Genomic DNA, 57,671 nt, shown 5'->3' with positions numbered 1-57,671 from the left:
GAAGGGTCTTTTTTTATACTTAGCATTATTATTGAGTAAACATAAAAAAACCGTTCAAAGCTAATTGAACGGTTTTTATATAATTAAAGTATATTTTCTACTTAATTAGAAACATACATGTTTGCTCTATTATCCTCTATGTCACTAGCTTTTTTAATTGCTTCATAAATTTTAAAAGTTAATCTCTTTCTAGATTCAGCAATCTTTTTTCTATTAGCTTCATAGTTTGGTAAAGCAGTTGGTAATTCTCTTTTATTTAACACAAAAGAAAACACACCTCTATTACCTTCTATACCCTTGTAAAGTTGATTTTCTTTAGCGCCATACATTGCACCAACAACTTTAGGCTCTACTCCAACACCAGAAAGTGAAGAATTTTTAAGATCTACATTTGTTGCTGTTCTTACATTTGTATTATTAGCTTTCGCAATTTCTTCTAAAGTACTATCGTTTAATTTTTCTGATATTAAAGCAGCTTTCTTTTGATTAGTTAAAATTGGTCTAACTCTATTAATTGCTTTTTCAACTGGCATTAGTCCTTTTTCTGTTTCTGCAGTAATAACAGCAACCACATAACTTCCTTCTAAATCGAAACGCTTAAAGCTACCAACTTCAGAATCTCCGCTAAATGCCCAAGAAACAATTTGTCTTTGGTTTCCTAAACCAGGTACATTTTCATCTAAAACTTGTAAACCAACTGCAGATCTTAAACTATAGTTTTTATCTTTAGCTAAAGTAGCATAATCGTCTGTTTTAGATACTGCTAAAGCAAATTGTTCTGCTTCTTGAAAAACAGCATTTTCTGTAGCTTCCGATGGTACAATTTGCTTACCAAAGGTAGCTAATTTTAAAACTGTTTGGTTGTTTTTAGTATCATCTACACTAACAACATGGTAACCAAAAGGAGTTTCTACAACACCTAAAGAACCTTTTTTGTTTGTAAAACTGAAATCTCTAAAAGCTGGTGTCATTCTATTGTAATTGAACCAATCTAAATCTCCGCCTTTTTCTCCAGAAACTTTATCCGAAGAAAACTCTTTTGCTAAATCTGCAAACTTGTTTTTTCTTCTTTTAACAACAGTTAATAAACTATCTGCAAGTTTTTTTGCTGCTTCTTTAGTTCTTGTAACATCTTGTGGTGCCGCTTGAGAACCTACAAAAGGTATTAAAATATGACTAGCTTTTACAGAATCTGGCATTTTAGTAACTTCTGTAATCTTAGATATTTTAAAATATCCTTGATCTTTATAAGGACCAAAAACATCACCTTCTTTACCTGCAAAAATATCTTTAGCTACAGTTTGATTAACTGACGCATTAAATTTATATCCTAAATCTAAATTAATGTCAGAATCATTTTCTTCTAAAAACTCTTTATATTCTGTAGTGTTTTTTAAACCTACTCTTTTGTCATTGTTTCTATCTAAAGAATCTTCGATTAAACTCGCAACACTTTGTTTAATTACAGCTTCATCTTCTGGAGTAGCAACAATATTAAACTTAACATAAGAAAGATCTCTAGCTGCTTCTACTTTAAACTGACTAGCGTTATCTTTAATGTAAGAAGATATTTCAGATTTTTTAATTTTTACTAAACTATCAGAAATACTACTATATGGTACATAAACAAACTTACCGCTTAACTTTGTGTTTTCGATTAAATATTCTGTTTCACCTTCTTTTAATGAAGCTCCTAAACCAGCTGTAACTAACTTATTGTAAGTATTTGTTTCTGCATTATTTTTAACTTGATTCATATAACCAGACCAAGCTGCCCACATTTGCTCGTTGTTTGCTTTTGTGTCTGCTAAGAATGTTTTAAACTTTCCTTCATCAAATAAACCAGCCTCATTTAAGAACTGAGGATTGTTTTGAACTGACGGAGAATTGATTACTTCGTTCCAAACATCTTGCTCACCAACAGTAATACCAGCTTCGTCTAATTGATTTTTGTATATTTTTTTTCTTACAATGTTATCCCAAACATTTTTTGCAGCTTGCATTTCAGAAACTCTACCACCAGTCTGTTGTTTGTATTGCTCTAATTCTTTTGCAAATTCTTGTGTAGAAATAGCTTCTCCGTTCACTTCTCCTACTTCATTTACTTTACTTGAATTAAAAAAATCTCCTAAAGTAGAAGGATCTAATACAAAAGCAAAAAGTGCTAAACCAATTATGATAATCAAGAACATTGAGCGTTCTCTAATTTTTGATAAAATTGCCATACGTTTTTATTTATTTTCAGTGGGCGAATATACGATTTGGGTTTTAATATTGCAACCCATTTTAAACTAAATAAACAGTAAATAGTAAGTAATGCGGTAAGTTATAATAACTAATCTTCTGTATCGATAATTTTTAGGCAAACATCATCTATTTTTGCGCCGCTTATATTTAAGATTCTTATTTCGAAGCCCTCTATATCAACTACTTCATTCTCTTCTGGTATACTTTCTGTATGCTCGATTATAAAACCACCTAGAGTTTCATAAGCTTCAGACTTCGGAATACTTAAACCGTATTCTTCATTTAAATAATCTACTTCTAACCTTGCCGAAAAGTTAAATGTTGAGTCGTTTATTTTTTCTTCTAAAAACACTTGAGAATCATGTTCATCTTCAATCTCTCCAAATAATTCTTCTACTATATCTTCTACAGTAATCATTCCAGAGGTACCGCCGTATTCATCTACAACAACTGCTATACTTTTTCTCTTTTTCATTAAGATATTTAAAATATCATTAATCATCATAGATTCTGGCACAATCTCTACAGGTAATAATATAGATTTTATAGTTCTTGGTTTTTTAAATAACTCAAAAGCATTTACATAACCAATTACGTCATCCATCGAAGTTTTATATACTAATACTTTAGACAATCCTGTTTCGATAAAAATCTTTTTTAATACTGAAACTTTTTCATGAATTTCAACAGCAATAATTTCGGTTCTAGGAACCATTACTTCTCTTGCTTTTACATTATGAAATTCTAAAGCATTTTGAAAAATTTGTATTTCAGAATCTACTTCTTCATCATTCCCAGTTTCTAGCTGCTCTGTTATATAATTTCCTAATTCTTCTTTACTAAATTCTACTTGTTGCTCATCGGCGTCTGTTTTAAAAAATACTTTCAGAAAAAAATCTGAAATTAGCGTGATAAACTCAGAAAAAAAATGAAATAATACATAGAAAAAGTATGCTGGTAAAGCAAAAATTTTAAGGACCTCATTTGCATAAATTCTAAAGATTGCTTTAGGTAAAAACTCTGCAGTAATTAAAATAATTATTGTAGATATTATAGTTTGAATAAGTAAAATAGAAAAATCATTATACCCTTCTAGCGGCAAAATTCTTACTAAAAATCTACCCATATAGTAACTATAAATTACTAAAGATATGTTGTTACCAACCAACATAGTGGTAATAAACTTAGAAGATTTCTGTGTTATTTTATTTAGAATTTGCGGTATAAAACCCTCTCTTTTTTTCTCTAATTCTATATGAAGTTTATTAGCAGAAACAAATGCAATTTCCATTCCCGAAAAAAATGCGGAAAGTATAATTGATAATAATATTATGATGAGTTCAACTTCCATTAAGAAATCTAATACTATTTATTTTGATCGTTTCGTTTTTGCACTTTTTTTCGAAAATGTCTCTTAAAAAAGAACACCAAGGTAATCATTAATGCAAAACCTAAAAATAAATAAGATCTACTTCTTTCAGAATTCCATCTAACAATACCTTCTACTAAGCAAATAAATGCTACCATTAAATATCCGTATTGAAAAAATTTCCAAAGTTTATTCATAATATTTTATTCTTCTTTAGTATCGATTTTACCGATAGTTGTTTTGGCTATATATTTACTTAAATCTTCTTTACACTCGAATCCAACGCCAGTTATAGTATCTCTTTCCTTAAACATTGTAAAGGGCTTTTCTGAAACAAAATAACCGGTTTTTTGATCCCAAAATAATTGTTCTGTTTCTAACCTAGATTGCTCTGTATGGTTTAATACAACAACATTACCTTTAATTTCTGATACTTCTGTCTTAGCATACGACAATGCATAATCACCTATAATTGTAACAGAATCTTTCCCTTTATTTTCAAAGTTAATGATTTTTATTCCTTTAGGAAACTCGTTATACGGATGATTTTTTCGATTGCTAAAATCTAACAATAAAGGTGTTATTAATTTAGAAGTTATTCTACCAGAATCTTTATAAACATGGTAAGCATCTTTTGCTTTACCAATGGGCAGGTTTTTTTCTTCTAAAAAATTACGAACTTCTTCTGTAGAATTAGAACATGAAAAAAGCATTACTGTAAAACAAATTACAGTAATGCTTTTAAATAATATTTGTATGTAGTTTTTCAAAAAAACTATTTATTAGGTATTCTTACAGTTTCTCCAATCCAACATTTAATTGTAAACTTTCCTCCAGGAGTTGCTGTTGCATTAAAAATATCTTTTTGACTAGGTACATTTTGTCTATAAATACTAATGTATTTTCTAGCTCTAGAAGATATACTAGGATCTACAGAGGCTGCTCTTTGTGCCATATTTAAGGCCGCTACATAAACCATTCTTTTTTCGAATAAGTTTTCTCCACAATTGTTAACACTAGATTGGTATAAAGTTGCAATAAATAAATATGCTCTACCAAAGTTAGGGTTAAACTTAATTGCTTCTCTAGCTAAACTTCTAGCTTTACTAAACTGACCTCTATCTTTAGCTGCTTGCGCAAACTTTAATTTATACTTCGCTTTCTTTAAAGGATCTGTTTCTAAGCTAAAAGATTTTTCTCTCATGTCATTTGCTCCTGCAGCATCGCCATTATCTTCTAAAACGTTAGCTAAAAAAGAATATGCTTCTGGTGAAGGAGATGCTTCTGCATAAGCTCTAACTAACTTCTCGAATAAAGGATCAGTTTGACACCCTTTGTTAAACATTCTAGAAACTGCTCTTTTTAACCAAACAGCATCGGTTTTATTTGCTTCAAAATCTCTTTGATATAAAGGTATTAAACGCTCACATGTTGCAATTTCAGAAATCATCTTGTCTAAACCAAGCTCTACAGTACCTAAAGATTTAGAATTACTTTTATAAGCTTTTAAATTTCTTAAACCTCTTTTATCTAAGTTAGCAGAATCTTTTTTCAATTGAACTAGTTTTTTAGCATAACCTTCTAACTTTAAGTTGATACTCTCTAATACATTATCATATGTATCAAATACTAACTGTGGATTGGTATCTTTATTTCTATCAGTAATTCCTTGGAAGTAAATATAAAGATTCTTTACACCTAATTTAGTAGGATCAATTTTGTACGCTTTTTCTAATATTGAAAATATAGTGTTATCATCAGCTAACTTATTTTTATATAAGTATGAAGCGTAATCACTATGTACTTTTGCTGGATTAGAGTTAGGAAAAACTTCTAACCTTTGCTCATATACTCTCTTTGCTAAAACAGGATCTTTTCTAACATCTTCTGCTAAGTTAGCACCTAACTTATAAATGTTTACAGATAAATCTTTACAATTATCTAATAAAAATATCCAATTCGTATAAGCATCGTCATATTTTTTAGACTTATAATCTCCATTAAAAAGATTGTATTTAATTTCACAATCTGTTTTTGATACCTGTGCATTTGTTTTTACTGTTGTTATAAATAACATTGCAGCTAATAAAAACGTAATTTTCTTCATTTTAATAGTTGTTTTATAAATTAATCAATCTTTCTTTTTCTGAACCAACTTTGAGCTCCCGAAGCTGTCAATGACAAACTAAGTCTAAAATTAAAGTAATTCTCTTGAACTAGGTTATTTGCGGTTGTACCTCTTTTACCATATTCGAAACCTAAATTAACATTAGATAATTGTTTCAGTGGTAAACCTAAACCAAAAGACATGCCAAAGTCGTTAATTGATGTAAAATTTGTTCCAGAACCAGAACCATCAATCGCTAATCCTATGTTTTCGTATCTTATACCAGCTCTGTAAGTAACTCTATCCCAATAACTAGAAATAGAATTTACCTTTGGTATATAAAATCCTCCTAAAGAAACTCTATTAGACGATTCATATTTAAAAGAATTATTTGTGTTGTTAATAAATCCTTCTGGGTTTATCGCATCTTGATTTTGATATTCTACACCAACATGCCATTTATCATATTTACCTACACTTACTCCTAATATAGATTTTAAAGGCATTTTATATTTACCATTCGTAGATGCACTAGACAATGTGTCTCTAGGATTATCTACACCAGCACCAGAAACTGTTAAAGAATATAAATATTCGTTACCATACGTTTTTAAATCATTACCTAATTTGAAAGTTGCACCAGCATTTACATAAGTATCATTCTTTAAAAACTTTTGGTATTGTGTACCTAATGTAACTGTACCACCTCTAATAATGCTACTTTCTTTATATTTTGTAGCCAAACTAACATCTGCTCTTTGATTGGTAATACTATTTTCTATGTTACCAAAACTATAATCAGCTTCAATACCCAAAGCTATTTCTTTAGTAAGTTTAATACCAAAACTTCCGTATAATCTATTAACACCACCGTCACCAGCATACAAAGTTATTGCAGATATATCTCCGTTTACATCGAATTCGCTATTAGAAAGAGAATACCCAACAGAAGACACAGGCTGTAATCCAACAGAAAAACCTGCTTTACTTCCTATTGGAAAACCTAAAGCAATATAGTTTAAACTTGTAGATGTAGAACTTTGTTTAGCATCTGCAGACTTTAAAGTTAAATCGTTATTTAAAAGCCCGATTGCGTAAGTGGTTTGTCTTAAAAATGCATTTGCCGCCGGGTTTGTAAAGTTTAAATACTTATAATGGTTAAAAGAAACTCCTATTCCTCCCATTGTTGCGTTTTCAACTGTTCTTGGCGTATATTGCTCACCAATTCCGAAAAAAGAATATGGAGAAGAACTAGTTCTTTGCGCTAATAATGTTGCCGATGTTATCAGTAAAAAAACCGTTAAAATCTTTCTAATCATTTGTGTTCCTTAAATTTCAATATTTCATTTAATCCTTGTAGGAGAAAATTTTGATTGGCAAATATGCTACTTTTAAATTGTTTTGACAAGAAATTTGTGTCTCCTCCCGTTAAAACTATTGTTAAATTTGCAAATTTTTGCTCATAGCTATCAATTATTCCTTGTAACTCTTTTACTACACCATTTAAAACACCAGAAATTATACTTTCTTTTGTATTTTTACCAATAAGACTCTCTAACTCTAATGTTTCTAATAAAGGTAAATTTGCTGTAAACTTATTTAATGCCTTATACCGCATTTTAATACCTAGAGAAATTGCACCTCCTAAATATTCTGTCTTAGAATTCACAAAATCATAAGTAATACATGTCCCAGCATCAATTACTAAAACATTTTTATTAGGAAATTGTTTTACGGCACCAGCAACTAGTGCAATTCTATCTACACCCAAAGTATGCGGTGTTTTGTATAAATTCTTAAAAGGAACTTTTGTTGCTGAAGAAACAACCTCTAAATCTATGAGTTTATGAAGTTGTAACATTTTTTTTTCTGAAATAGAAGCAACATTAGAGATAATTGCTTGCGAAATTAAATTTTCTTTTAAAATTTTTCTAATTTCTGAAATAATTTTTCTTTTATCAAAAACATAAAGATTTATCAATTTATCTCCCTCAAAAACAGCAGACTTAACCCTAGTATTACCTACATCAATTGTTAGATTCATGATTCAAATTTAGATAAAAATTAATTTTTTTTTACTTTTTTTTCAAAAAAGATTAGCAAATATCAAAAAACATTATATATTTGCATCCGCTAAGGCAATGGTACCTTAGCTCAGTTGGTAGAGCAAAGGACTGAAAATCCTTGTGTCCCTGGTTCGATTCCTGGAGGTACCACTTAAAAACCCAAACTTTTGTTTGGGTTTTTTTTATGTTTATAACTTAAAATTCGCTCTAAATCAAAGACAAAATTGCTGGTAAAATAGCATTTGTATTATTTTTATTCCAGATTAAAGAAAGTTTAGTTTTTTGCGGAATTTTATCTAATTCTATAAACTTAATTTTATAACCTGCTTTTTTAGCTAAAGATTTTGGTACAATTGAGATTCCGAAATTATTTTCTACCAACTTAAATATAGAACTAGAATGTATTGTATTGTGAGAAACTAACGGTGTAAAACCGCAATCATCAAAAATTTGCATTACTTTTTCATAATAAGAAGCACTATATTTTGCATCAAAAAGTATAAACGACGCTTCTTTTAACTCTAATAACCCTTTAAAGTTGTCTTTATCAATTTTATGATTTTCGGGCAAAACCAAACAAAAATTCTCCGTTAAAATTGTTTTAATTTCCAAAGCCCTTGGCACTCTTTCTAACCTAACAAAACCAATATCTATAGACATAGATAGTAAATTATCTATTTGTTGCTGATTATCAATTTCTTTTAAATGAAATAAAACATTTGGGTTTTTTTTCTCAAAATTCAATAATAAATTAGGAATAACATCTTGCATTGCAGAACCAACATAACCAATTTTTAGTTCCCCTTTTTTTCCATCGTGTAATAATTTGGCATTGTCTAAAGTATGAGAAAGTGTTTTTAATTGAAGCGAAAACTCTGTTTTAAGATACTCTCCAACCTTCGTTAAAACCACTTTTCTATTATGCCTTTCAAATAACACAGCACCCAATTCTTCTTCTAATAATTTAATTTGCCTACTTAAACCTGGTTGAGAAATAAACAACTTTTCAGCAGCTTTTCTAAAATGTAATTCCTCAGCAACTGCTAAAAAATAACGCATATGTCTTAATTCTATTTGATAACTCATAGTTATTATTTACTACAATAAACAATATTAATAAGCATCAAAAGTAATTATAACTTTGTTAAGACTCAATTTATATAGAAATAATGTTTAAATACGGTATAGATCAACTTACACTTCATAAAGTACAAGAAATAGCTAATGGTAATTTAAAAGCTAGTATTAATGATGAAGCCAAAGAAAAAATAATTTCTTGCAGAAAGAAAGTAGAAATAATTACCAAAAACGATAAGGTAGTTTATGGTATAAACACTGGCTTCGGACCTTTGTGTGATGTACAAATTTCACCAGAAGAAACAAATCAACTTCAAAAAAACTTATTAATTACACATGCAGTTGGTGTAGGCAACAATATAGATAAACAATTATCTAAACTAATGATGATCTGTAAAGTACATGCACTTTGCCAAGGTTTTTCTGGTGTTAGACTAGAATTAATAGAACGCATTATCTACTTTATAGAGAATGATTTACTACCAACGGTTCCAGAACAAGGTTCTGTTGGTGCCTCTGGAGATTTAGCACCACTTTCTCATTTATTTTTGCCTTTAATTGGTGAAGGTGATTTTTGGGTTAAAAATGAAATTTTATCAGCTAAAGAAGTTTTAAAAAAGCATAATTTAAAACCTTTAGAATTGCAAGCAAAAGAAGGTTTGGGTTTAATAAACGGAACACAATTTATATTAGCACACACAATTACTGGCCTCCTAAAAATGGAATACTTATTAGATTTAGCAGATATTTCTGGAGCTATGAGTATTGAGGGCTACAAAGGAAGTTCTTCGCCATTTAGAGAAGAACTACATAGAATTAGGCCTTTTGAAGGAAGTATTAAAGTTGCAGAAAGAATGAGAAACCTTTTTAAAGATTCTCAAAACATTACTTCTCATGAAAACTGCGAACGTGTGCAAGACCCTTATTCTATGCGTTGCATTCCACAAGTTCATGGTGCATCTAGAAATGCATTTTATCATTTATTAGAACTAGCAGAAATAGAAATGAATTCTGTTACAGACAACCCAATTGTTTTAAGTGATACTGAGGCAATTTCTGGAGGTAATTTTCACGGACAACCATTAGCAATGGCCTTAGATTATTGTTCTATTGCAGCTTCAGAATTAGGAAATATTGCAGACAGACGTTGTTATTTGTTACTAGAAGGAAAATATGGTTTACCAAGATTATTAACAAAAAGTGGTGGTTTAAATTCTGGTTTTATGATTCCGCAATACACCACAGCAGCTTTAGTTACAGAAAATAAATCTTTGTGTTTTCCTCCTTCAGCAGATAGTATTCCTACTTCTTTAGGACAAGAAGATCATGTTTCTATGGGAAGTATTTCTGGTAGACAATTCAATCAAATTCTAGGGAATTTAGAAAAAATATTAGCCATAGAATTAATGTATGCTGCACAAGCGTTAGAATTTAGAAGACCCAATACTTTTTCTGAAATCATAGAAAAAAATCATTCGATAATTAGAGAAAAGGTTGATAAATTAGAAGATGACAGGCTTTTAAAGGATGATATCAACAATATGATTCAATTGGTAAAAACTAAAAAATTAATTGTAAAATATAATTAATCATGACATTTAAAGAACAAATTCTAGAAGGAATTCCAAAAATATTACCTCCCAAAAAAGAATATCCAAAAGATGCTAATAGAGCACCTAAAAGAAAAGATATTCTATCTATTGAAGAAAAACAATTAGCAATAAAAAATGCTTTACGATATTTTCCAAAAGAATGGCATCAAGAATTAGCAATAGAATTTGCTAATGAATTGAAAGAATTTGGTAGAATTTACATGTATCGTTTTAAACCAAATTATAAAATATTTGCAAGAGCAATTACAGAATATCCTGCAGAAACACAGCAAGCTGCAGCAATTATGTTAATGATTCAAAATAATTTGAATCCTGATGTTGCACAACATCCAGAAGAACTAATTACCTACGGAGGAAATGGTGCAGTTTTTCAAAATTGGGCACAATATCTTTTGGTGATGCAGTATTTGGCAATTATGACAGAAGAACAAACATTGCATTTATATTCTGGGCATCCTATGGGTTTATTTCCTTCTTCTAAAAATGCGCCAAGAGTTGTGGTAACTAACGGAATGATGATTCCTAATTACTCAAAACCTAACGATTGGGAAAAAATGAATGCTTTAGGCGTAACGCAATATGGCCAAATGACAGCTGGTTCATTTATGTATATTGGCCCACAAGGAATTGTACATGGAACTACAATAACTGTAATGAATGCTTTTAGAAAAATTTTACATAAAGATGAAAATCCGAATGGAAAAATATTTTTAACAGCAGGTTTAGGTGGCATGAGTGGCGCACAACCAAAAGCAGGAAATATTGCTGGTTGTATTACTATTTGCGCAGAAGTAAATAGAAAAGCTGCTACAAAAAGACATCAACAAGGTTGGGTAGATGTTTTAATTGATGACATTGATGTTTTAGTACAAAGAACATTAGAAGCAAAAGAAAATAACGAAGTTGTTTCTATTGCATTTATTGGGAATGTTATTGATGTTTGGGAAAAATTTGACGAAGAAAACATTTTTATTCATATTGGCTCAGATCAAACATCGCTTCATATTCCTTGGACAGGTGGTTATTACCCAGCAGATTTATCTTACGAAGCATCTAATATACTAATTAGAGAAAATCCTGAACTTTTTAAAGAAAAAGTACAAGCATCTTTAAGAAGACATGCAAAAGCTATCAATAATCATACTAAAAAAGGCACTTATTTCTTCGATTACGGAAATGCTTTTTTATTAGAATCTTCTAGAGCTGGTGCAGATGTTATGGCAAAAAATAATATCGATTTTAAATATCCATCTTATGTACAAGATATTTTAGGACCTATGTGTTTCGACTATGGTTTTGGTCCTTTTAGATGGGTTTGTGCCTCAGGAAATTCTGAAGATTTAGATAAAACTGATGAAATTGCAGCAACCATTTTGCAAGAGTTAATGGAAAATTCTCCAGAAGAAATAAAATTGCAAATGCAAGACAACATTACTTGGATACAAAATGCAAAATCTAATAAAATGGTGGTTGGTTCGCAAGCAAGAATATTATATGCAGATGCACAAGGACGAATAAAAATTGCAGAAGCATTTAATAATGCCATTGCTAAAGGAGAAATTGGCGCCGTTATTTTAGGAAGAGATCATCATGATGTTAGTGGAACAGATTCTCCTTTTAGAGAAACTTCTAATATTTACGATGGAAGTAAATTTACAGCAGACATGGCAATTCATAATGTAATTGGAGACAGTTTTAGAGGGGCAACTTGGGTTTCTATTCATAACGGTGGTGGCGTTGGCTGGGGAGAAGTTATTAATGGTGGTTTTGGAATGTTATTAGACGGAACAAAAGAAGCCGAAGTAAAATTAAAAAACATGCTTTTCTATGATGTTAATAACGGAATCGCTAGAAGAAGTTGGGCTAGAAATGATGAAGCAATTTTTGCAATTAAAAGAGAAATGGAAAGAACACCAAATCTAAAAATTACTTTACCTAATTTAGTAGAAGAAAACCTATTAAAAAACTTGTTTTAATGAATGTACTTTTTAAAAATATAAAAGAATTAATTCAGGTTAGAGAAACTTCTACAAACTTTCTTTCAGGAAAAGAAATGAGCATTTTGCCAACTATTAAAAATGCTTTTTTGTTAGTTGAAAATGGGATAATTTCTGACTATGGAATTATGGAAAACTGTCCTGAAATTGACATTAAGACAATTGACGCAAAAGGAAAAATGATTTTACCTTCTTGGTGCGACTCTCACACACATTTAGTATTTGCTGGTAATAGAGAAGATGAATTTGTAGATAGAATTAATGGATTGTCTTATGCTGAAATTGCTAAAAATGGCGGTGGAATTTTACATTCAGCTAAGAGATTACAACAAACTTCTGAAGAAGATTTGTACAACCAAAGTAAAATTCGCTTAGAAGAAATTATTCAATTAGGTACTGGTGCTGTAGAAATTAAATCTGGTTATGGTTTATCAAAAAACGCAGAACTAAAAATGTTACGTGTTATAAAAAAACTAAAACAAAATCATTCTATAGAAATAAAAGCTACTTTTTTAGGTGCTCATGCTGTTCCATTGGAATTTAAAGACAATAAAAGCGGCTATTTACAAATGCTTATTGATGATATTCTACCAACAATAGAAAAAGAAAACTTAGCAGATTTTATAGATATTTTCTGTGAAACAGGTTATTTTTCTGTGGATGATACCAAGCAAATTTTAAAAGCAGGTAAAAAACATGGTTTAGTTGGCAAAATTCATGTGAATCAGTTTACTGCAATTGGAGGTATTAAAGCCGGAATTGATAACAGTGTTTTATCTGTAGACCATTTAGAAGAAATGAGAACAGAAGATATTGAAGTTTTAAAAAACACCAAAACAATGCCAGTTGCTTTACCTAGTTGTTCCTTTTTTTTAAGCATTCCTTATACACCTGCTAGAAAAATGATAAAAGCAGGTTTACCTTTAGCTTTAGCCACAGACTACAATCCTGGTTCTACACCTTCTGGAAACATGAACTTTGTAGTTTCTACAGCTTGTATAAAAATGAAAATGACACCCGAAGAAGCTATAAATGCAGCTACAATTAACGGAGCTTATGCAATGAATTTATTAGAAAAGGTTGGATCTATTACTAAAGGAAAACTTGCTAACTTAATTTTAACTAAAGAAATAAATTCATACAATTTCATACCTTATTCTTTTGGAAACCATTGTATTGAAAAAGTTTATTTAAAAGGAATAGAAATTAAAAAAGCATAAAAATGGAATTTTTTAAAGATTTAAAAGTTACTTATAAAGCAGGTGATGTAAATAATTATTCTGGTAGAAAAACTCCTCTCAAAAATCAATATTGGTATCAAAATATAAAAATTGATTCATTAGAGAATATAGTTTATGAAGATGAAAAAAGATTTGGAATTATTGGATATGCCTGCGATGAAGGTGTTAGAAGAAATTTTGGCAGAATTGGTACAAAACATGGTCCTGAAAGCATTCGAAAAGCTTTAGGTAAACTCCCGATTCATTACACTAATAAAACAACAACAGATTATGGTGATTTAATATGTGTTGAAAATAATCTAGAAGATTGCCAAGAGGCTTTTTCAAAATCGATAACAGAATTAATTACAAACGGAATTTTACCAATTGGCATTGGTGGTGGTCATGATATTGCTTATGCGAATTTTAACGGAATTAATAACGCAATCAAATCATCAGAAAATAATAAAATAGGTATTATTAATTTTGATGCTCATTTTGATTTAAGAAAAGTAAAAACACAACCAAATTCCGGAACTCCTTTTAATCAAATTTTATCTAAAAATGATAACGCATTTTATTTCGCTATTGGCATTCAACAACAATCAAATACAAAAGAATTATTTAAAATTGCAAAAGAACACAATGCAAAATTTGTTACCAATTTTGATTGTGAAACATTTACAAATCAGCTTAAAAACAAATTAAAAACATTTATACAAAACGTAGACTACCTTTATATTACAATAGATTTAGACGGATTCTCGTCTGCTTTTGCCCCTGGAGTAAGTGCGCCTTCTGCTTTTGGCTTTTCTCCTTTATTTGTATGTAATGTATTAGCTTATCTTTTAAAAACTAAAAAAATAATTTCTTGTGATATTGCAGAATTAAATCCTAAGTTCGATCAAGACAATACAACTGCAAAATTGGCCGCAAGATTGGTAGATTATATTATTTTAAAAGCATAAAAAAAGCCTTTTAGAATTCTAAAAGACTTTTTTATTATTTATAAGAATGAAATTACTTTAACATTTGAAGATTATTTACTTCTTGATTTGTTAAAGGTCTCCATCTTCCTCTTGGTAAGTTTTTCTTAGTTAACTCAGCAAAAATTACTCTATCTAATTTATTTACTTTGTAACCTACGTGTTCAAAAATCTTACGTACAATTCTGTTTCTACCAGAATGAATTTCGATTCCGATTTCAGATTTTGGCTGTCCTTCAACATAAGAAACAGCATCAATAAATACCTTTCTACCTTCTATAATTACCTCACCTCTTAGCTTTTCTAGATCTCTTAAATCTAATTTTCTATCTAAGGATGCGTGATATAATTTACGAACGTTGTGTTTTGGATGTGTTAATTTTTTTGCCAAATCACCATCATTGGTAAACAATAACAAACCTGTTGTATTTCTATCTAATCTACCTACCGGATATATTCTTTCTTTAGAAGCATTTGATACTAATTCCATTACTGTTTTTCTTCCTCTATCATCATCCATTGTTGTGATGTAGTTTTTTGGCTTGTTCAGTAAAATATATCTTTTTTGTTCAGGAGAAATTGAAGTTCCATCGAAACGAACAACATCGTCTGGCTGAACTTTATACCCCATTTCTGTAACTAACTTTCCATTTACCTCTACACTACCGTGCTCGATATATGTATCTGCTTCTCTTCTTGAGCAAATTCCGGAATTGGCAATGTATTTATTTAAACGGATTCCTGATGATTCATCAGATTTTGGAGTTTCTTTTACTTTAGAAAAAGATTTTTTAGTATTTTTTCTTCCTAACGGAGAACTTTTCTTGTTTGAAGTTCCACTTTTTCTACTTAAAGGTGTACTTTTTTTACCTTCTTGTCGTCCTCTCGACGAGTTTCTATTTAAATTCATTATAAAAATTTTTGCAAAGGTAGTTATATTATTGAATTCTAGTTCAATCTATTAATCACTTTATCTAAAAGAAGTGATGTATCGATAAAAATTAAACACAAAACGCCAATTAAAAGCAACAATTTTAAAATATTATGTAGCATTCTGTAGTGGTTTCTTGTTTGAGATTTCCAAAGTGAAAAACCTACAAAAAACAAAATAATTAATGCAAAATAAAAGTAGTATCGCATGTAACTTAAAGATGGGTAACTGAACAAAATACTAACTGGAACAATGGTTAAAGCAAGTAATACTATAGATGTTGTTTTAGTTTTTCGCTCTCCATAAACCACCGGAAATGTATTATAATTACTTACAATCGCTCCTTTCAAATTCTGCAAATCTTTAATAAGCTCTCTAACCATAACTACCAAAAACAGAAAACTAGCATGCACAAAAATTATGGGCGAAAAATTACCAAAATAAACAAAAACAGCAAAAAATGGTAAAACAGTTAAGATTGTAGCGGTTACAAATCCTAAAATAGGATTCATTTTTAATTTATGTGAGTAAAACCAAATAGCAAAAATATAAACAGCGAAAAAAAATGCTGCTCGCCATGAAATTAAAACACCAAATAAGAAACCTATAAAGTTTAATATAAAATACAACCTTAGTTTTGTAGACTGCTTTACAAAATTATCTAAACCAGCTTTAACAGGTCTGTTAATCTTATCTATTTTAGAGTCGTAAAAGTTATTAATTATGTACCCACCCGCAATTACAAATACAGATGCCAATACTAAAAATAGTAAATGCAAATCGAAAAGCACTTCTTTTAAAGACTTGGCTGGTGAAAAAATAAATATTGCGGCAAGATATTGTGCTACAATTAAAACTAAAATATTGTAACCTCTAACTGCAGAAAATAAACTAAAAAATTTAAGAATTGTTCTTTTTAATTTTGAAGTACTCATAAAGTTTTTTAAAATCTATAAACCAATTCTAGCTTATAATCTTTTAAACTTTTTTGAGCTTTTGCAAAATCTTCTGTAAAACCTAAAATATAACCACCTCCACCAGAACCACAAAGTTTAAGGTAATAATCGTTTGTAGAAATACCTTTTTCCCAAACTTTATGAAAAGCAGAAGGAATCATTGGTTTAAAATTCTTTAAAACAATTTTAGATAATGATTTTACATTACCAAACAAAGACTTTACGTTGCCTTGTAAAAAATCTTCTATACAAGCATCTGTAGTTGTAGAAAATTCTTCGCTAATCATTTTTCTAAAACCTTCGTTTTTCATCTTATTCATAAAGATGTTTACCATTGGTTCTGTTTCACCAATTTGCTCTGAGTCTAAAAGAAAAACTGCTCCTTTTCCTTCTTTTTGTGAAGGAATACCTGCAGGCTCTACATTGTCTTTAGAATTAATTAAAATTGGTAAACTTAAATAACTATTTAAAGGATCTAATCCAGAGCTTTTACCGTGAAAAAAAGATTCCATTAAAGAAAAAACTGATTTTAAATTTAACAATTTATCTCTTGTTAAATTTTCTAAAACAGTAATTTTATCAGATGCATACTTATCATAAATAGACGCTACTAAAGCACCCGAACTACCAACACCATATCCTTGCGGAATTGAAGAATCGAAATACATACCGTTTTCGATATCTTTTTTTAATTCTTCTAAATTAAAAGTAACTAAATCTGTTTTTAAGTTTGATAAATATGTGTAAAATTTTTGCAAATTACTATTAGAATCTAAAGCTTTACCAAAAAGATCTTTAGATGTTTTTAAAGCGCCTCTGTATGCGTTAAAAGGAATTGCAAGACCTTTAGAGTCTTTAATAATTCCGTACTCTCCAAAAAGTAAAATTTTAGCGTAAAATAATGGCCCTTTCATAATTGTAATTATTGCGTTACAAAAATACGAATTTATTTGTAAACAAATTCTTATTAATTATTCTTGTAAAAAGTTTTCCAAACGCCTACTTTTTCGCCTTTAAAATACTTTCCTTTTTTCTTTATTTTCCCTTTTTTATCATAGGTTTTCCACATTCCGGTTTTCAATCCGTTTTGATAAACACCCGTTATCTTAACTTCACCAGTGCTATAAAACTCAACATATTTACCATCTTGCTTACCTTTAACAAAATAAGACTCTTTGGCTTTTTTACCAGAAATATAATAGTCTATAATTAACTGCTTTTGGGTTTTATCTTTTACTGAAACCCTATAATAAACAGCATTTTCTCTAGTTGTTACATTTCCGTTTGCATCAAACCAAATTTTATCTTGCGCTAAAATTGTAAATGATAAAAAGAAAAAAAACACTATTAAGACAATCTTCATAATTTAAAAATAAAGTTACTTTTTTACTGCTCCTAAACCTACAGTATCATAAATATACTGCTTTTTCTGACAGTAGTTTGCCAAATCTTCTTCTATAAATTTATTTACAGCGTCTTTCTCGTTCTCTGGATACAAAACATGAACATTTGCTCCGGCATCTAAAGTAAAACAAATATTGCTTTCATTTTCTGCTCTATACTTCCAAATTTTATTAATAATTTCTAAAGTATTTGGCTTCATTAAAATAAAATAAGGATTGCTTGTTAACATCATAGCATGCAGTGTTAAAGCCTCACTTTCTACTAAATTTACAAAAGCCTTCAAATCGCCATTTTGTAAAATTTCAGAAATTTTCCCTAGATTTTCATTCGCTTGTAAAAATCTATTTTCTGCATACGGATGATTGTGCATCAAGTTATGGCCAACCGTACTAGAAACTACTTTTTCACCCTTGTCTACTAATAAAATAGCATCTTGATAATTTTTAAAAACAGGATGAACTCCATACGGAAATTGAACTCCGAATAAATCTGAACTTCCTTCAATTTCAGGATGCTCTCCCCAAACAACTAAAGGACCTTCTACACTTCTACTTGCGCTTCCAGAGCCTAAACGTGCTAAAAAAGAAGCTTTTTTATTTATAAATTCTTGAGTTAAATCTGGATTTAACTCTTTCTCTAAACTCATTAAACACATTGCAATTGCACTCAAACCACTTGCCGAAGATGCGATTCCGCTAGAATGAGGAAAAGAGTTTTCTGAATTAATAATCATTTTATAATCAAAAATATACGGACAATACGTTGCTACTCTATTAAAAAACGCAGCAATTTTTGGTTTAAATTCTTCCTTTTCTTTTCCTTCAAAAAATAAATCAAAATTAGCTTCTTTAGATGTTTCTGATTTTAAAAACTCTATTGTAGTAATTGTATGACAGTTATTTAAAGTAAAACTTATCGATGCATTTTTAGGTATTTGCGGGTTGCTTTTCCCCCAATATTTTACCAATGCAATATTACTTGGTGTTTGCCACGTAAAAGTTGCTTTTTCTATTTTTTCTGAAAGTATTTCTGGAATAAATTGTGCTGTATTCAAAAGTCTAAAATTTGCATCAAAGATAAAACTATTTCTATGAAATTTCTGCCAACTTTTTAAGTACATTTTCTTTGTAAGTTCTACTAATAGGAATCGCATTTTTACCAATCTCTACAAATTCGTTTGTATAAGAAGTTGCTTTTTTAAGATTTACAATAAAAGATCTATGAATTCTAAGAAAGTTTTTAGCAGGTAATTTCGTTTCAATATTACTAATTGTTTCTCTCGTTGTAATTACCTTATCTTTTAAATGAAGTTTAATATAATCAGACAAACTTTCTACATAGAGTAGTTCATCAAAATTAATTTTTAGCATTTTCCTATCAGATCTCACAAAAATAAAATCATTCTTTACAAGATTTTCTTCGGATGAAATTTCTAAAGAAACTTTAGAGTTTTGATGAAATAATTTATTAATCGCTTGTAAAAAACGGTCAAACGAAATTGGTTTTAACAAGTAATCTACCGCTTGTAAATCGAAACCATCCACAGCGTATTCTCTATAAGCAGTTGTAAAAATAATTTTAGATTTTTGGTTGATAGATTTTGCTAAAGACAACCCAGAAATGTCTGGCATATTTATATCTAAAAAGAAAATATCTATATTTTGAGTATTAGAAACCTCAAAAGCTTCCATTGCATTCTTACAAGTTGCTATCAATTCTAAACTAGGTATTTTAGCTACATAAGAAGTCAAAATATCTCTTGCAACAGGTTCATCATCAACAATAACACAAGTAATTTTTTTCATATTAATTATTTTGAAAATCTTCTAATTGAATTTTTAAACTTACACTAAAAGTTGCTTCTTTATCTTGAATTTTAAGCTGATGTTTATCTGGATACAGCATTTGTAATCTTTTTCTAATATTTTCGATACCAATACCAACATTTGAATTAACATCATTTTTTGATGAATTTTGAACTGTAAACACCAATTCCTTATCAGTTACACTTAGCTTGATATCAATTTCTAAAAATCCATCTCTTATTTTACCATGTTTAAAACTATTTTCTGCAAAAGGAATTAATAACATTGGCGAAATCTCTATATTTTCTGTTAAAATTTCCTTCTGAAAATTTACTTTTAAAGAATCGTGAAAACGCATTTTCTCTAGAGAAATATAATCTTCTAAATGATTAATTTCTTGCTGTAAGTTAACTTTAGGTTTTTCTATTTGGTATAAAATATAATCTAATAGGTTCGATAATTTTAAAATCATTTCTGGCGCTTCATCTCCTTTTTGCAACGCAAAACCATAAATGGTATTTAAAGAATTAAATAAAAAATGTGGATGAATTTGCATTTTTAAAAACTTCAATTCTTGTTCTTTTAGTTCCAGTTGGGTTTGTAAAAATTTATTTTTTAAATCTTCTGTCTTTTTTTGATCTAAATAGTTAAATAACATTAATCCTATCACAATTGAAAACAAAACAACCATATAAACTCCAAAAACTATAAACGGTAAGCCTTTAGTTAAAGGAATTACAGTTATGCTATCAGACTTATCTAAAAAAATAAAACCAAATAAAATTGATAAAATTATAGCACAATTAGAAATTATAAACGTATAAATACTGTAAAGAAAAAATAAAAAATATTTCTTTTTTTGAAGATAAACAGGAAACAAATAATACAGAAACAAATAACTTGTAACAATTGTACTTGGCATTAAATACCATGAAAATGAATTTACATAATTTACATTTAAGCTACCATAACCTAAAAAATAAGTGTAAAAAAAATAAACACCAACCCAAAAAATAATATGGCAAAAAGCGGTAAATAATAATTTAATATATGAATTCATCCTTTTAAATAATTTACCAATATCATATATTTTTTAAAAACTCAGAAGTTTTTGAGGCAAAATACCATAAAACGAACCTTTTCTACCAAATTAAGTTATTTTTGTTAAAAACCCTTATTATTTGGTTGTTTACTATTTTTAAATAATCAAACGTCGTTTTTTAAAAATTTGAACGTCTATTTAAAATACATTTGATTCAAATTAATTACTAAAACAACTTATTATGAAATTATTACCAATGAATTTACTAAATGATGGCGGACCATTATTTATGTACACAATTTTAATCACCTTAATTATTTGTGTTCTATTAACAATAATAGTATTAATTAAAGGCGATAAAAACGATAAAGGTCTAAAATTGATTAAGTCTATAAGTTTGTTTGCTTTAGTTTGGGGCTTTTTAGGTTTTATGATCGGCGTAATAGGCGCAATAAATGATATCTCTATGGCAAAAAGAATTTCTCATCAGGTTTTAGCTGGTGGATTAAAAATTGCTTTACTTTCTCCTGCTTTTGGTTCTTTAACTTTTTTAATTGCACGTTTAGGCATTATCGGTATAATACTAAAACAAAAATAATCGACTTCTTTTTTTTATTGAAGTTCTAACCCATTTCATTTGATAAGAAATGGGTATTTTTGCATTATATGAAAACCAAAAAAGTTTTTTTATTATTGAATGGTGAAAAGCCAAAAGAACTGCCAAATCTATCTAATTACGATATTATTTGTGCAACCGATGGCGCGTATCAATATTTAAAAGAAAAAAACATTACACCTCATTTTGTTTCTGGCGATTTTGATTCTTTAGAGAATTTACCAACAAAAATTGAAGTTATAAAAACACCAGATCAAGATTTTACAGATTTTGATAAAATTCTACAAATCTTATCAGATAAAGGTGTTTTAAAAATTGATGTTTTTGGAGCTAGTGGAAAAGAACAAGATCATTTTTTAGGAAATTTACACACCACAATTCAATGGAAAGAAAAGTTAAATCTTACTTTTTATGATAATCATGGTCGTTATTTTCTAGCAGATAAAAAAACAATTTTAACGAATTGCAAAGACAAAACAATTTCTTTAATACCTTTTCCTGAGGCAAAAGAAATCTCAACCAAAGGTTTACAATACCCTTTAAATAAGGAAGATTTAATTTTTGGTAAAAGAATTGGCACTCGCAATAAAGCAATAGACAACAGCATAGAGATAAGTTTTAAAAACGGAAACTTATTTATTTTTATAAATTCTTAGACCATGAGTAGAAAAATAAAATTATTATGGGATTTTAGAGGTGAAGACGCTAAAGAAACTGCCAAACACCACACAATACACTTAAAAGAATTTGCAGAATTAGAAAAATTAAGTTTTCACGAAATTGACATTATAGAGCAGAATCCAATGCTTTGTGCCGCTTTTATAACTGTTGATGAAGCGGATATGAAAATTTACAGAGATGCTTTAAAACCACATAGAGGAGAAATTGCCTAAAAACTCATAGTTACACCAAAACTTTGTGGTGTAGCTTGTATATTCCAAACTACCTTTTTCTTGAATCTTTGGTCGTTATATTTTTGATCGTACTTTGTATCTAAAAATCTATCGATTGCCTCAACAATAAAAATACTTATTGCTGTAGAAAATGCAACATCAGAAATCCAATGAAAACGATCTATAATTCTTGCAATTCCGGGTATAGAACCAATGGTATACAAGCCTGCCTTTATCCACGGACTCTCAAAATGTTTAGCAATTGCATAGGCATTTGTAAAACCCAACATGGTGTGTCCAGAAGGAAAAGAATCATAATTAAAAACTCTATCAATATGAAAAGGATCAAAAGAACTTTTACCAACATCTATTCTTGGTCTTGCTCTACCTATAATTCGCTTAGAAACTTGTTGTAACAAACCAGAAGCTGCCGCAGACGAAATTAATAAAACACCTGTTCTTCTTAGCTTGGGGCTTTCTGTAAACAAACCAGTTAAATATACCGCACCGGTTAACATAAAATTGTTATTTGGACTACCAATATCATTACCGTAATTTGTTAACCATCTTGGTACATCGTTACGCCAACCATTTGCCCAATTATCTACATTATCATCTATAACATATAAAGCTGCAGTTCCTGCTGCTACATATCCTAAATTTGCAAAATCTTTCTTTTTCCAATGTAAAGGTCTGGTGTAAGCGTACCCCATTCCGCCAGCCATATTACCCAAATCATAGGTAAATTTTTGCCAAAAATCTCTATCACTATCTTTTCTTAAATTCAAATTAATAGAATCTTTCTGACCGTAAGAAAGTCCGAAACTAAGAAGAAATAAAAATACTATCAGTTTTTTCATGTATACTTTTATTGATACAACTTTTTGTAATTTAATTTAAAAATGCACATACCTCGTTGTAAAATTGCTTCGGGTTTTCTGCGTGTAGCCAATGTCCTGAATTTTGTATAATTACAATTTTAGAATCGGGAAAATGCGCTTCTATAATAGCCTCTTCATCTTCTGTAATATAATTCGATTTTTCACCTTTTAGAAATAAGGTCTCTTTATCGTAAACAGTAAATGGAGGCAATGCTGCACCAACTTCTGGATTGTTTTCTGTTAGCGATTCTAGATTAAATCTAAAAGCCAATTTACCTTTTTCTATCCAATACACATTTTTTAGTAAAAATTGACGAACACCTAGATCTGGCACTAAATTAGCCAACTTCTTATCAACCTTACCTCTAGAATTTTCTGTGGTGAAATCTATCGAATTTAAACCAGCTAAAATAGCATTATGATGCGGTTGGTATTGTCTTGGTGAAATATCGACAACAATTAATTTTTTAACTAAATTTGGGTAAGTCACAGCAAATTGCATTACTGTTTTACCTCCCATAGAATGCCCTAATAAATATACTTCTTGTAAATTATGATGTAAAATATAGCGATGTAAATCTTCTACTAAAACCTCGTAATTAAACTCATCTTCATGAAAACTTCTACCATGATTTCTTTGATCTATCAAATGTACTTCAAAATCTTCAGAAAACTGGTTCCCTAAAGTTTTCCAATTATCCGACATACCAAAGTATCCATGTAAAATTAATAAAGGAAATCCTTCTCCTTTTACTGTTGCATGTAATATTTCTTTAGACATTTTAAGTTTTATTTTTAAATGAAAACTATTTCAATTTGTGCAAATACATATTTACAACATTCTCTAAACCTAAGTACAAACTCTCTGCAATAAGTGCATGTCCTATAGAAACTTCGGCTAAATTTGGAATATTTTCTTTAAAAAACTTTATGTTATCTAAACTTAAATCATGACCTGCGTTTATACCCAAACCTAAATCATGTGCTACAACTGCTGCATTGGTGTAGGGCTTAACTGCTTCTCTGTTTCCTAAATCGTATTGTGTTGCAAATTCTTCTGTATACAATTCTATTCTATCAGTACCCGTTTTTGCTGCGGCTTCAATAAGTTTTAAATCTGTATCAATAAAAATAGAAGTTCTAATTCCGTTTTGTTGAAACTCTTTAATAACTTCCTGCAAATAAGATTGATGCTTCACAGTATCCCAACCAGCATTAGACGTAATTGCGTCTATTGCATCTGGTACAAGTGTAACTTGAGTTGGTTTTGTTTCTAATACCAAATCTATAAAAGATTGAATCGGATTTCCTTCGATATTGTACTCTGTTTTTACCACAGAAACCAAATCTCTAGCATCTTGATATTTGATATGTCTTTCATCTGGTCTTGGATGTATTGTAATACCTTGGCCACCAAAACTTTCAATATCAGCTGCAACTTTTAGTAAATTTGGCACATTTCCACCACGAGAATTTCTTAAAGTTGCTATTTTATTAATATTAACACTTAACTTTGTCATCGTCTTAAATTAGACTACAAAGATAAATTATTAAATCATTTTATCCTATATTCGTAAAGCATGAATATTACAGACTATATACTAAATGAAATTAAGCCGTTAAGCTTAAAAAGTAGTGTGAAAGCTGCACAAAAATTATTCGATAATTTTCCGATAACGCATTTTGCTGTTACAGAAAACAATAAAATTTTAGGTTGTTTTGCTCAAGATGACATTCAAACCATAGAAAATAAATCTGATGAATTAGTAGGTTATACACATTTACTAAATTCTTTTTTTGCTGATGAAAAAGCAACAGTTTTAGAACTTTTAAAGATTTTTGCTGATAATGATACAACTATAATTCCTGTACTTAATAAAGAAAAAGAATATATTGGTTATTACGATTTATGTGATGTATTAGACGTTTTTTCTACAAGCCCTTTTATGATAGAAGACAGTGAAACTTTAATTATCGAAAAAAACGAAAATGATTATTCGATGAGCGAAGTATCGCAAATTGTAGAATCTAATGGTGGTAAATTACTTGGTTTATATGTTTCAGAAAAAAATCAAGGTAATGTGCAAATAACTTTAAAGATAAAAGCAGAAGACATCAATGAAGTTATGCACACTTTTAGACGTTATGACTATAAAATAATTTCTACACATGAAAACGATATTTATTTAGAAGATTTAAAAAATAGATCTGATTATTTACAGAAATATTTAGAAATGTAATTCTTAAGGAAACATTGAAAACACACAATTTTAAAGTATTAAATATTTTACAAGTTTGAAAAAAGTAGCAGTTTACGGCCAATCATATTCTATATCAGCAGAAAAAGAAATTCAAATTCTTTTAAAAATTTTAGAAGAAAATAATATCGAGTGCTTTATTGAAGAAAAGTTTTACAACTTGCTTGTAGAAGGAACTATTCTTGATAATAAATACAAAACATTTTCTCATTTTAGAGATTTAGACAATTCTTTCGATATAATGTTTACACTCGGTGGAGACGGCACAATTTTAAGAGCTGTAACTTATATTCGAGATTTAGATATTCCGCTTTTAGGAATTAATACTGGTAGATTAGGTTTTTTGGCAACCATCAATAAAAACACCATTAACGAAAGCGTAGAATTAATTTTAAAAAAAGAATACACAACTCAAGAAAGAACTCTTTTGAGTGTGAAAACATCACCAGAAACAAAAGAGTTTTCTGAGCTTAATTTTGCTTTAAATGAAGTTACTATTGCAAGAAAAAACACTACTTCTATGATTGGTGTAACCACTAATCTAAACAACGAATATTTAACAAATTACTGGGCAGACGGCTTAATAATAGCAACACCTACTGGTTCTACTGGCTATTCTTTAAGTTGTAATGGGCCTGTGATTTCTCCGGATTCTAAAAACTTAGTAATTACACCTATTGCACCACATAATTTAAATGCAAGATCGATGGTTATTTCAGACCAAACGTCTATACAATTAGAAGTAGACTCAAGGGAAAAAGATTTTTTAATTTCATTAGATTCTAGAATTACAACAGTCTCAGAAAGCACAAAAGTTTTTATTGAGAAAGCTCCGTTTACTATAAAAAGTATTATACCAAATAATCAATCTTTTTTACAAACCCTTAGAAGTAAATTACTTTGGGGTGAAGATACTAGAAACGCAACAAATCTTTAATGCATTAACCACAATAAAACCTTAAAAAAAAGGTTATTCAAAAAAGACTGAGTATTAACTTTATAAAGCAAATTGAAATTCCTATATTTGCTCGCTATTTTTTAGAATGAAAAACAGTATTTTATTTATCGTATTTGTTAGCCTAACTACAATTATGTTTGGGCAAGTGTATGAAATTGGTGTTTCTTTAGGAGGCACAAATTATGTTGGTGATGTTGGTAGAACCAATTACATATACCCAAATCAATTAGCTGGTAACGCTTTTTTTAAATATAATTACAATCCAAGAATTGCTTTTAAAGGTACACTTTCTTATTTACCAATCAAAGGAAATGATAAGAATGCCGATACAGATTTTAGAAGAAATAGAGGATTAAATTTTACAAATACAATAAATGAAATTGCTTTGGGTATGGAGTTTAATTTTTATGAATATGATATTTCATCAGAAGATAAAACTTGGACACCCTACATTCTAATTGAACTTGCAGTATTTAATTACTCTTATATTAGAGAACAAACTACTGCAGGTGAAGATATTTTTGATAAAAAAACATCTTTTGCATTACCAATAGGTTTGGGTTTTAAATCTAAATTAAGTGGTAATTTTGCATTTTCTATAGAAAGTAAATTTAGATATACTTTTGAAGATGATTTAGATTATCTAACAGAAGATAATTTAAATTACAATATAGAAGGAAATAGTAACGATTGGTATATGTTTACCGGAGTATCTTTAATTTATACTTTTGGAAGACCCGCTTGTTACACCCAAGGATTTTAAAAATATGGATAAAAAACTACGTATCGATTTACAAAGAGTTCCTAAACATGTTGCCATAATTATGGATGGTAATGGCCGTTGGGCAAAAGGTAAAGGAATGAATAGAATTTTTGGTCATAGAAATGCACTAAACGCCGTAAGAGATTCTGTTGAAGCTGCAGCAGAAATTAATATAGAAGCAATTACTTTATATGCTTTTTCTACAGAAAACTGGAACAGACCTAAATTAGAAGTAGACTCCTTAATGACTTTATTGGTTAATTCTCTAAAAAAGGAATTACCTACTTTTATGAAAAACGGAGTTAAAGTTAATGCCATTGGGTTAATATCAAGCTTACCAAAAAAAGCACAAAAAGCTCTAAAAGAGGTGTTTGAAGAAACAAAAAACAATTCTAGAATCGTATTAACTTTGGCTTTAAGTTATGGTTCTAGAGAAGAAATTGTTAATACAATTAAAAATATATCTAAAAAAGTTGTTAATAAAGAACTTAATTTAGAAGAAATAGATGAAAATACTATAAATAATCATTTATATACATTTAATTTGCCGGACGTTGATTTAATGATAAGAACTAGTGGAGAACAACGCATTAGTAACTTCTTATTATGGCAGTTGGCATATGCCGAATTATATTTTACAAATGTACTTTGGCCAGATTTTAGAAAAGAGCATTTTTATGATGCAATTATAGATTACCAGAATAGAGAACGAAGATTTGGAAAAACAAGCGAACAAATTACAGAATAAATTTTTTATGAAATTATTTTCTGCAGCAATAGTGTTTACAGCACTATTTTCTACTTACAGCGCAAATGCTCAAGTTAAAAAAGATAGTATATCTATAATTAAAAAAGATACTGTACCAACAAAAAATATATCTTTTGTTAAAGGTCAAGAATATATTTTAGGTGGTATTTCTGTAACTGGACTTCAAAAATTTAGCGAAGAAACAGTTAGAGTTTTTACAGGATTAAGGTATGGTCAAACTATAAAATTACCTGGTGATAAACTTACCAGTGCAATAAAAAAACTTTACGAAAGTGACCAGTTTAGCGATGTAGATGTCTATTTAGCAAAAATAGATGGTAATACAGTATATCTACAATTAGATGTACAAGAACTACCTCAACTAAATCAAGTTAAAATAAACGGAATTAAGAAGTCTAAAGCCAAAGAACTTTTAAAAGAAACCGAATTAAAACTTGGTAAAATGGTAACAGACAACTTATTGGTTACCTCTAAAAACTATTTCAGAAAAAAATATACCGATAAAGGATTCTTAAAAACCAAGGTTTCTTTAGATGTTCAAAAAGACACAACAGATATTAATATTGTAAACATGTCTGTGTTTATCGATAAAGGAAAAAAAATTAAAATTAAAGATATTAACTTTAATGGCAATAACGCTATTTCTAATAAGAAGTTAAGAGGTGCAATGAAAAACACCAAAGAGAAATTTTTTGGTCGTTTCTGGAAAGGGTCTAAATACATCGAAGAAGACTATCAAGAAGATTTAGAAAGTATACTAGATTTATACAGTAGACAAGGTTATAGAGATGCTCGTATTTTAAAAGAAGGTATTTCTTGGAATGATGATAATACAATAGATATTAATATCGATTTAGAAGAAGGTAGACAATATCGTTTTGCAGAAATATTATTTGTTGGTAACAAAGAATATACAGATGAGCAATTACAGCAAGTATTAAGAATTGAAAAAGGAGACATTTATAACGGTGCTGTTTTAAAAGAACGTGTTAGCGGAGACGGAAGCCCTACTTCTTTTGACATTTCTTCGGAATACCAAAACAACGGTTATTTATTCTCTCAAATTAATGCTGTAGAAACGAAAGTAGAAAACGATTCTATTACAGTAGAAATTAGAATTAGAGAAGACGAAAAAGCTAGAATTAAAAAAGTTACAGTTTCTGGTAATGATAAAACAAACGATCATGTAATATTTAGAGAGTTACGTGTAAAACCGGGAGATTTATTTAGTAGAAGAGAAATTATTAGATCTATTAGAGAAATCGGTCAGTTAGGATTTTTTGATCAGAATGTAACGCCAGATGTAAATCCAAATTACGGAGATAAAACTACAGACATCAACTTTAACGTAATCGAAAAAGGAGGAAGTCAAATAGAGTTACAAGGTGGTTATGGTGGTGGTTCTTTTATAGGAACATTAGGTTTATCTTTTAACAATTTTTCTATAAAAAACATTTTTAATAAAGAAGCCTACAAACCATTACCAACAGGTGACGGACAAAAACTTTCTTTAAGATTACAATCTAGTAGAACTTACAACACGTATAGTTTTTCTTTTACAGAACCTTGGTTTGGTGGTAAAACTCCTAAGTCTTTATCATTTTCTATTTATCAATCAAATCAGTTTCAATTAAACCCACAAACATTTGATGTAGATAGAAGTAGAAAACTAGGTATTACAGGTGCTTCTATTGGTTTAGGACAACGTTTAAAATGGCCAGATGATTTCTTTCAGTTATCACAAACAATTTCTTACCAAAGTTTTCAATTAAAAAATTATGGTTTTAGAGTTGGAGACAATGTTTTAGACAATGGTACATTAAATAACTTGTCTTATAATATTAATTTAACAAGAAATTCTTCTGGACCAAGTTTAATTTTCCCAACTTATGGTTCTGAATTTTCTTTCGGAATTAAAGCGACATTACCTTATTCTTTATTTACAGATAAAGATTACAACGAGCCAGATAATTTAACAGCAGAACAACAAAACGATTTTTTAGCAGATAAATATAAGTGGTTAGAATACTATAAATTAAACGCTAAAGGTAAATGGTATACTTCTTTTACAGATAAATTAGTGTTAATGACAAATGCTGAAATGGGATTCTTAGGGTTTTATAGTGATAAACTAGGTCAAACACCATTTGAACGTTATTTTGTTGGTGGAGATGGTATTGCTCAATTTCAATTAGACGGTAGAGAAACTGTAGGTTTAAGAGGATATGAAAACAACAGATTATCTTCAATTTCTGGAGGAACCATCTATAATAAATTCCAATTAGAATTAAGATATTCTATTACAGATTCACCATCTGCTTCAATTTATACACTAGGATTTTTGGAAGCTGGTAATTCTTATGACAATTTTAGAACATTTAATCCGTTTAACGTAAAAAGATCAGCTGGTTTAGGTGTAAGAATTTTTATGCCTGCATTTGGTTTATTAGGTATCGATTTTGCTCACGGGTTCGATCCGTTACCTGGTCAAATAGAAAAATCTGGTTGGCAAACACATTTTATTATCGGAAGACAATTCTAAGAAAACTGTACATTTGTTAAGACTAAAGTTTTTTTGGCATGGTTTTTTCTAAATACTAAACGAATGAAAAAAATATTTTTATTTACAGTTCTTTTATTTACAGTTAGTATTTCTTTCGCTCAAAGAAATCAAATTATTGCCTATATAGATATGGAATACATTCTAGAAAATGTTCCTGAATATCTAGAAGCACAAAATACTTTAGATGAAAAAGTAGTTAAGTGGAGACAAAAATTAGATAAAGAAGCAAGGTTTATAGAAGTACTAAAAACCGATTTAGCAAATGAAAAAGCTATTCTTACTAAAGATCTTATAGAAGAAAAAGAAGAAGAAATAGCTTTAAAGCAAGACGAATTAAGAAGGTTAGAATCTTTGTACTTTGGTCCTAAAGGCGATATGTTTTTATTAAGAAAACAATTGGTAAAACCAATACAAGACCAAGTTTACAATGCAATACAAAGTATTTCTGCCAGAAAAAAATACGATTTTGTTTTTGATAAATCTAGTGAATTAGTAATGCTATATTCAAATAAAAAATACGATATTAGCGACCTCGTTTTAGCAACTATTGATAGAACTAGATTAGTAGATCAAAAAAATGCTAAAAAGAAACAAGCAAGTGCGCCAAAAGAGTTAACAGATAAACAAAAAACCGCAATAGCAAAAAAAGAAGCTGTAATTGCAAAAAAACTATCTGATAAAGAAGCTAAGCAAAAATTAGCAGAAGAGCGTAGACAAGCACTGTTAAAGAAAAGAGACGAAAAAAGAGAGTTGCTTAGAAAAAAGAAAGAAGCGCTTAAAAAGAAAAAAGAAGACGCAAAGAAAGAGCAAGAAAAACAAGAGAATAATAATTAAATTAAAAACAAGAATGAAAAATTTTAAAACATTACTATTAATTGCTGTATTTACTTTAGGAGTAGCTGGTGTTGCGAATGCACAAAAAATAGGTCATGTAGATTACCAAAGAGTTATAGATAATATGCCAGAAACAAGAGCATTATCTACTACTTTAGAAAAATTAGGTAAATCGTACCAAAATGAGATCGAAGGTTTAAAGAAAAAATTAGAAGCTAAAGTACAAAAATATACTGCTGAACAAGCAACTCAAACTGAAGCAACTAATAAGCAAAGAGCACAAGAAGTACAAGTAGATAAGGCAAGATTTGACCAAGCACAACAAGCTGCTTACCAAGAAATGCAAAAGAAACAAGCAGATGGTTTAAAACCAATTGTAGAAAAAGCAGAAAAGGCTATTGAATCTGCAGCTGCTTCTAAAGGAATTTTATATGTTCTTGATGCTAAAAGTTTAATCGTTAAAAAAGGAGAAGATTTATACAGTACTGTTAAAGCTAAATTAGGTTTATTAAAAGATTTACCAAAGCCACAACAAGCAAGACAATAATTTCTACTTTTTAAATTATATAAGAAACCTACTTTTTTAAGTAGGTTTTTTTATTTTTACACATATGATATCTAATAACAATCCTATAGGTTTTTTTGATTCTGGTGTTGGTGGTACATCAATATTAAAAGAAGTAATAACGCTTTTACCTTCTGAAAATACAATCTATCTTTCGGATAGTAAAAATGCTCCTTACGGACAAAAGAGCAAAGATGAAATTATAGCATTATGTATTAAAAATACCGAATTTTTATTAGCTAAAAAATGTAAAATAATCGTGGTTGCTTGTAATACTGCAACAACAAATGCCATAGATTTTTTAAGAGAAAAATATGCAATTCCTTTTATAGGAATAGAACCAGCTATAAAACCCGCAGCTCTTGTTACAAAAACAAAAATTATTGGAATTTTAGCAACAAAAGGAACGCTAAACAGTTCTCTATTCGAAAAAACATCTAATAGTATATCAAAAGATATTACCATTAAAGAAACCATCGGTAAAGGACTAGTAGAACTAATTGAAGCGGGAAAATTAAATTCAGAGGAAATAAATCAATTACTTCTGCAATACTTAAAACCTATGATTGAAAGTGATATCGATTCTTTAGTTCTTGGTTGTACGCATTATCCATATTTAATACCTCAAATTAGAAAAATTGTAGGTTCTAAAATTAAAATTATCGATTCTGGTGAAGCTGTAGCTAGACAAACAAAGGCTATATTAGAAAAAAATGGATTAATTAAAAAAGATTCAAAAAACGGATCTCATATAATTTACATTAATAAAGATAAAACCGCTTTAAAAAATTTAATTACTAACAAAAGTATAAATGTAATAGAAAAAGACTTTTAAAAACTACCGTAACTTGCATTAATATTAGGGCAAGCTGCACCTCTTGGTTCTCTTGTCCATAAATTAAAACCTAAAGAAATTTGATGAAACCCATTCTCTGCAAATAAAACATCATTTAATTGTTTAGTATGTGTGTAAGAAAACATTAGGTTCTTATAATTTACACCAATTAAAGGCGAAATGTAAGATGAATTATCTTCGCTATTAGCATCAAAATTTCTTCTATAAGAAATTGCTGCCCAAAACTGTGTATTCTTAAAAGTTTTGTAAGCCTTAAAGTTTAAATCTGCTATTCTCTCTTTAGTACTTTCTCTTATTTGAAGCATTAAAGATGGCTCAAATTGAACAAATCTTTCTTGTCCGAAGTAATAACCAACAGATAATAGATAATTTCTTAAATCTAATGGTTCTTGAACATTCAAGTTGTTTTTTGCTGTTAAAAAAAGGTTTTTAACTGTAAAATAAGATGATAAACCTCCTCTGTGATAAGCCAAACTAAAATCGGCATTGTAGTAACTTGTACTTTCTATAATTTGACTAACAACACCTGGTCTATCTCCAGAAAACGTTCTTTGATCGGATTGGTTTTGCACAAAAGAAAAAGCCAACCCGAAAGACAATTGCTGAAACATTTTACTTGTACTCATTGGTAAATGATAAGCATAAGCACCTTGTAAACCTTGTTGAGAATGAAATCCGTTTTTGTCATTAAACAAAACTAAACCATAACCAGCATTTGACTCTTCACCAAACTTAGTATGAAAACTTACCGTTTGTAATGCAGGTGCATTGGGTACACCAATCCATTGTTGTCTTGCTGTTAACCTTAATTTACTAGAATTACCAATACCTGCAGCAGATGGGTGGACCAAAAAAACATTGTCGGATAAGTAATCTGTATAAATTGGTAGCGTTTCTTGTGCTTGATTCTTTATTGAAAATAAAACAATAAATAAAAGGTAAATTTTTAAACTTGTAAATTTCATTAAAGCAATAACTTTTTTAAGGAAATCAAATATATTATAAAAAAATTTAAGAATTCTTTGTTCTGATAAGATTTAACAAAGTTAATAATGAAAATTAAATGTATTTAATAAAAAATATGCAAAGTTTATTAACGACAACTGGTATTATTAGAAACAATGTCTAAAATTGGTTTTGGTGATACATACGGTATTCCTAAGCCCAAACCTCTAACAATAAATAATAAACCTATAAAAACAACAACATATGGTATAGCTTTCTGAATCGATTTTTTTAGACCTCCTTTTGCAAAATTCCCTAAGAAAACCACTGAAGTCATTAACGGAATAGTACCCAAACCAAAAAGAAACATATACAAACTACCTTCCAAAGCATTTCTAGTTGCCAAAGCACCAAATAACGCCATATAAACTAATCCGCAAGGTAAAAATCCGTTAAGAAAACCTATGGTGAAAAAAGTATCGTTTCTTTTCTTTTTTAGTTCTTTACCTAAAGTATTTTTTAAATTGAAAAATATACCGCTCACTTTATTTGAAAAGTTAATTTTATGAAAAATTCTTGGAAAAAGTATGAATAGAATCATTAAGACACCAACTATAATAGATATTTGCTGTTGAAATCCGAAGAAATAAAAACCTTTACCTAAAAGGCCAAACAATAACCCAATAAATGCATATGTTAACAGCCTACCTAAATGATATATCATAACTTGTAGGAAACCCTTGGTTTTATGTTGCCTATCTATTGGTAACATAAATGCTATTGGTCCGCACATACCAATGCAATGAAAACTACCTAATAAACCAAAAATTAGTGCAGATATTAACATTAATATTCTATTTCTTGTTTCACTAAATATTCTTTATCATTATATTCGAATGCAACACTAATGTTCCATCGACCACCTAACAAACGTTTCTCAGGCACGAGCAAATATGAATTAGAAATCGAAATAGGAATTTCGAAATCTAATTGTTTATTAGATGGTCTGTATAGGAACACTTTTCCGTGTATCTTTTTAGAGTTAAATATTACAGGAAATATTATTTTTAAATCATTGTTAACTTTTAAAATCTTAACGTTTTCTTTTAAATTATTTGCATTTTGTGTTGCATTAATTTCATTTTGAAAACCTAGTTCTTTTTGGTAATATTTTTCTGTAACCAAATCATGGCTGTAAGAATTATTAGTACTCATAGTGATTACGAAGTACAAAATAAATCCCATAAATGCTACAATAGCAAGTACAATGCCTGTTCCCCAATTAAATTTCATAATTTATTATTTATAGCTTCTTGGTCCTAAAAAACTAGACTTAGCCGTTTCTATTAATTTTCCTTTTGTGTAAACTCCAATTTCTAACTTGTCTTTATCTCCTTTTAAAGCAGCCTGATTAATTTCGATAAATAAAGTACCTTCTGCCAGACCTTGCTTTGGCACCAAAAAGTTTTTATTTGAAACCAATTTAATTTCACCCTTATGAGATAATAATTTGTAGCTAACATCTGTAATATCTTCTGTTGTTTTATTTACTACTTTATATGTGTAAACATTGCTGATAATATTATTTTCTTTGTGCTGATACAATTGACCAGGCAACCTTAGAATTCTTGCTTCTACGTCGTTTCTTAGAAATAACATTCCTATTAAAATGCCTGTTAAAATTAATAGCACTGCAGAATAACCTTTCATTCTTGCCGTAAACTCAAAAGGTTTTTTCTTTGCTATATTATCTTCACTTGCATACCTTATTAATCCTTTAGGCAACCCAACATTTTCCATCATATGGTCGCATTCATCTATACAAGCTGTGCAATTAACACATTCTAGTTGCGTGCCATTTCTTATATCTATTCCTGTAGGACAAACAACTACACATTGTTTACAATCGATGCAATCTCCTTTTCCTACAGCGTTTCTGTCTTCATTTTTTCTGAATTTAGCACGTCCGTTCTCTCCTTCTCCTCGCTTATAATCATAAGCTACATTAATTGTTTTATTATCTAACAATACACCTTGTAATCTACCATAAGGGCAAGCAATTATGCAGACTTGTTCTCTAAACCAAGCAAACACAAAATAAAAAACACAAGTAAATATTATTAATGAAATTAATGTGCTAATATTATCAAACGGGTTACCTGTTATGTAATTTATAAGAGTATCTCCACTAATTAAATAAGCTAAAAAAACATTAGCAATTAAAAAAGAGATAACAAAAAACACAAACCATTTTAAAAGTCTTTTTCTAATTTTTTCTGCATTCCATGGTTGTTTATCTAAACGGATTTGTTTGCCTCGATCACCATCAATCCAATATTCTATTTTTCTAAAAACCATTTCGAGAAATATGGTTTGCGGACAAACCCATCCGCAGAAAATTCGACCAAAAACAACTGTAAAAAGAATTACAAAAACAACACCAACAATCATTGAAATTACTAATAAATGAAAGTCTTGTGGCCAAAAAGGAAATCCGAAAATATTGAATTTTCTTTCTAACACATTAAACAACAAAAATTGATTTCCTTTAATTTTTATAAAGGGTGCAGATAATAAAAAAAGTAATAAAAAATAACTAACGTATGTTCTGTATTTATAGAAAAATCCGCTTGGTTTTTTAGGAAATACCCAAGAACGCTTTCCCTCATTATTAACAGTTGCAATACTATCTCTAAAATACTCGTTCTTGGGCTTATCCATAAAAACTAACTATTAAATTACTTTTCCTTTTTCTATGTTATTCTTCTGTCCAGATTTCTCCTTGCGGAGCTTTAGCAACGGCAGGTGTTGTACCTTGAAGTGTTAAAACATAACTTGCTACTTTTGCAATGTCTGCCGTTTTTAATGTTTTATCCCAAGCAATCATACCTTTACCATCTCTACCTCCATTAGAAATAGTTGCAAAGACGTTTTTAATTCCGCCACCTAAAATCCAATATTCATCTGTTAAGTTTGGTCCAATAGAACCTCCTCCATCTTTTTGATGACAAGAAGCACAGTTTAAATTAAATACAGCTCTACCTCTACTTAAATCTTTCGCATCAGTTAAAAGTGTTACATTTTCTGCTGTAATTAAATCTTTAGCTGTGGCTTTATATTTGTTTAATGCTGCTTTTGCTTCTGCAACCGCTTTGTTATATTCTACAACCTGATTATCGCCATCTAAAACTTCGAACCTTACTAAATAAACAACTGCAAAAATTATCGTTGCATAAAACATATAAATCCACCATGGCGGTAGCGAATTATCTAATTCTCTAATTCCGTCGTAATCATGATCTAAAACTATTTCTTGCTCTTCTTCAATAGCTTTCGCTTTTGTCCAAGATTTTAATAATTTTTGAATCCAAGCGTTGCTTGGTTCTGGCACAATACCATCTTTTTCGTTTTGCAGTTCTGTAGCTCTTTTAATTGCCAATACATTAACAACTTCTTTTAAAACAACTACTAAAACAAAACCTATTAAGGCTAACCAAACCAGCGGATTCTCGTAAAAACTAAATGGGTTTTCGTACATCATAAACGATTTTGCAAGCGTTATAAACGTAACAATTACAAAAATTACATATACTGTAGATTGAAATGATTTTTTCATTTTTTTACTTTTTAGTTATCTAATGGTATACTACTTACTTTACTGATGTACTCTTTTTTGGCTGTAAAAACCCACCAAAATAAGGCAACAAAAAAAGTAAAAAATATAAGTAATGATATCATTGGGTAAATTTCTATACCGGTTATGCTCTCTAAATGTCCTTTTAAAAATTTAAACATGATTTCTATCTTTTAGTAGTTTTTTGTTCGTCTTTAACTTTTATATCTGTTCCTAAACGCTGTATGTATGCAATTACTGCTACAATTTCTCTGTTTTTCATTTCTATAAAAGCTTCACTGTTTTCTTCTGCATATTTTTTATCTGCTTCATAAGTTTTTGCAAAGTCTGGATCTGAATATAAATTTTCTTCAATTTGAGATCCTTGAGCTAACATATTTGTTTGAGCGTTTATAATTTCTTCTTCAGAATATGGCACGCCTAATGTTACCATGGCTCTCATTTTATTTTCTGTATTCGATTTATCTAGCTCATTTCTTACCAACCATTTGTAAGCAGGCATTATAGAACCTTCGGATGTACTTTGTGGATCGTACATATGATTAAGGTGCCAACTATCACTATACTTCTGCCCTATTCTATGTAAATCTGGTCCAGTACGTTTACTTCCCCATAAAAATGGATGATCATATACAAACTCACCTGCTTTAGAATACTCGCCATAACGTTCTACTTCACTTCTAAAAGGTCTTACCATTTGCGAGTGACAACCAACACAACCTTCTCTTATATAAATATCTCTACCTTCTAATTCTAAAGGTGTATAAGGTTTTACACTGCTTATTGTTGGTATATTCGATTTTACCAATAAAGTTGGTATAATTTGCACAATACCACCAATTAAAATAGCTACTGTAGCATATAATGTAAGTTTAATGGGTTTTCTCTCAATCCAAGTGTGCCAACCTTCTCCTTTTGTTCTGTATTTAGAAACTTTAGTTAAAGCTGGTGCTTCTGCCAATTCATCTGTAACACCAACACCTGCTTTTACAGTTCTAACAACGTTATACAACATTACAATTGCACCTACAATAAATAAAGACCCTCCAATTGCACGCATCCAATACATTGGTATAATTTCATTAACAGTTTCTAGGAAATTTCCGTAGGTTAATTTTCCGTCTGGATTAAATTGCTTCCACATTGAAGCTTGCACAAAACCTGCTACATACATTGGTAAAGTGTACATTATAATACCTAAAGTACCAATCCAGAAATGAAAGTTTGCCAAACCTTTAGAATATAGTTTTGTTTTAAACATTCTTGGTATTAACCAATACAACATCCCAAAAGTGAAGAATCCATTCCAAGCTAATGCACCAACATGCACGTGTGCAATAATCCAGTCTGAAAAATGTGCGATTGCATTAACATTTTTTAGAGAAAGCATCGGGCCTTCAAAAGTTGCCATACCGTAACCCGTAATTGCAACCACCATAAACTTTAAAACAGGATCTGTTCTTACTTTATCCCAAGCTCCTCTTAATGTTAGCAATCCGTTTATCATTCCTCCCCAAGAAGGTGCAATTAGCATTACAGAAAAAGCAACACCTAAGTTTTGAGCCCAATCTGGTAATGAAGTATATAATAAATGATGCGGTCCTGCCCATATATAAATAAATATTAAAGACCAAAAGTGAACAATAGATAATCTATAAGAATACACAGGTCTGTTTGCTGCCTTTGGAACAAAATAATACATCAATCCTAAAAACGGAGTTGTTAAAAAGAAAGCAACTGCATTGTGCCCGTACCACCATTGTACCAAAGCATCTTGCACTCCAGCATACACAGAATAAGACTTTAAGAAACCAACTGGTAATGCCAAACTATTAAAAATATGTAAAACAGCTACGGTAACAAAAGTTCCTAAATAAAACCAAATTGCAACGTATAAATGTCTTTGTCTTCTTTGAAGAATTGTCCAAATCATGTTTACACCAAAAGCAACCCATACTAAGGCAATTGCAATATCTATTGGCCACTCTAATTCTGCATATTCTTTAGACGAAGTATACCCAAGTGGTAAAGTAATTGCTGCTGCTACAATAATTGCTTGCCAACCCCAAAAGTTAAAATTGCTTAAAAAGTTACTTGCCATTCTTGCTTTTAACAAACGTTGCAAAGAATAATAAACGCCCGCAAAAATTGCATTACCAACAAAAGCAAAAATTACTGCATTTGTATGTAAAGGTCTTAAACGCCCAAAACTTAACCACGAAATTCCGTCTGTTACGTTTGGGAATAAAAACATAAACGCTAGCAATAAACCTACAGAGAACCCTACAATTCCCCAAAGTAATGTTGCGTAGATGAATTTTTTTACGATTTTATTATCGTAATAAAATTGTTGCATTTCCATAATTTAAAATTTAATCTAAAGTTGATTTTTCTTGTTTTTCTATAATTAGTTCATCATCAAAAAGCATGCGAACAGAAGGTGTATACGAATCATCGTATTGCCCTTTTTTAACTGAATAAATAAATGCTATAAAAAATATTAATGCCACTAAAATACTTAGTGTAAGTAGTAAATATATTACGCTCATATCTTGCCTGATAATTGATACAACAAAAATAATATTGATACATTTCTTAAAATATGACATTTGTCATGTTTAAAATTTAGCTTTAAATTGTCATAGAAAATAATTGTGTTTTGGGCTTCATTTTTAATAAATGCACATCAAAAGCCATACAAATATTTCTAACAAAAGGTCTTGCCGCTTCTGGTACAAAAAGTGAATTTTCTTTAATTACAACTAAACCATCATTCTCCATTTCTTTAAGTAAAATCAAATGGTTTTCTATATTTTTAATTTTCATGGCATCTTCTTGCCAAGAAGTAGTAAAATGACACATAATATTTAAAATATGTTTTCTTATAATTCTATCTTCTTCGGATAAAAGGTGTCCTCTAAAAATTGGAATTTCGCCAGAGTTTACTATTTGCTGATATTCTTTTACAGTTTTTACATTTTGTGCAAATGCATACCAAGAATCTGAAATTGCAGACATACCTAAACCAACCATTAATTGTGTTTTATTGGCGGTATACCCCATAAAATTTCTGTGCAATGTTTTATCTACTGATGCTTTGTATAAACTATCTGTTTTTAAAGCAAAATGATCCATACCAATTTCTACATAACCTAATGCAGCAAAAAGTTCTTTACCAATTTCATACAGTTCTCTTTTTTCTTCATTTGCTGGCAAATCGTTTTCATTAAAACCTCTTTGCCCTACTCCTTTTACCCAAGGCACATGTGCGTAGCTATAAAAAGAAATTCTATCGGGTTGTAATTCTTTGGTTTTATTAATGGTATCGATTACGTTCTCTTTGGTTTGAAAAGGCAACCCGAAAATTAAATCGTGACTTACAGATGTGTAACCTATTTCTCTTGACCAATTTGTTACCTTTTCTACCTCATCAAATGGCTGAATTCTATGAATTGCTTTCTGTACTTTTTCATTATAATCTTGCACACCAAAACTTACCCTTCTAAAACCACAATTATATAAAGTTTGTAGTTGCTCTTTTGAAGTATTACTTGGATGTCCTTCGAAACTAAATTCTGCATTTTGATGTTTTTTTGAAATTGAAAAAACACCATCCATTAAATATTCTAAATTTTCTTTTGAAAAAAAAGTTGGTGTTCCGCCACCTAAATGCAACTCTTTAATTATTGGCGTTTCATCAACTAAAGCCACATACAATTCCCACTCCTTAAGAACTGTTTTTATATACTCTTCTTCTACTTCATGACGTTTGGTAATGTGCTTATGACACGCACAAAAAGTGCATAAACTTTCACAAAATGGCAAATGAATGTAAATACTTATTCCTTCGGATGTGTTGCTTTCTTTAAATGAAGTTTTAAAAGAATTGATCCAAACATTTTTATCGATTCCGTCTTTGTTCCAAAAAGGCACAGTAGGATAACTTGTATATCTAGGACCCGGAATATTATATTTCTGAATTAAAGAATTTTGCATTTTATTTTATTTTTTTACCCAAAATATTGGTAGAAATTGTTGTAAAGATTACGATACTAATAGAACTTAAAGGCATTAAAATAGCTGCAACAACAGGCATCAAATTACCCGTAATTGCAAAACCTAAACCAATTAAATTGTAACATAAAGACAGTAAAAAGCTATACTTTATAATTTTGATAGCCTTTTTTGATGCGTTAATAAACGTTGCTATTTTAGAGAATTTTGATGCATCTAAAATTCCGTCGCAAGCAGGCGAAAAAACATTGATATTTTCTGACAATGCAATACCTACATCACTTTGTGCCAAAGCACCAGCATCATTTAAACCGTCGCCAATCATAGCCACTTTTTTATTTTCTTTTTGAAGCTGTGCTATAACATTTAATTTATCCTCTGGCTTTTGGTTGAATAGCAACTTTGTACCTTTTGGTAAGTTTTTTTGTAAATAGTTTTTTTCACCTTCATTATCACCAGAAACCACAGATAAATTAAACCTATTTTTTAAAGATTGAAACAACGCTTTTAAGCCTTTTCTATAAGAATTTTTAAAAGTAAATTTACCTTTATAAACACCATTAAAACTGATATAAATTGCCGTATCTAAATTAGAAGAATTAGAAGAATCACTAGAATTCAATACGAAATTAGAAGAACCCAATTTTAAAATTTCGTTATTATAAGTTGCTTTAATTCCTTTACCAACAACCTCTTCATATTTAGAAATTGGCACAAAATCTAACGTAGAAAATGTATTGTATAAAGTTCTACTTAATGGATGATTAGAGGCTCTTAAAGCACTTTTTAAAATTCTATTTTCAAGAATATTTAACTTAATACCATCATAAGAAATTGTATTTTCTTTGTGTGTTGTTAATGTACCTGTTTTATCAAAAATTATTGTGTCTATTTTTGCCAATTGCTCTATTACCGTAGCATTTTTTAAATAGAATTTTTGTTTGCCAAAAATGCGCAACATATTTCCTAAAGTAAATGGTGCCGCTAAAGCTATTGCACAAGGGCAAGCAATTATTAAAACTGCTGTAAAAACGTTTAATGCTTTGTTTACATCTATAAATAACCAAAATGATGTTGCTATAAAAGCAATTGCCAAAACTGCAATTGTAAAATTTTTACTAATGCTATCGGTTATTGTTTTAAAATGCGACTTGTGCTCTTTTTGAAAAACATCGTTACTCCATAATTGAGTTAAATAACTTTGCGAAACCGAAGCTAAAACCTCCATTTCTATACTTCCAGAAAGTTGTTTACCGCCTGCAAACAGTTTATCGCCAGATTTTTTTGAAACCGCATCTGCTTCTCCTGTAACAAAACTATAATCAATGTCTGCATTTCCGTTGATTAAAATTCCGTCAACAGGAATCAATTCTTCATTTCTAATTAATAATCGATCACCTTTTTCAACGTCGTAAATCTGTACAGTTTCTTCTTGATTATCCTTAGTTATTTTCGTGACTGCAATAGGAAAGTACGATTTATAATCACGTTCAAAAGACAAGAAATTGTAGGTTTTCTGCTGAAAAAATTTACCGAGTAATAGAAAGAAAACCAAACCGGTTAAACTATCAAAAAAACCCGTACCTAAATCGAAAATTATTTCTACAGAACTTCTAAGAAACAATACAGAAACCCCTAAAGCTATAGGCACATCAATATTTAATATTTTAGAACGTAAACCCTTATATGCCGAAATAAAATAATCATTTGCGGCATAAAAAACTACAGGTAACGAGAAGAAAAACATTAACCATCTAAAGATATTTTTATACTTTTCTATCCAAAAACCATTCACTTCAAAATACTCCGGAAAAGATAAAAACATTACGTTTCCAAATGCAAAACCTGCTATACCAAGTTTGTAAATTAGACTTCTATCTACTGCTTTTTTTCCGCTTTCATAATCTTCTAAACTAATGTAAGGCTCGTAACCAATTGCACTTAATAATAGCACAATTTCTTTAATTGTTGTTTTAGCAGAATTGTATGTAACTCTAACTTTTTTCTTCGGAAAATCTACTTGAGATGCACTAACGTATTCATTTAATTTATGTAGATTTTCTAGAACCCAAATACAAGAACTACAATGAATATGTGGTATGTAAAGTGTTACTATTTCGATATTTCCATCAGAAAAATCTAATAATTTTGTTGCAATTTCTTTAGAATCTAAGAAATCGTATTTGCCTTTAATTTCCGAGGGAATTGCCCCAGGATTGTCTTGAAAATTATAATAACACGTTAAATCGTTTTCAGAAAAAATCTCATAAACAGTTTTACAACCGTTACAACAGAAACTTTTTTCATCAAACGTAATTAAACCATCATTACAAGAATCGCCACAGTGATAACATTGTGTAGAATTCATATTTACTCTTTTGCCTACTGCAAATTTCTAATAAGAGTGTCTTTTAAAATATGATATTTATCAGGTTTTTACTACTTTTGATTTTACCTAAAACATTCTTAACATGAGTAAATGTGAACAATGTATTGTTCGTCAGTTTAATTCTTTAAAACATCTTTCTAAAGAAGAATTGTTAAGAATGTCTAATTGTAAAACTTCTAAAATTATAAAAAAAGGCGAAATTCTTTTTGATGAAGGCGAACATATTAATGGAGTTTTTTGTATTAAAGATGGAGTTTGTAAGGTTTCTAAGATGAGTGATAACGGTAGAAATCAAATTGTAAGCTTAATACAAAAAGGTGATTTATTAGGTGAGCGAAGTTTAATTTCTGATGAAGTTTCGAATTTAAAAGCTGTGGCTTTAAATGACATGGAAATTTGTTTTATACCTAAAGATGAAATTATTAGAGATTTACAGAAAAACAATAATTTTACAATGAGTGTGTTAAAAGACATGGCCAGTTCTTTAAAAACAGCAGACAATTTAATTGTTGATATGGCTCAAAAAACGGTAAAACAACGTTTGGCAGAAACACTTTTACATTTAGAAACTAAATTTAGTACAAACACAGACGGTAATATTAACATACAGCTTTCTAGAGAAGACATTGCTAATGTTATTGGTACTGCAACAGAATCTGCCATAAGATTACTTTCTGATCTTAAGAAGAAAAAAGTTATCGAATTTAAAGGCAAAGACATTAAAATTTTAGACAAAATTGCCTTAGAAAAAATGGCTACTGGCTTTTAATACTTTTTAAAAAGAATAACCAATTGCAAAATTAAAAACAGGTTCATCTACTCTAAAATCCCAACGTTTACCTTCTTGTAATGCCGGATCATGAAAAGGCGCTGCCAAATCAAAACGAATTACAAAACCTTGTACATCTACACGAACACCAAAACCAGCACCCATACCTAATTCATTAATAAAGTTTGATGTAAACTTATCTTTACCTGAAGTACCAAAATCTGGATTTGCTTTAGAATTCCAAACATTTCCTGCATCAGCAAATACTGCTCCTTTAAAAAACGAAAAGATTGGAAAACGATATTCTAGATTTGCTTCTAAACGAATATTACCTGTTTTATCGAAAAAATTACTTGTAGTATCTGTGTTATCTGCAACATCATTTTCATTGTAAGTTCCTGGTCCTAAAGATCTAATATTAAATGCTCTAACACTATACGGCCCACCAGCATAATATTGTTTAACAAACGGTACAACATCAGAATTACCGTATGCGTAACCATAACCAGCAAACAATCTAGCTGCAATGGTTTGGTTTTTATTTGTACCAAAGTTGTAATGATATCTTGCATCAAAATCTGCTTTTGCATATTGTGCATACTGCAAACCTAAAAACTCTTTTGCGTCATTTGTTTCGCTTTCTTTTGCCAATAAACTTATAGAATTACCTGCAACATCTAATGTAGAGTTTAAGTAAAATTGATGTGTTTTAGCATTGTTTAGCATTTCATTATAAGTAAACGAAAATGTTAATCCGCTAATAAATTGTTGCTCAAAACTTTGTTCTAGAAAAGAGTTATCGTTTAAAATCTGCTGAAACTCATCCGTAGTATTTGACAGTCTTGTATAATTTACAGAAATAGGGTTTAACTCGTAAGTAATGTATTTATTTGCGTTCCAAACATAACCAAAAAGTGCACTACCAGATAAAAGAGTATATAATTTACTTCTATTTAAATACGTAACTCCTAGACTTGTTTTTGTTTTAGGTACAGAATATTCAAAAAAATCTTCGTTTATAGAAAAAGGGGCAATAACTCTCGGAAAAATTAATTCGGTTTTTAAACCTAATTCTAAACTACTTAGCCCAGAATTTTCTCCACTAGAAACTTGCGTTTCATAACCAAAGTTTGTGCTTATGTTTAAAGTTTCTCCACCTTTAAAAAGATTTCTATTACTGTATGTTAAAGAAAGCTCTGGACCTGCAAAATTATTAGATTTTGTAACCGCTTGCAATTCTGCTCTTATAGCTCTTTTTGTTAACGGAGATAAAAATATATTAGCTTCTAAAACACCTAAACTATCTGTTTCTAAACTTTCTAATTCTTTATACTGAATGTTTACATACTTGTAAGCACCTATAGAAGATAAACGTCTTGCTGTATTTTTAGAGTTTAACGGATTGTATTTTTCTCCTTCTTTTATTGTAATAAAATCATCTAAATACTTTGGTTTAAAAAACACAGAATCTTGATAATAACTTTTATTATCAAACCTTGTTTCTTTAACATTTGTAGAATCTTTTAAATTAAAATTAGGGTAAATATTTATCTTTTTAACTTGATACGGAATTGTAGCTTTTTCTGGTACTTTAGCTTTCAATTTTAAAAACAAATCGAATCTTTTATTTTTATATTGATTTGTATCTGCTTCAAAAATTAAAAAACTCGGATTAAAATTATAATAACCTCTTTGTTTTAATTCGGTATCTAAACGTTGTCTTTCTAACTTTAAATTTGCCAAATCGAAACGCATATTTTCTGGAAATGGAGATGCTTTTGTTAAATCTTTTATCTCTTGATAAATAGGACTTTCTATACTGTCTATTTGATAACTCGCCATTTTATATGGCGCAGGTACTTTTAACTTATAAACTACACTCGCTTTTTTATCTTTTTCATTAAAAAAAGAACTTGCTCTGCTGTAGAAAAAACCATGATTTTCTAATCTGTTTTTTAAAATTTCTTCAACTTCCAGTTCGTCTACATCACTTTGATAAGTTGGTTCTTCTCCAAATCTTTTAAACAACCATTTATTTATAAAATTAGGATGCTCTTTCTGATTTTTATAATAGTAGTACAAACCTAAATAAGCGCCCAAAAACTTAGAATTTGGTTCTGGTCTTAACACTGTATTTAAATCTTCTTTTAAATTGGTAGCATTTTCTACGGCAGAATCTACTTCCATTTCAATTTTTGCACCAGTGTATAAACGCTCGTCTTCTGGTATGTATTTTTGAATACTACAAGAATATAGAATTGTACCAAAAAGTATTGCAATTAATAAGTATTTTACAATTTTAATCAAAATTTAATTCTTTTTATTAACAGGTTCTTTAGCTGATTTTGGTTGATTTTCCTCTTCTTTTGTTTTTTCACTTTTTGATGAATTTTTATCTGAATTTGATCCTAAAAGTGCTTTCCATAGCTCTTGAAACTCATTGAATTCTTGCGTAAAAATCAACCCGATTCCGCTAACAATAGTTTGACCATCAATTACATTTTCGAATTCACTTTTTCTGAAACCTTTTAAACGATATCTGCCATCTTCTGTTATTTTATATTCTAAACTAACATTACCAATTAACGGAGTTTGCTCGCCAGTTGTGCTACTTCCTTGTATATCAATTTCACTACCAACTCTAACCGTTAACCTTTCGTTAAACAACTGTTTTTGTGCAGCAACATCCAATTGAGTTCGGTCTGTTGGTGCATCACCTTGATAATCTGTAAAACTATTTAAACCAAAGTCTAATTCTATACCCGATTTACCCAAAAGTTTATCAGAAAAAGTATTTAATTGTTCTGAAACCGCATCATTTAAGTTGTTTCTTGCTATAGATGCAAAACCACCAAAACTACCATCGCTACCAGCATCTGGATAAAATCTATTTAGAACTAATAACGAAAAAACCTGTTTGTTCAATTCTTCTTCTTGTTGCTTAATTTGTTGAACTCTACCATAAACTTGTCCGCCAATAGCGCCTTGTTCTTCTTCTGGCATACTCAAATCAAAAGATATTTTTGGTTGTAACAATTCGCCATCTATATTTAGATACACCTGAAAAGGCAACACTTGTTTATACTTATTTTTTACTGAAGCATCTTCATTTGAAATCTGTGCCGCCATTAAAGAAGATGCAGACGTTTCTAATTTATAAATTGCACTTACATCTAATTTCGCATCAAAAGGATCGCCAGACCAAGTAACTCTTCCGCCAGGAGCAAGTAAGAATTTTCTATTGACTAAATTGTATAATGTAAGTTCGTAATGCCCGCTTGCTACTTGATATGCGCCCGTAAATGAAATTCTGCCATTTGGCACCATTGTAAAAAGGAAATCTCCTTCTCCAGAAACTTTAAAATTATCGCCAGTATCTTCATTTATAATAATAGTAACTATGGCTTCTCTGTTAATTTTTAATCGAGAAGAAATATCAAATCCGCTAATTATTGCAGATTGTTCTTCGGTTTGGGTTAGAATAGCATCCGGATTTTTTCGATTTACAAAAGCCACAACACCATCTCTTTCTTCTACGTTTGCATACGTAGAAGGCATAACATAAGTTACATCTGTATCTTTACCTAGTGTAAAGTTGGCGTTTACTTTGGGTATTTGTAAGTCGCCAGTTAATGTTGCATTGGTATTAAAAGTTACTTTACCGTACAAATCTGGATTGTCTTTTTGACTAGCGTTTAAAACCCTAAAATTTTCTGCTTTTAATTTTAAATCGAATCTAGGATTTATAAAACTTTCTGTTTTAATATCCCCAGAAAGGGTTAACGCATTATTTTTAGCATCTAAAACTGTAAAATTAGTCATAGAAATACCAGAATTATCTATAGTTAATTGCTCTTCTTTTAAGGTAAATTTTGTATTTAACTTGGTAATATTAAAAACAGCATTATTAAACGTTAAACTACCATTATATTTAGGTTTATTGGTTGTGCCAGCAACTTTAAACTTGCCAGTAAAACTTCCGCTTGTTTCTTTTATTTCACCTAAAGAAAGTGTTTTAAGAGCATTCATTTTAAACTGATTTATATCTAAATCTAAGTTTAAATTGGCAATATTATTATTTACAAAGTAATCTCCTTTTAAATCTAAATCTACATCACCTTCTTTTAAATAAGTATTAAAATTATACTTGTTATTTCCTAGAGATTTTGCATCCATAGATAATTTACCTAAATTGGTATTTAAAACTTTAAAATTAGAAACCGATACATCTGCAATAATACCTGTATTTGTAAAAGGTTCTACAAGTACAAAATCTCCGTTTAAAACACCGTTTGCAATTTCATCTTCTGGATTTAAATAATTAAAAACTTCGTTTATATTAAAGTTATTGTAAACCAACGCAATGTGGTTTTTCTGAACATCTTTTAAATTGTTTGTTATTTCTATAGATTGGTTTTCTTTATTTATTTTAAAATTAGAAAAGGTTAAGTTATTATTTTCGAGAACAATCTCATTTTCTTTTGGTATAGACCATTTACTTTTATTTAAAATTAAACTGTCTTTGTTTACCGAAAACTTAAGGCGGTCACGATTTCCTGTAATTTTAGTGTTTACATTCATCAATTTTTCACCTTTGTGAAATCCTAAGAAATTAAGCGCTAATTCATTATTAGTTTGATTACCGGTAATTACTGTTTTAGGAACATCTACAGGACCAGCTTTAATGTTTTTAAAACCCAAATTAAAGTTGAAATTTTCTTTGTCTGTATTCATAGAAAAAGACAAACTATCTAATTTATTATCACTATAATTAATAAATGGCGCAGTAACATTTGCTTTTAATTGTCTTTCTTGTTCTTTAAAATCTAATGCAATATCAATTGTATCTATATCTTTTAGATTCACTAAAAAAACATCTTTAATTAATGAAGTTTGCGAAATTTTTGCCTCTAATTTTAAATTTATAGGATTTTTAATGGTATCAGAAACTTTATCATCTCTATAAAAATAACTTAAAACATGGCGTTGTATACCTCTACTAAATGTTAATGGATCTGTATTAGACTGCAGGTTAAGATCTAACATTTTGTTATTTATTTTAACAGCTGTAGTGTCTTTATTAATAAAGGCTTCTGCATTTACGGCTCCTAATAAATATGTATTATTGTCATAAACTACTACACCGTTTTTAATATTAGACTTTACGTTATAACTCTCTAAATTCCCTTTAAAATCAACAGATACATTCATACCCGTTTTAACATTTCTGTTTAATAAACCTAAAGCCAGTAAATTTGCACCAATTATATTTAAATCTATATCTGCTTGCGTTGCTACCGAATCTAAAATTACAGATCCGTTAAGTTTTAGGTTTAAATTATCATCTTTATAAGTAGAAGTAACAGCACCTACTCCATCTTTAAAATTACCTTTTACATTTAAATCTTTAATGGCATATTCTTTTAATTGAAGTTTTGTAATGTTAGTTTCTAACGTCGCATCTAAATTATTTAGATTTTTACCCGCTCCGTTAGATTGTAATGAAAGCGTTAAGGCTCCTAAATTTTCATTTTGCATCAAATTACCTAAATCGTAATCTGTTATAGCAGCTTTAACATTGTAACTAAGATTTTTACCATTAGTTAAGTTTCCTTCTATAAAAGCATTACCCTGACTTGTATTAATAGTAGCATCGATTTTACTTTTCTTTAAACTACCATTTACATTACCTGTTATTAAAATGTCTTCTGGCAATTTTATATTTAGTTGTTTTTCATCTACAATTTGTAAAAGATCTGCTCTTTTAGTTTCTGCTCTAAATTTTGGCAAATTCAATTGTACTTCATCCGGATTTGTAGCATTCTTAATACTTCCGTTTAAGGATATATTTGTAGCATTACCCCAATTAACACTCGTATTTTCAATTTTTAAATTATCTAAATTTCCGTTTACAAACAGTTTTCCTTTAAATGCTTTTGCACTTAACTTAGATAAGTATTCGTTTTCTTTTAATTTCGGCTGAAATCTAAATGCATCTTTTAACCATATATGAAAAGAAGGTAAGTTTAACTCTAAATTTGTAGTTTCGGGTGAAGAAATTAGTTTGGATAATGATGCGTAACTAGCTTGTAAATTACCCGATATATTATTTTGATTGATAGCGATTTTTACATCTGAAATACTAGTTTTTGTATCTGTTGCATTTATTGCTAATTGCATTTTAGAAACGTTAAAACCAGACTTTTCTTTAAAATTGAAACACTCGATTTCTAATTTTGCTTGCTTGTCTTTTAATTGTATATCTGTTGCTTTTAAATTTAGATTATCAATAGATATAACATCAGGATTAAACACATTTGCAATAGCTTTTTGATTATTTACCGAGTATTCTATTTGGTTTTCTAAAAACTCAACATCATCAATATTTAAAGTAATTGCTGGCCAACTAAAAGCTACTTGTGTATTATTTTTAGCTATTTGATTCTCTTTAGAATTTAAGGCAATTCGAATTTTAGACTTTGCTAACTGAATTGTATTTAAATCAAAACTATTGTTTTTTAAATCTGCACTAGGTATTTCTGTATAAAAATCTGTGATAGCTACATTTGCAGCCAAATTATCAATTTTAGATTGATAAAAAGCTTTTGTGTTATTAATCGAGATTTTATCCGCAGTAATTGTTGGCAAAATTACTTCTGCAGCCGGTAAAACTATAGATGGAGAATTTTGAACAAAAGAGATTTCTGAATTTTTAAGATCAGCTTTATTTACATCAAAATGCATTGTATTTACATCAACATCATCAATATCTGCAGATAAACTACCAATCTTAAACTTACTGTCTATACCTAAAACATCATCTCTAAAAATTACATTTATGTCCTTAAAATTTAAGGTTCCTAGAACAATATCTATAGAATTCGTTGCTGTTGTATCTTTTACTGTTTCAGTATTATTTTCTGATGCAAAAGCATCAATTAAGAATTGAAAATTATAACTATTAATAGTATCTTTTCTTACAATATTGGCTCTTAAACCATTCAATTCTAAATTTTCTACACCGATAGCGTTACCAGAAATCATTGCAAAAAGCGGCACATTTGCTTCTAGAGATTTCGAATAAATTAAAGTATCTCGTTTTTTATCTTCTAAAAATAATCCGTCTAATTGCAGGCCTCCATCAAACGTAAGAAACAACTTGTCTATTGCTACTTTTGTGTTGGTTTTATTAGAAACGTAATTAACAGCTTTTTGTACAATTAAATTTTGCCCCCAAGAACTTCGTATAAATAAAATTAATAAAACGAAAAATAACAAAATAGCGAAAAAAACCCTTAAAGTTCTTCTTACAAAACGATATTTCTTTTTAGTTTTCTTGCTTTTCGACATAAAGGTTTAAATAATTATGTAAAAATACATTAGTATTTATTAATTCTTAAGTTTTACAGCTATTTATTATGTGAATGATTTATTAAAGTTTCGATTAAAATTTACAACTGTATTTTCTTATAATTACAACGTGTTTCTAACAAAATTATTAAAAAAGCTCTTTAAAAAGCACTTATAATCGACTAATATTTAGTATATTTATGTGCTATAAATAAGAAAATTGAAAAAGTATCCAACCATATTTATTGAACGAGGAATACATCGTAATAAGCAACAACTTTTAATTAAGTTTGATTATAATATTGATTTATTAAATATTATAAGAACAATTGATGGTGCACTATGGAGTAAAACTCTAAAATGTTGGCATATGCCCGATACTGATTTGAATTTAGAAGTTTTAAGGCGAAATTTTGATAAAATTACAAAACTCTCAATTCAAAATTCACCAAAGAAAACACCGTTTAAAAGAAATTTATCTGCAGAAGAAAAAGTACTTTTAAATAATTTTTATCTTTATTTAAAAGGGAAAAGATATAGTAAAAGCACTATTCAGACATATACTTTTTTTGTTGCCGATTTTATAAATTTTCACACTAAAACTGCGTTAAACGAACTAACTAATAAATCTGTAGAACTTTTTATTGAAAGTGTATTTATAGAGAGAAATTACTCTATTAGTTCGCAAAGACAATTTATAAGTGCTTTAAAATTATTTATAGTTTTTTATCCGGAAACTCTGATAAATAATTTAGAATTAGTTAGACCTAAGAAATCTAAAAAATTACCTAATATTTTATCTCAAGAAGAAGTTTTAAAAGTTATTGGCGTTACCCAGAACTTAAAACATAGGGCCATATTGGCTTTAATTTATTCTTGCGGATTAAGAATTAGTGAGTTAATTAATTTAAAACTAGAGAATTTTAATATTGACAGAAAACAATTAGTTGTTAAAAATAGTAAAGGTAGAAAAGATAGATATGTTAGTTTAGCCGACAGTTTTATTCCGTTATTATCAAATTATTATTACTCTTACAACCCCGAAATTTATTTTGTTGAGGGACAAAATAAGGGGAAATATAGTGCAGAAAGTGTACGTCAGTTTTTAAAGAAAAGTTGTTTAAAAGCAGGCATTAGAAGAACGGTAACACCACACACATTAAGACACAGTTACGCAACGCATTTATTAGAAAACGGAGTCGATATAAGATACATTCAGTCATTATTAGGTCATTCTAGACCAGAAACGACAATGATTTACACACATGTAAAAAGAAAAGATTTAATGGAGATTCAGAATCCATTAGATCGAGCATTACAAAATTTTAACAGAACCGATAATGATCATAAAAAAGTTTTATTATCCGGTAAATTATAATGAAAATGCAATATATTTGATTGCATATAACTAGTTGGGCTTCATACCTGAAAAAACCGAAATTAATTGAAAATAATGCTATTAGAAAAAGAAATTAAAGAACGAATTAGTTATTTTTTCAAATTGATAAATAATCCACAAATTCAAGGTTATTATATAAAAAATCTTGAAAACTGGGATGCTCTTTGTGCATCACTTCATATAATTAGAGACCTTCAAAGACCAAAAGATGAATATCAATCTTTGTCCTCAATTAATTACTTAGAATCTATTGGTATAATTCAAACAATTTATATTGAACAAGATTCTATTGAAACTTTAAAATTCGCATTAACTGAACAGAAAAAAAATAGATATTTCACTTTGTCTGAATACAAAGAAATAAGAAATTTAAGAAACCAAGTTTTTGGACATCCTTCTGAAAAAAGTGCTGGAAAACATAAAACTCGTCATTTTTTTGATATAGAAAATAATCAAAGTCAGTTAATTAAACATCTTTTTTGGGGAACAGAAAATGAAATAGAATCTGAAAACTTTACAATTAGTAATATTATTGAGGAAAATTCAAAAATAACAATTGGTTATCTGAAAGAATTTGAGAAAGAAATAAAACTGAAATTTGAAAAAATTATGGATAATTATAAAATAAAGTTTGACTCACTTTTTAAAAGTGTTTCATATACATTTGAAAAACTTCTAACAAAGGAAAATGACAGACTAGTTATTGATACTTATTACTCAATTGATGAAGATATTGAGAAAGTAAAACAAGGATTAAAAGAAAGGAATATTTTAGAAGATTATGAGCAAAAAGTTAGAGTTTTAGAATTTTTAAGTAAAAAATTGAAAACTCTTTTTGGTAATCAAACTCATAAAAATATTGAGTTTTATACTTATGCATCAACACTTAGAGATAATATTAAAGAACTCGAAAGAGAATTAAAAGAAGTGGATAATATATTTAAAGAATAAAGTACGAAAGCCCAACACCGTGTAAAAAAAATTGCTTAATTTTAGCTTAACCAAAGTTAGTTGCATTTTTGTAAACTCCTATTTTCCTGCGGAAAATAGCCGTTCACTTTAAACGCAACTTTCCTTAACACAACAACGTTAGCTGTAATTACCAATGAAATTTGAAGAAAAAATTGCAAAAGAATATTTCGAATTTAAAGGATATGATAAAGTTAAGTTTGAACCTATTGGAAATACTCCACCGGATTTTCTAATTAATGATTCAATCGCTGTAGAGGTGCGAAGATTGAATAAATTTCATTCAGGGAAACCACTTGAAAAAATTGAATATAATGTAATTCCGAAAATCGAAAAATTTATAAAATTATTTGAATTAAATGAGAATTTTGAGAATACAACGATTGTTTCAATTTATTACTCTAGACCAATAAAGTTTAATGAGTATCTAAAACGAGAAATTGCTAAAGTACTTGAGAGTTATTCAAAAAATAAGAGATTGAAAAAAGAGTATGAAATATCTGACAATTTGAATTTAGGGTTCTTCGAACATAATGAAAAATGGGAATCTCAATTTGAAGTTGGAGGAATTGTAGATTTAAACAGAGGAGGCTTTGTGGTTAAGGATATTTGTGATAGCTTAAAAATTATAATTCATGAAAAAGAAAGAAAAGTAGAAAAATTTAAAAACTTATATGAAAATTGGTGGTTAGTTTTAATTGATTTTATTGGATATGGAATCCACTCAACTGAAATTGAGAAAATTAAAAATGAGATTAACGAAAATAATTCTTTCAAAAAGATAATTTTAATTTCACCAACTGATTCAAAGAATGGAAAAGAAATTAACTACAGCTAACACCGTATAAAAAAAATTGCTAAATTAGTGTTTAATCAAAGACAGTTGCATTTTTGCCAACTTCTGAATTTCCTTCGGAAATTCCTCGCTGACAAAATCGCAACTTTTCTTATACAACAACGTTAGCAAACATTAAAATGGAATACAGAAACATAATATACTATGTCATATACTTTCCTTCTATAATTTTCCTTGCTGGATTCCCTTTCTATTTAGGAATTGGGAAATCAAATATTGGAATTATTTTTTATGTAATATATGTACTAGTTTTGACATATATATTGAGTATTATTCAAAAAAAATATTGGCTATGGTTATTAAAAAAAAGAAGGAATAAAATGGTTGAATTATTGTTAAAAAAATATAACAATGCTAAATTGCTTGAGGACAATCTGCACCTGAATTTAAAAATATTAAATGAAAATATATTACTAAAATTTGACTTTTCGAATTATCCTCCTCATCGATTTTCAACACCAAAAAACAGGCTGAAAGTTTATTTAGAAAAATCAGAGTATAGTGAGAATGACACAAAACTTAAAACTATCAGTATTAATAATCAAGATTGGCTTTATGAGAATAAAACGTTAAAATACTTTTTTATAAATCGTTCAATTGAAAATTTAGTGAAAAATTCTGAAAAAGAAATAAGAAAATTAATTGAAAAAAGTAGATTAACATAAAAAACGTTTGCTAACACCGTGTAAAGAAAATTGCTTGTTTTAGCTTACTTGCGAAAATCCTCTCGGATTTTCTTGGTTTGTGTTTTATTTACTAACTTTAGTGCTTAAACCCACAACTTTTCCTACACAAACACGTTGCCATTAATTAAAAAAACGAATAGATTGTTTAGGAAAAAAAATACAATATCCCAATACACTTCTGTAAATAACAGAATTTCAGATAAAACAAATAGAATTATATCAAAAGATATTGAAAAAATAAAATTATCTGAATATTCACATCTTTTGAGAGAAAGTATAGCTATTCAATTCTGTTTAAATATAATAATTGAGAGAATTAATACCTTAAAAATAGACTTTGAATTTATTTTCAACAATAACGAATCTGAAGACCAAAGAGAAATTTTGAGAGAGCTTGTTTTGGTCGATTTTTATTATTGGGAAAATAACCCAAAAGCTTATAAGAAGCTGAAGAATATTATATCTGAAAATATATCAGCATTAAAATTACCTAATTGCATAACTGAAAGATTCCTGAATTACAAATTGAGCGGATTGGTATGGAATGAGGAATCTATAAATAAATTTAATTCATATATGAATGACACACGAATGGGAGTTTGGTGTGCTTATAATATGGTTATTTCCTTGAAAAGAGCAATACTAAATGAAACTTACATAAATTTTGAACTAAATGGAAAAGTTGAAACAATCAAAACGCTGAAAGATTTTGAAAAGAATATATTAAAAAGTATAGAAATAAATAATGAATTAAAAATGTTGCTTGAAAAGGAAAAAACTAATGGCAACACCGTGTATAAAAAATTGCTTAATTTTAGCTAACTAAAAGTTTGTTGCATTTTTATAAACTTTGATTTTCCTGCGGAAAATCTGCCGTTCATAAAAACGCAACTTTCCATAACACAAACACGTTGTAACACATTTAACCCAACCATCAAAATTGAGTGAATTAAGAAAACTAATAGACCAAATCACAGAATTCGGAGTCAATCCAAAAGTAGAAATGACCGACAAAACTGATGTCTTAAAAAATCTATTAGTTGGAATCTACTCTGAATTCCTAAAAGTGGAATTTGAATTTGACGAAACGGATTATGAAGAAGAACCTGATTTTGATTACAACGAAATAAAAGAAAATGTAAAATCCAATTTTCCAGATTTTGGTTGGTATAGTATGGTTTTGGACTTGAATAAAATGCAACCGAATGTGGAAATCGGAATTGGTGACGCATTGGACGATTTGACTGACATTATTAAAGACCTATTGGTTGTGAAATGGAAAATGGATAATACAAGCGAAATGGATGCACTTTGGGAGTTTGAGTTTTCTATGAGAACACATTCAGAACAGCACCTTATTGACCTTGTAAAATTTATTAAAGAAAAAGAATCTTAAAAATGAAGACAAGAATTAGCTTGTATATGCAAGAATTTGATGAAAGTTGGCCTGGTCAATCTGGAACAAAAACAAGAATTGCGTATTTAACCAATAAATACATTTATGCTCTGAACCAATTAGATTTAGATGCCGAAGTAACAATTACGTTTTCATCTGAAGATGGTAGTAAAGCGACAGAAGAAGAAATGGATTTTGTTGTTCAAGCGAAAAATAAGGAAGAAGAGGATAAAATTTGGGACACTATCATCCGAACAAAAAATAATATAACTGATTAAAAAACGTGTTACAACAATGTATAACCGCAATTACGGCGGATTCGACTACGTCCGAATCCACTCGGAATTGCTAACGTCAGTTCCAAACCGAAAATTAACGCATATTAACCCGTAACTGACGGTTATACTAGACCGTTGGGTAACATATGAAAGGAAATTTATGAAAAAATTGCTAGCTATATTATTTTTAATTTATTCTTCAGGAATTCT

General features: G+C 29.3%; 53 protein-coding genes and 1 tRNA gene. 24 read left to right on the top strand and 30 right to left on the bottom strand.

Translation table 11 applies throughout. From position 1 onward, the window contains the following. Positions 1-101: 101 nt before the first annotated feature. The 7 genes from ACYPV9_RS13435 to ACYPV9_RS13405 all read right to left on the bottom strand — a co-directional run bounded on the left by ACYPV9_RS13435 (position 102) and on the right by ACYPV9_RS13405 (position 7,767). Entirely contained in the window at positions 102-2,225 is a 2,124-nt protein-coding gene (locus tag ACYPV9_RS13435; protein ID WP_459744522.1) for a peptidylprolyl isomerase, read from the bottom strand. Between the two features lie 110 nt (positions 2,226-2,335). After that, complete coding sequence (locus ACYPV9_RS13430) at positions 2,336-3,598, bottom strand: hemolysin family protein (protein WP_299065634.1); 1,263 nt, start codon at positions 3,596-3,598, stop codon at positions 2,336-2,338. A 14-nt stretch (positions 3,599-3,612) separates the two neighbouring features. Further along, a complete protein-coding gene (locus tag ACYPV9_RS13425; RefSeq protein WP_299065632.1) occupies positions 3,613-3,813 on the bottom strand; it encodes a hypothetical protein in 201 nt (66 codons plus the stop codon). 6 nt (positions 3,814-3,819) lie between these two features. Beyond that, positions 3,820-4,386 carry an LPS export ABC transporter periplasmic protein LptC gene (lptC, locus tag ACYPV9_RS13420; protein ID WP_299065630.1) on the bottom strand — a complete coding sequence of 189 codons (567 nt, stop codon included), beginning with the start codon at positions 4,384-4,386 and terminating at the stop codon, positions 3,820-3,822. Positions 4,387-4,391: 5 nt separating this feature from the next. After that, positions 4,392-5,723, bottom strand: a complete 1,332-nt coding sequence (locus ACYPV9_RS13415) for a tetratricopeptide repeat protein (RefSeq protein WP_299065628.1) — start codon at positions 5,721-5,723, stop codon at positions 4,392-4,394. Positions 5,724-5,743: 20 nt separating this feature from the next. Further along, positions 5,744-7,042, bottom strand: a complete 1,299-nt coding sequence (locus ACYPV9_RS13410; RefSeq protein ID WP_299065625.1) for a hypothetical protein — start codon at positions 7,040-7,042, stop codon at positions 5,744-5,746. Continuing rightward, positions 7,039-7,767, bottom strand: a complete 729-nt coding sequence (locus ACYPV9_RS13405; RefSeq protein ID WP_459744516.1) for a type III pantothenate kinase — start codon at positions 7,765-7,767, stop codon at positions 7,039-7,041. Before ACYPV9_RS13405 ends, ACYPV9_RS13410 begins: the two co-directional genes overlap by 4 nt. A 99-nt stretch (positions 7,768-7,866) precedes the next feature. Here ACYPV9_RS13405 and ACYPV9_RS13400 point away from each other — a divergent pair. Continuing rightward, a tRNA-Phe gene (locus ACYPV9_RS13400) sits at positions 7,867-7,939 on the top strand. A 57-nt stretch (positions 7,940-7,996) separates the two neighbouring features. Here ACYPV9_RS13400 and ACYPV9_RS13395 read toward each other — a convergent pair. Then, positions 7,997-8,875 carry a LysR family transcriptional regulator gene (locus ACYPV9_RS13395; protein WP_459744514.1) on the bottom strand — a complete coding sequence of 293 codons (879 nt, stop codon included), beginning with the start codon at positions 8,873-8,875 and terminating at the stop codon, positions 7,997-7,999. An 83-nt stretch (positions 8,876-8,958) separates the two neighbouring features. Between ACYPV9_RS13395 and hutH the strand changes: the two genes are divergently transcribed. The 4 genes from hutH to hutG are packed head-to-tail and all read left to right on the top strand — an operon-like array spanning position 8,959 to position 14,664. Beyond that, the gene (gene hutH, locus ACYPV9_RS13390) at positions 8,959-10,455 is read left to right on the top strand and encodes a histidine ammonia-lyase (RefSeq protein WP_459744512.1); all 1,497 of its coding nucleotides are present in this window, start codon (positions 8,959-8,961) and stop codon (positions 10,453-10,455) included. 2 nt (positions 10,456-10,457) lie between these two features. Continuing rightward, entirely contained in the window at positions 10,458-12,455 is a 1,998-nt protein-coding gene (locus tag ACYPV9_RS13385) for a urocanate hydratase (RefSeq protein ID WP_459744509.1), read from the top strand. After that, positions 12,455-13,696, top strand: a complete 1,242-nt coding sequence (gene hutI / locus ACYPV9_RS13380) for an imidazolonepropionase (RefSeq protein ID WP_459744507.1) — start codon at positions 12,455-12,457, stop codon at positions 13,694-13,696. Before ACYPV9_RS13385 ends, hutI begins: the two co-directional genes overlap by 1 nt. Positions 13,697-13,698: 2 nt before the next feature. Further along, the gene (hutG, locus tag ACYPV9_RS13375; RefSeq protein WP_459744505.1) at positions 13,699-14,664 is read left to right on the top strand and encodes a formimidoylglutamase; all 966 of its coding nucleotides are present in this window, start codon (positions 13,699-13,701) and stop codon (positions 14,662-14,664) included. A gap of 52 nt (positions 14,665-14,716) precedes the next feature. On the opposite strand, the gene ACYPV9_RS13370 is transcribed toward hutG, so the two are convergent. The 7 genes from ACYPV9_RS13370 to ACYPV9_RS13340 are packed head-to-tail and all read right to left on the bottom strand — an operon-like array spanning position 14,717 to position 20,838. Then, entirely contained in the window at positions 14,717-15,592 is an 876-nt protein-coding gene (locus ACYPV9_RS13370) for a pseudouridine synthase (RefSeq protein ID WP_459744503.1), read from the bottom strand. 38 nt (positions 15,593-15,630) lie between these two features. Further along, positions 15,631-16,548: a geranylgeranylglycerol-phosphate geranylgeranyltransferase gene (locus ACYPV9_RS13365; protein WP_459744501.1), complete on the bottom strand. Its 918-nt coding sequence runs from the start codon at positions 16,546-16,548 to the stop codon at positions 15,631-15,633. An 8-nt stretch (positions 16,549-16,556) separates the two neighbouring features. Continuing rightward, complete coding sequence (locus ACYPV9_RS13360; RefSeq protein ID WP_299065603.1) at positions 16,557-17,483, bottom strand: mevalonate kinase family protein; 927 nt, start codon at positions 17,481-17,483, stop codon at positions 16,557-16,559. Between the two features lie 53 nt (positions 17,484-17,536). Next, complete coding sequence (locus ACYPV9_RS13355; RefSeq protein ID WP_299065600.1) at positions 17,537-17,932, bottom strand: toxin-antitoxin system YwqK family antitoxin; 396 nt, start codon at positions 17,930-17,932, stop codon at positions 17,537-17,539. A 15-nt stretch (positions 17,933-17,947) separates the two neighbouring features. Continuing rightward, positions 17,948-19,027 carry a diphosphomevalonate decarboxylase gene (locus ACYPV9_RS13350; RefSeq protein WP_459744496.1) on the bottom strand — a complete coding sequence of 360 codons (1,080 nt, stop codon included), beginning with the start codon at positions 19,025-19,027 and terminating at the stop codon, positions 17,948-17,950. 34 nt (positions 19,028-19,061) lie between these two features. Then, the gene (locus ACYPV9_RS13345; protein WP_459744494.1) at positions 19,062-19,778 is read right to left on the bottom strand and encodes a LytR/AlgR family response regulator transcription factor; all 717 of its coding nucleotides are present in this window, start codon (positions 19,776-19,778) and stop codon (positions 19,062-19,064) included. A gap of 1 nt (position 19,779) precedes the next feature. Continuing rightward, positions 19,780-20,838: a sensor histidine kinase gene (locus ACYPV9_RS13340; RefSeq protein ID WP_299065595.1), complete on the bottom strand. Its 1,059-nt coding sequence runs from the start codon at positions 20,836-20,838 to the stop codon at positions 19,780-19,782. A 223-nt stretch (positions 20,839-21,061) separates the two neighbouring features. Between ACYPV9_RS13340 and ACYPV9_RS13335 the strand changes: the two genes are divergently transcribed. The 3 genes from ACYPV9_RS13335 to ACYPV9_RS13325 all read left to right on the top strand — a co-directional run bounded on the left by ACYPV9_RS13335 (position 21,062) and on the right by ACYPV9_RS13325 (position 22,329). Next, on the top strand, positions 21,062-21,418 hold the full coding sequence (locus ACYPV9_RS13335) for a MotA/TolQ/ExbB proton channel family protein (protein WP_459744489.1): 357 nt from the start codon (positions 21,062-21,064) through the stop codon (positions 21,416-21,418). Positions 21,419-21,486: 68 nt separating this feature from the next. Then, the gene (locus tag ACYPV9_RS13330; protein WP_459744487.1) at positions 21,487-22,092 is read left to right on the top strand and encodes a thiamine diphosphokinase; all 606 of its coding nucleotides are present in this window, start codon (positions 21,487-21,489) and stop codon (positions 22,090-22,092) included. 3 nt (positions 22,093-22,095) lie between these two features. After that, positions 22,096-22,329 (top strand): hypothetical protein, encoded by a 234-nt coding sequence (locus tag ACYPV9_RS13325; protein WP_299065589.1) that lies wholly within the window; start codon positions 22,096-22,098, stop codon positions 22,327-22,329. Here ACYPV9_RS13325 and ACYPV9_RS13320 read toward each other — a convergent pair. Genes ACYPV9_RS13320 through ACYPV9_RS13310 form a run of 3 tightly spaced genes read right to left on the bottom strand, consistent with a single transcriptional unit; the run spans position 22,326 to position 24,730 of the window. Then, positions 22,326-23,189, bottom strand: coding sequence for a phosphatase PAP2 family protein (locus ACYPV9_RS13320; RefSeq protein ID WP_299065587.1), 864 nt, complete (start codon positions 23,187-23,189; stop codon positions 22,326-22,328). The genes ACYPV9_RS13325 and ACYPV9_RS13320 overlap by 4 nt on opposite strands. 31 nt (positions 23,190-23,220) lie before the next feature. After that, complete coding sequence (locus ACYPV9_RS13315; protein WP_299065585.1) at positions 23,221-23,991, bottom strand: alpha/beta fold hydrolase; 771 nt, start codon at positions 23,989-23,991, stop codon at positions 23,221-23,223. A gap of 25 nt (positions 23,992-24,016) precedes the next feature. Next, the gene (locus ACYPV9_RS13310; protein WP_299065584.1) at positions 24,017-24,730 is read right to left on the bottom strand and encodes a pyridoxine 5'-phosphate synthase; all 714 of its coding nucleotides are present in this window, start codon (positions 24,728-24,730) and stop codon (positions 24,017-24,019) included. Positions 24,731-24,790: 60 nt separating this feature from the next. On the opposite strand from ACYPV9_RS13310, the gene ACYPV9_RS13305 reads away from it, so the two are divergent. The 8 genes from ACYPV9_RS13305 (at position 24,791) to murI (ending at position 32,755) form a co-directional block, all read left to right on the top strand. Then, entirely contained in the window at positions 24,791-25,450 is a 660-nt protein-coding gene (locus ACYPV9_RS13305; protein WP_459744482.1) for a CBS domain-containing protein, read from the top strand. 55 nt (positions 25,451-25,505) lie between these two features. Then, positions 25,506-26,405: an NAD kinase gene (locus ACYPV9_RS13300; RefSeq protein WP_299065580.1), complete on the top strand. Its 900-nt coding sequence runs from the start codon at positions 25,506-25,508 to the stop codon at positions 26,403-26,405. Between the two features lie 106 nt (positions 26,406-26,511). Next, on the top strand, positions 26,512-27,189 hold the full coding sequence (gene porG / locus ACYPV9_RS13295) for a type IX secretion system protein PorG (RefSeq protein ID WP_299065578.1): 678 nt from the start codon (positions 26,512-26,514) through the stop codon (positions 27,187-27,189). 4 nt (positions 27,190-27,193) lie between these two features. Then, the gene (locus ACYPV9_RS13290) at positions 27,194-27,937 is read left to right on the top strand and encodes an isoprenyl transferase (RefSeq protein WP_299065576.1); all 744 of its coding nucleotides are present in this window, start codon (positions 27,194-27,196) and stop codon (positions 27,935-27,937) included. 7 nt (positions 27,938-27,944) lie between these two features. Continuing rightward, complete coding sequence (gene bamA / locus ACYPV9_RS13285) at positions 27,945-30,500, top strand: outer membrane protein assembly factor BamA (protein ID WP_459744478.1); 2,556 nt, start codon at positions 27,945-27,947, stop codon at positions 30,498-30,500. A gap of 63 nt (positions 30,501-30,563) precedes the next feature. Then, entirely contained in the window at positions 30,564-31,355 is a 792-nt protein-coding gene (locus ACYPV9_RS13280) for an OmpH/Skp family outer membrane protein (protein ID WP_299065571.1), read from the top strand. A 13-nt stretch (positions 31,356-31,368) separates the two neighbouring features. Continuing rightward, a complete protein-coding gene (locus tag ACYPV9_RS13275; protein WP_299065569.1) occupies positions 31,369-31,902 on the top strand; it encodes an OmpH/Skp family outer membrane protein in 534 nt (177 codons plus the stop codon). Positions 31,903-31,966: 64 nt separating this feature from the next. Continuing rightward, positions 31,967-32,755 carry a glutamate racemase gene (gene murI / locus ACYPV9_RS13270; protein ID WP_459744471.1) on the top strand — a complete coding sequence of 263 codons (789 nt, stop codon included), beginning with the start codon at positions 31,967-31,969 and terminating at the stop codon, positions 32,753-32,755. On the opposite strand, the gene ACYPV9_RS13265 is transcribed toward murI, so the two are convergent. From ACYPV9_RS13265 to ACYPV9_RS13220, 10 genes are all read right to left on the bottom strand, one after another. Continuing rightward, positions 32,752-33,741 carry a PorP/SprF family type IX secretion system membrane protein gene (locus ACYPV9_RS13265; protein WP_459744469.1) on the bottom strand — a complete coding sequence of 330 codons (990 nt, stop codon included), beginning with the start codon at positions 33,739-33,741 and terminating at the stop codon, positions 32,752-32,754. The genes murI and ACYPV9_RS13265 overlap by 4 nt on opposite strands. Before the next feature lie 128 nt (positions 33,742-33,869). After that, a complete protein-coding gene (locus tag ACYPV9_RS13260; protein WP_459744467.1) occupies positions 33,870-34,568 on the bottom strand; it encodes a sulfite exporter TauE/SafE family protein in 699 nt (232 codons plus the stop codon). Continuing rightward, a complete protein-coding gene (locus ACYPV9_RS13255; RefSeq protein ID WP_459744464.1) occupies positions 34,568-35,014 on the bottom strand; it encodes a FixH family protein in 447 nt (148 codons plus the stop codon). Before ACYPV9_RS13255 ends, ACYPV9_RS13260 begins: the two co-directional genes overlap by 1 nt. Positions 35,015-35,020: 6 nt before the next feature. Continuing rightward, entirely contained in the window at positions 35,021-36,442 is a 1,422-nt protein-coding gene (ccoG, locus tag ACYPV9_RS13250) for a cytochrome c oxidase accessory protein CcoG (protein WP_459744460.1), read from the bottom strand. Positions 36,443-36,479: 37 nt separating this feature from the next. Continuing rightward, positions 36,480-37,337, bottom strand: a complete 858-nt coding sequence (locus ACYPV9_RS13245) for a cbb3-type cytochrome c oxidase N-terminal domain-containing protein (RefSeq protein ID WP_459744457.1) — start codon at positions 37,335-37,337, stop codon at positions 36,480-36,482. Between the two features lie 11 nt (positions 37,338-37,348). Further along, positions 37,349-37,516, bottom strand: coding sequence for a cytochrome C oxidase subunit IV (locus ACYPV9_RS13240; RefSeq protein WP_077810079.1), 168 nt, complete (start codon positions 37,514-37,516; stop codon positions 37,349-37,351). 5 nt (positions 37,517-37,521) lie between these two features. Next, positions 37,522-39,717 (bottom strand): cytochrome-c oxidase, cbb3-type subunit I, encoded by a 2,196-nt coding sequence (gene ccoN, locus ACYPV9_RS13235; RefSeq protein WP_459744456.1) that lies wholly within the window; start codon positions 39,715-39,717, stop codon positions 37,522-37,524. Positions 39,718-39,727: 10 nt separating this feature from the next. After that, positions 39,728-39,904 (bottom strand): cbb3-type cytochrome oxidase assembly protein CcoS, encoded by a 177-nt coding sequence (ccoS, locus tag ACYPV9_RS13230; protein ID WP_299065553.1) that lies wholly within the window; start codon positions 39,902-39,904, stop codon positions 39,728-39,730. Between the two features lie 82 nt (positions 39,905-39,986). Next, a complete protein-coding gene (gene hemN, locus ACYPV9_RS13225) occupies positions 39,987-41,351 on the bottom strand; it encodes an oxygen-independent coproporphyrinogen III oxidase (RefSeq protein WP_459744455.1) in 1,365 nt (454 codons plus the stop codon). 1 nt (position 41,352) lies between these two features. Beyond that, positions 41,353-43,737 carry a heavy metal translocating P-type ATPase gene (locus tag ACYPV9_RS13220; RefSeq protein ID WP_459744453.1) on the bottom strand — a complete coding sequence of 795 codons (2,385 nt, stop codon included), beginning with the start codon at positions 43,735-43,737 and terminating at the stop codon, positions 41,353-41,355. A 103-nt stretch (positions 43,738-43,840) separates the two neighbouring features. Between ACYPV9_RS13220 and ACYPV9_RS13215 the strand changes: the two genes are divergently transcribed. Next, on the top strand, positions 43,841-44,527 hold the full coding sequence (locus ACYPV9_RS13215; protein ID WP_459744450.1) for a Crp/Fnr family transcriptional regulator: 687 nt from the start codon (positions 43,841-43,843) through the stop codon (positions 44,525-44,527). Between the two features lie 6 nt (positions 44,528-44,533). On the opposite strand, the gene tamL is transcribed toward ACYPV9_RS13215, so the two are convergent. Then, on the bottom strand, positions 44,534-46,831 hold the full coding sequence (tamL, locus tag ACYPV9_RS13210; RefSeq protein ID WP_459744715.1) for a translocation and assembly module lipoprotein TamL: 2,298 nt from the start codon (positions 46,829-46,831) through the stop codon (positions 44,534-44,536). Positions 46,832-46,837: 6 nt separating this feature from the next. Continuing rightward, entirely contained in the window at positions 46,838-51,877 is a 5,040-nt protein-coding gene (locus tag ACYPV9_RS13205; protein ID WP_459744448.1) for a translocation/assembly module TamB domain-containing protein, read from the bottom strand. Between the two features lie 220 nt (positions 51,878-52,097). On the opposite strand from ACYPV9_RS13205, the gene ACYPV9_RS13200 reads away from it, so the two are divergent. The 7 genes from ACYPV9_RS13200 to ACYPV9_RS13170 all read left to right on the top strand — a co-directional run bounded on the left by ACYPV9_RS13200 (position 52,098) and on the right by ACYPV9_RS13170 (position 57,461). Beyond that, positions 52,098-53,255, top strand: coding sequence for a tyrosine-type recombinase/integrase (locus ACYPV9_RS13200; protein ID WP_459744446.1), 1,158 nt, complete (start codon positions 52,098-52,100; stop codon positions 53,253-53,255). 75 nt (positions 53,256-53,330) lie between these two features. Next, complete coding sequence (locus tag ACYPV9_RS13195) at positions 53,331-54,227, top strand: hypothetical protein (protein ID WP_459744444.1); 897 nt, start codon at positions 53,331-53,333, stop codon at positions 54,225-54,227. A 154-nt stretch (positions 54,228-54,381) separates the two neighbouring features. Continuing rightward, on the top strand, positions 54,382-55,083 hold the full coding sequence (locus ACYPV9_RS13190) for a hypothetical protein (RefSeq protein ID WP_459744441.1): 702 nt from the start codon (positions 54,382-54,384) through the stop codon (positions 55,081-55,083). A 137-nt stretch (positions 55,084-55,220) separates the two neighbouring features. Continuing rightward, complete coding sequence (locus ACYPV9_RS13185; protein ID WP_459744438.1) at positions 55,221-55,766, top strand: hypothetical protein; 546 nt, start codon at positions 55,221-55,223, stop codon at positions 55,764-55,766. A gap of 135 nt (positions 55,767-55,901) precedes the next feature. After that, complete coding sequence (locus ACYPV9_RS13180) at positions 55,902-56,609, top strand: hypothetical protein (RefSeq protein WP_459744436.1); 708 nt, start codon at positions 55,902-55,904, stop codon at positions 56,607-56,609. A 118-nt stretch (positions 56,610-56,727) separates the two neighbouring features. Continuing rightward, positions 56,728-57,183, top strand: coding sequence for a DUF5063 domain-containing protein (locus ACYPV9_RS13175; protein WP_459744434.1), 456 nt, complete (start codon positions 56,728-56,730; stop codon positions 57,181-57,183). Between the two features lie 2 nt (positions 57,184-57,185). After that, a complete protein-coding gene (locus tag ACYPV9_RS13170) occupies positions 57,186-57,461 on the top strand; it encodes a hypothetical protein (protein ID WP_459744432.1) in 276 nt (91 codons plus the stop codon). The last annotated feature ends 210 nt before the right edge of the window (positions 57,462-57,671 follow it).

It is taken from the genome of Polaribacter sp. OB-PA-B3, assembly GCF_054589375.1.
The sequence above is the reverse complement of the archived record's forward strand: the minus strand, read 5'-3'. Positions and strand labels throughout refer to the sequence as shown.

Excerpts from the sequence above, each read along its gene's own strand:
- ACYPV9_RS13435 (WP_459744522.1), bottom strand. The coding sequence starts at position 2,225 with ATGGCAATTTTATCAAAAATTAGAGAACGCTCAATGTTCTTGATTATC.
- ACYPV9_RS13430 (WP_299065634.1), bottom strand. The coding sequence starts at position 3,598 with ATGGAAGTTGAACTCATCATAATATTATTATCAATTATACTTTCCGCA.
- ACYPV9_RS13425 (WP_299065632.1), bottom strand. The coding sequence starts at position 3,813 with ATGAATAAACTTTGGAAATTTTTTCAATACGGATATTTAATGGTAGCA.
- ACYPV9_RS13415 (WP_299065628.1), bottom strand. The coding sequence starts at position 5,723 with ATGAAGAAAATTACGTTTTTATTAGCTGCAATGTTATTTATAACAACA.
- ACYPV9_RS13410 (WP_299065625.1), bottom strand. The coding sequence starts at position 7,042 with ATGATTAGAAAGATTTTAACGGTTTTTTTACTGATAACATCGGCAACA.
- ACYPV9_RS13405 (WP_459744516.1), bottom strand. The coding sequence starts at position 7,767 with ATGAATCTAACAATTGATGTAGGTAATACTAGGGTTAAGTCTGCTGTT.
- ACYPV9_RS13395 (WP_459744514.1), bottom strand. The coding sequence starts at position 8,875 with ATGAGTTATCAAATAGAATTAAGACATATGCGTTATTTTTTAGCAGTT.
- hutH (WP_459744512.1), top strand. The coding sequence starts at position 8,959 with ATGTTTAAATACGGTATAGATCAACTTACACTTCATAAAGTACAAGAA.
- ACYPV9_RS13385 (WP_459744509.1), top strand. The coding sequence starts at position 10,458 with ATGACATTTAAAGAACAAATTCTAGAAGGAATTCCAAAAATATTACCT.
- hutI (WP_459744507.1), top strand. The coding sequence starts at position 12,455 with ATGAATGTACTTTTTAAAAATATAAAAGAATTAATTCAGGTTAGAGAA.
- hutG (WP_459744505.1), top strand. The coding sequence starts at position 13,699 with ATGGAATTTTTTAAAGATTTAAAAGTTACTTATAAAGCAGGTGATGTA.
- ACYPV9_RS13370 (WP_459744503.1), bottom strand. The coding sequence starts at position 15,592 with ATGAATTTAAATAGAAACTCGTCGAGAGGACGACAAGAAGGTAAAAAA.
- ACYPV9_RS13365 (WP_459744501.1), bottom strand. The coding sequence starts at position 16,548 with ATGAGTACTTCAAAATTAAAAAGAACAATTCTTAAATTTTTTAGTTTA.
- ACYPV9_RS13360 (WP_299065603.1), bottom strand. The coding sequence starts at position 17,483 with ATGAAAGGGCCATTATTTTACGCTAAAATTTTACTTTTTGGAGAGTAC.
- ACYPV9_RS13355 (WP_299065600.1), bottom strand. The coding sequence starts at position 17,932 with ATGAAGATTGTCTTAATAGTGTTTTTTTTCTTTTTATCATTTACAATT.
- ACYPV9_RS13345 (WP_459744494.1), bottom strand. The coding sequence starts at position 19,778 with ATGAAAAAAATTACTTGTGTTATTGTTGATGATGAACCTGTTGCAAGA.
- ACYPV9_RS13340 (WP_299065595.1), bottom strand. The coding sequence starts at position 20,838 with ATGAATTCATATATTAAATTATTATTTACCGCTTTTTGCCATATTATT.
- ACYPV9_RS13335 (WP_459744489.1), top strand. The coding sequence starts at position 21,062 with ATGAAATTATTACCAATGAATTTACTAAATGATGGCGGACCATTATTT.
- ACYPV9_RS13330 (WP_459744487.1), top strand. The coding sequence starts at position 21,487 with ATGAAAACCAAAAAAGTTTTTTTATTATTGAATGGTGAAAAGCCAAAA.
- ACYPV9_RS13325 (WP_299065589.1), top strand. The coding sequence starts at position 22,096 with ATGAGTAGAAAAATAAAATTATTATGGGATTTTAGAGGTGAAGACGCT.
- ACYPV9_RS13320 (WP_299065587.1), bottom strand. The coding sequence starts at position 23,189 with ATGAAAAAACTGATAGTATTTTTATTTCTTCTTAGTTTCGGACTTTCT.
- ACYPV9_RS13315 (WP_299065585.1), bottom strand. The coding sequence starts at position 23,991 with ATGTCTAAAGAAATATTACATGCAACAGTAAAAGGAGAAGGATTTCCT.
- ACYPV9_RS13310 (WP_299065584.1), bottom strand. The coding sequence starts at position 24,730 with ATGACAAAGTTAAGTGTTAATATTAATAAAATAGCAACTTTAAGAAAT.
- ACYPV9_RS13305 (WP_459744482.1), top strand. The coding sequence starts at position 24,791 with ATGAATATTACAGACTATATACTAAATGAAATTAAGCCGTTAAGCTTA.
- porG (WP_299065578.1), top strand. The coding sequence starts at position 26,512 with ATGAAAAACAGTATTTTATTTATCGTATTTGTTAGCCTAACTACAATT.
- ACYPV9_RS13290 (WP_299065576.1), top strand. The coding sequence starts at position 27,194 with ATGGATAAAAAACTACGTATCGATTTACAAAGAGTTCCTAAACATGTT.
- bamA (WP_459744478.1), top strand. The coding sequence starts at position 27,945 with ATGAAATTATTTTCTGCAGCAATAGTGTTTACAGCACTATTTTCTACT.
- ACYPV9_RS13280 (WP_299065571.1), top strand. The coding sequence starts at position 30,564 with ATGAAAAAAATATTTTTATTTACAGTTCTTTTATTTACAGTTAGTATT.
- ACYPV9_RS13275 (WP_299065569.1), top strand. The coding sequence starts at position 31,369 with ATGAAAAATTTTAAAACATTACTATTAATTGCTGTATTTACTTTAGGA.
- murI (WP_459744471.1), top strand. The coding sequence starts at position 31,967 with ATGATATCTAATAACAATCCTATAGGTTTTTTTGATTCTGGTGTTGGT.
- ACYPV9_RS13265 (WP_459744469.1), bottom strand. The coding sequence starts at position 33,741 with ATGAAATTTACAAGTTTAAAAATTTACCTTTTATTTATTGTTTTATTT.
- ACYPV9_RS13260 (WP_459744467.1), bottom strand. The coding sequence starts at position 34,568 with ATGTTAATATCTGCACTAATTTTTGGTTTATTAGGTAGTTTTCATTGC.
- ACYPV9_RS13255 (WP_459744464.1), bottom strand. The coding sequence starts at position 35,014 with ATGAAATTTAATTGGGGAACAGGCATTGTACTTGCTATTGTAGCATTT.
- ccoG (WP_459744460.1), bottom strand. The coding sequence starts at position 36,442 with ATGGATAAGCCCAAGAACGAGTATTTTAGAGATAGTATTGCAACTGTT.
- ACYPV9_RS13245 (WP_459744457.1), bottom strand. The coding sequence starts at position 37,337 with ATGAAAAAATCATTTCAATCTACAGTATATGTAATTTTTGTAATTGTT.
- ACYPV9_RS13240 (WP_077810079.1), bottom strand. The coding sequence starts at position 37,516 with ATGTTTAAATTTTTAAAAGGACATTTAGAGAGCATAACCGGTATAGAA.
- ccoN (WP_459744456.1), bottom strand. The coding sequence starts at position 39,717 with ATGGAAATGCAACAATTTTATTACGATAATAAAATCGTAAAAAAATTC.
- ccoS (WP_299065553.1), bottom strand. The coding sequence starts at position 39,904 with ATGAGCGTAATATATTTACTACTTACACTAAGTATTTTAGTGGCATTA.
- hemN (WP_459744455.1), bottom strand. The coding sequence starts at position 41,351 with ATGCAAAATTCTTTAATTCAGAAATATAATATTCCGGGTCCTAGATAT.
- ACYPV9_RS13220 (WP_459744453.1), bottom strand. The coding sequence starts at position 43,737 with ATGAATTCTACACAATGTTATCACTGTGGCGATTCTTGTAATGATGGT.
- ACYPV9_RS13215 (WP_459744450.1), top strand. The coding sequence starts at position 43,841 with ATGAGTAAATGTGAACAATGTATTGTTCGTCAGTTTAATTCTTTAAAA.
- ACYPV9_RS13205 (WP_459744448.1), bottom strand. The coding sequence starts at position 51,877 with ATGTCGAAAAGCAAGAAAACTAAAAAGAAATATCGTTTTGTAAGAAGA.
- ACYPV9_RS13195 (WP_459744444.1), top strand. The coding sequence starts at position 53,331 with ATGCTATTAGAAAAAGAAATTAAAGAACGAATTAGTTATTTTTTCAAA.
- ACYPV9_RS13190 (WP_459744441.1), top strand. The coding sequence starts at position 54,382 with ATGAAATTTGAAGAAAAAATTGCAAAAGAATATTTCGAATTTAAAGGA.
- ACYPV9_RS13185 (WP_459744438.1), top strand. The coding sequence starts at position 55,221 with ATGGAATACAGAAACATAATATACTATGTCATATACTTTCCTTCTATA.
- ACYPV9_RS13170 (WP_459744432.1), top strand. The coding sequence starts at position 57,186 with ATGAAGACAAGAATTAGCTTGTATATGCAAGAATTTGATGAAAGTTGG.